Raw genomic sequence first — 57671 nt, 5'->3', positions numbered from 1 at the left:
TCCAGCGTGGCCCGTGCCATCGGGAGTGCCCTGGGCCTGCCCGTGCTCGATCTGGGCCGGCTCGTTGCTGACAAGCTGGGCACCCGCCCCGATCTGGCGCTCGTCGCGGTGCCGGAGACCGAGTACCGTCGCGTCGAGGCCGACACCGCTGCCAGGCTCCTAGAGCGCGCCGTGAGTGAGAGCGTCGTCGTCGCCCTGGGATCGGGCTGCCTGGAGGCCAGGGAAGTGCGTCAGGGCCTTGAGCGTGTCAGGCTCGTCAACCGCGGTACTCACCGTGTCGTGGCCCTGACCTGCGCCACCCGAGCCCTGGCCACCCGTAACGGTCTTGACGCGCCGCGGTCAGTGGCCCTGGGGACCATCCATCACCAGTTCGTCCAGATGCTCCACGCGCGTCAGGCCCAGTGCCGGGACCTGGCCGACATCATCATCGACACCACCACAACGACCCCCGACGAGGCTGGTCAGAAGGTGATGAACGCCGTCGCCGCCGAATTGTCCCGCCACTCGTGATCGGTGCGACACGCCCGTCACCGGGTGAGCGCGGTGCCTCGCGGTAGGATCAGCGCGTCCCAGATGCAATGCAACAGTGAGGAAACCCTCGTGGCCACGACGAACGACCTGAAGAACGGCATGGTGCTCAACCTCGAGGGCCAGCTGTGGCAGGTAGTGGAGTTCCAGCACGTCAAGCCCGGCAAGGGCCCCGCCTTCGTGCGCACCAAGATCAAGAACGTCCTGTCCGGCAAGACCGTTGACAAGACCTTCAACGCCGGCCTCAAGGTCGAGACCGCCACTGTCGACCGGCGCGACATGCAGTACCTCTACAAGGACGGCGACGACTACGTCTTCATGGACGTCAAGTCCTACGAGCAGACCTCCGTCCCCTCGGCCACCGTCGGCGACGCCGCCACCTTCATGCTGGAGAACCAGGAGGTCATCGTGGCCTTCCACGAGGACTCGGTCCTGTTCGTCGAGCTGCCGGCCTCCGTGGTCCTGACGATCTCTCACACCGAGCCGGGCCTCCAGGGCGACCGCTCCAGCGCCGGCACCAAGCCCGCCACGGTCGAGACCGGTGCTGAGATCCAGGTCCCCCTGTTCCTCAACACCGGTGACAAGGTCAAGGTGGACACTCGCTCCGGCTCCTACATCTCCCGCGTCAACGACTGATGACCGAGCATCCCGAGGAGGGCTTGACCCACTCGAGCCCCGCGTCGCGCCACCCGGTCACCGCCCGCACCAAGGCGCGCCGGCGTGCCATCGAGATCCTCTTCGAGGCCGATCAGCGCGGGATGCTGAGTGCTGAGGACACTGAGGAGCTGCGCTCCTTCGCGCAGCTGCGCGCCGTCAGCTCGGCCAACCACACCGAGGCCCCTGCCTACACGCGGGAGATCCTCAACGGCGTGTGCGACCACCTGGGCGACGTCGATGAGACGATCCAGACCTACGCCCAGGGATGGACCCTGGGGCGCATGCCGGCTGTCGACCGTGCCATTGCGCGAGTTGCCACCTGGGAGATCGTCTACAACGACGAGGTGGATGCGCCAGTCGCCGTGGATGAGGCCATGACGCTGAGCCGGATGCTGTCCACTGACGAGTCCCCCAGGTACCTCGGAGGACTTCTGGGGCGTATCGGGGACCTCGCGGACACGTTGCGCTGAGGCATGGGGCGAGAGGGGCTCACGGCATGGGGAGGATTCCCTATGCCGTGAACTGCGCCCGTCCGGCACCAGTGGCCTAGGCTGAGGCCGCCCCCTCTGCCGATGTTGGAGTACCCCGTGAGTCAGCTACCTCCCCAGGATCCCAACGACTACCCCTACATCAAGGGCACCGGCGCACCGCTGGACGGGGCAAGCGGCGTCGACAACCCTGTAGCCGTACTGGCCGGCCCCCACGGGGCCGTCTACCCCTGGGCGGGATCGGGAATGGCCTACCCCGCCGGGCCCTATCCTCTCGGAGGCTTCCCGCCGTCTTCAGCAGCGCCCGGAGGTTATCCGTGGAACGGACCCATGCCTGTTTCTTACGGCCCCTACCCCCCGATGGGACTGACCCCGGTTCTCGGATTCGCCTGGAACGACCCGGTCCTCACATGCGAGCGCAAGCGCTCCGCGACTCGCACGGTCTCGCTCTCAAGCAGCATCATCGGGGTCATTACCATGATGATTCAGATGATCATCATCGTCACCATATTCCTCGCCATCGGGTACGTGGGGCAGCAGAGCGCGTTCTTGCTGTTCGTGTCCTTGCTCATCGTGGTGTTCGCCCCGATGGCCGTCGGCCTTGGATGGGTCACCACCTTTATCCTGGCTCTCGTCGCCTGTGTTCAGGCCCGTTCCCGCATGCCTCAGGTTCAGCCTGATGGATGGGCCCAGGCCAAGACGCCAACGCTGGCTCTGCTGGTCACGAGCATCGTGGCAGGACTACCCACCCTCATCATGTACGTGATATTCAACGAGGGGTTCTCACGTGGCAGCACTGCTGAGTTCATTGATAGCTTCCTGGAGCCACTGCTCATGTTCTTCGGCGTGACTCAGTTCCTGATTGCGGTGGGGTTCGTCTTTCTGCTCCGTATGAGTAAGGCGCTGGACCCGGCGGTCAGAGCGTCTCAGGCCCCGGGAATGCAGTCCGCATGAACTGTTCCTGGCGCCGATGAGAACTCGGGCGCCGGCGAGCCACTGAGATGCTCGTCGACGCCGCTCAGTGCGGGATGCTGAGCACTGAGCCATGGGGCGAGGGGCTCACGGTGTGGGGCGGGCTCCCTATGCCGTGAGCTGCGCCCATCCGACTCCGGTCGCCTAGGCTGAGGCCATCCCCTTTGTCGATGCTGGAGTACCCCGTGAGTCACCTACCTCCCCAGAATCCCAACAACGACCCCCGTATCAAGGACGCCGGCTACGTGCGGAACACTCCCATGCCTGTTCCTTACGGCCGCTACGACCCCCCGGTGGGACCGGCTCCTGCTCCTGGCCTCGGCTGGAATGACCCGGTCCTGACGACGGTTCAGCGCAAGCGCTTCGCGACCCGCAAGGTCTCGGTCGCCAGCGGCATCATCGGGCTCATCACCATGATCATCCAGGTGATTATCACTACCTCACTATTCGTCGCTAACAACTTGCCGTCCCTGGGATTCGCGTTCCTTGCTCTTCTCATGATGATCGCCGGCCCGTTCGTCGTCGGCCTCGGGTGGATCACTACGTTCATCCGTGCTCTCATCGCTTGTATTCGGGCGCATTCCCGCACGCCTCAGGTCCAGCCTGACGGATGGGTCGAGGCCAAGATGCCAACGTCGGCTCTGCTGGCCGCGAGTATCGTGGCGGGACTTCCTACCCTCGTCATTTATGCCACCTTGTTCTGGCAGATCTACCACGGCACCGATGATGGGTACACCCACACCTACACCTACGTCTTCAATTCAATGCTTGTCGCCTGCGACCTGGTGGAGGCTCTGATCGCGGTGGGGTTCGTCTTTCTGCTCCGTATGAGCAAGGCGCTGGACCCGGCGGTCAGAGCGTCTCAGGCCCCGGGAACGCAGCCCGCATGAGTTGTTTCTGGCGTCGATGAGAACTCGGGCGCCCGCGCAATCCCCTCAGCCCGCGCCAACGTGTCCTGGCGAAGGGGCCGGAGCGCAGGCTGAGGGGCGCCGCATCAGCTAGTCATCCATGGCCCGTACGACGATGTAGTCAATATCCACCTGGGCCTGCATGAAGCCCTCGTGCTTGAGCCGCCCCCGGTGGATGCTACCGCTGTGCGTGGTCAGGCAGATGTGGTAAGCGGCGTCGTCACCGAAGCACTCATCGAACTCCTTCTGCGATGCCGAACGTGAGACCTCGTGGTAGGGCTGACCGTCGAAGAGGAAGAGAATGCTCTCGGGGGTCTTCTCCATCCCGTAGGTGTGCCACTGGGTGAGATCGGGCCGCGGCGAGACCCCCAGGTTGCTTCCTTTGCCCCCCGCCTGGCCGTAGTGCACAGTCGACTCGGCGATGCCGGTGGCACTACCTCCGCCGTAGGTCTCCACGACATCGATCTCGCCGCCGTTGTCATTGTCGTCAGCCCGCAACCAGATGCCGGCGAAGAGACCCTCAGCCGACTGGGGGAAACGAGCCCTGGTCTCCAAGGAGCCATAGACGAAGGAGAACAGCCCCTGCGTGGTGACAAAGGCTTGGTTGACGTAGCGCAGGGTCGGCTCCTTGTCGAAGCGGTTCTGGAAGCCCTTAAGGGGAGTGGCGCGCTTGCGCCACAGGACGTGCCCGACACCGTTGCTGACGCTGTGGGTGTCATGCGTGAACACCCCCCAGTCGTAGCTGGCGCAGGACTCGGGCTCCGAGCGGTTGTCCCGCCACCGTGACGGGGAGAAATCCGTCCCGTCAGAGAACTGCTCATTGAAGATGACGCTGCTGAAGTCGTAGGAGGACTCCGCTGCCGCTGCCGGCGAGGGGGAGGCGAGACTGGCGGCGGCTAGTCCTGCCCCGGCACTGAGGCCGGTGATGATCAAACGTCGAGTAGGGAGTGTCATGAGGGCATTCCTTGCTTGAGAAGAAGTCGCTGACGCAGCAGCAACACCGGATCTTGCCTGCTCTGCGACATCGTTCAGCTCTCAATCGGGCTCAGATGGATCCGGCACTCACTTCTCAAGCTCTCGACATGTTGTGACGATCTCGCAGTCAGCGTCTGACGACGCCTGAGCATTGGGCTAAGACTAAACATTGTTACGGACGATTTGTAGGCGCGAAACACGTCCTGCTGCGACTGTCATCAGGTGCTGAGCCGTTTAGCAGCCGTCGGCGTGACCTTCGTCTCCGAAGGTCGTGCTGTGTGGGCGAGCACAACCCGCCGGAGGTGACGTACACTCGATGCCGACCAACATCCTTTAAGTCCGTCCAGAGAGGCGGGGAAGGAGGCCTGAAATGGCCGAAAGTTTGTCAGGCGCCTTGAGCGCACCGATCCAGGGCAAGGAGATCCTCGGACCTCCCGATATAGCCCGCTCCCTGTTCCGTATCGCGCACGAGATCCTGGAGCGCAACCACGGGACTCAGGACATCGTCGTCCTCGGGATCCCCAGCGGGGGAGCACCACTCGCGCACAGACTCGTCGACGCACTCGCCGTCGCCTCGGGCGAAGGCACGCAGTGGTCCGAGCAGGCGGGGCAGGCGCAGGCCGCCGCCAAGGTCCCGGTCGGCACCTTGGACATCACCATGTACCGCGATGACCTGGGACGCCACCCCATCCGAGTTCCCCGTCCCACTGAGATCCCCCAGGGCGGCATTGACGGCAAGGTCGTCATCCTCGTCGACGACGTCCTCTACTCAGGGCGCACCATCCGAGCCGCCCTCGACGCCCTGGGCGCCATCGGCCGCCCCCGGGCCGTGCAGCTGGCCACGCTCGTGGACCGCGGCCACCGGGAGCTACCCATCCGAGCCGACTACGTGGGTAAGAACCTGCCGACCTCCCGCACCGAGAAGGTCGTGGTCTCCCTGACCGAGCTCGGCGCCTCCACCGACGCCGTCACTATCGTCCCCGCAGACGTCCCCACTGAGCGTTCGAGCGAGCGCAGCAACCAGGAGGCCACCCGATGAAGCACCTGCTCTCCGCCAAGGACCTGACCCACGACGAGGCGGTCATGGTCCTGGACACCGCCGAGGCGATGGCCGCCACCCAGCGTCATGCGGTCAAGAAGCTCCCGACGCTGCGCGGCAAGACCGTGGTGAACCTCTTCTTCGAGGACTCCACCCGTACCAGGCTCTCCTTCGAGGCCGCCGCCAAGCGCCTGAGCGCCGACGTCATCAACTTCTCGGCCAAGGGCTCCTCACTGTCCAAGGGCGAGTCCCTCAAGGACACCGCCCAGACGATCATGGCCATGGGGGCGGACGCCGTCGTCGTGCGCCACTCCGCCTGCGGCGCCGCGCACCTGCTGGCCCACGCCGGCTGGATCAACGTGCCGGTCCTCAACGCGGGGGACGGCACCCATCAGCACCCCACCCAGGCCCTCCTGGACGCCATGACGCTGCGGCGCTGGTACGTCCCCGGAGCGCCCGCCACAGCGGACGGCAGCCCCTGCCCGCAGGGGCGCGACCTGGAGGGCGCCCGCCTCATCATCGTCGGTGACGTCCTGCACTCCCGGGTGGCCCGTTCCAACGTGGACCTCATGACGGCGCTCGGTGCGAAGGTCACGCTCGTCGCACCTCCCACGCTGCTGCCGGTGGGTATGGACGACTGGCCCTGCGAGGTCTCCTACAACCTCGATGAGGCGATCGAGGAGATTCAGCCCGACGCCGTCATGATGCTGCGCATCCAGCGCGAGCGCATGAGTGCCGCCGGAGGGGGCTTCTTCCCGAGTCCTGCTGAGTACTCCAGCGTCTACGGCCTCACCTCCGCCCGTCGCCGGGCCATGCCGGAGCACGCGATCGTCATGCACCCCGGCCCCATGAACCGCGGCCTCGAGATCACCGCCGAGGCCGCCGACGACCCCCGCTCGCGCATCATCGAGCAGGTCGGCAACGGAGTCTCCGTTCGTATGGCCGCTCTCTACCTCCTCCTCGCTGACGAAGGGAACCAGCTGTGACCTCCCACCTCCTGACCGGTGTCCGCCCCTACGGCGAGGACCCCACTGACATTCTCATCACCGACGGCACCATCACCGCCATCGGTCCTGACGCGGCGGCGAAGGCCCCGGCCGATGTCAAGCGCCATGACCTGGACGGGCTCGTCGCCCTGCCCGGGCTCGTCGATATCCACACTCATCTGCGCGAACCCGGCGGAGAGTCCGCCGAGACCATCTACTCCGGCACCCGTGCCGCAGCCGTCGGCGGCTACACCGCCGTCTTCGCGATGGCCAACACCACGCCCGTCCAGGACAACGCCGGTGTCGTGGAGCAGGTGCTGCGCCTGGGCCGTGAGGCCGGCTGGGTGGATGTCCAGCCGGTGGGCGCGGTCTCAGCGGGACTGGCCGGCGAGCACCTGTCCGACATGGGCGCCATGGCGACCTCCGCCGCCCGAGTGCGCGTCTTCTCCGACGACGGCAAGTGCGTCTCCGACCCCGTCCTCATGCGCCGGGCCCTGGAGTACGTCAAGTCCTTCGACGGCGTCATCGCCCAGCACGCTCAGGACCCCCGCCTCACCGAGGGGTCCCAGATGCATGAGGGCGTCGTCTCCGCCGAGCTGGGCCTGCGCGGCTGGCCGGCGGTGGCCGAGGAGTCGATCATTGCCCGCGACGTCCTGCTGGCCGAGCACGTGGGCTCGCGCCTGCACGTGTGTCACCTGTCCACTGCGGGCAGCGTCGGCATCATCCGCTGGGCCAAGTCCCGCGGCATCAATGTCACCGCCGAGGTCACACCGCACCACCTCCTGCTGACCGACGAGATGGCCCGCACCTACTCCCCGCTGTACAAGGTCAACCCCCCGCTGCGCACTGCCGAGGACGTCGAGGCGGTTCGCGAGGCCCTGGCCGATGGCACCATCGACGTCGTCGGTACGGACCACGCCCCGCACCCACTGGAGGACAAGGACTGCGAGTGGCAGGCCGGTGCCTTCGGCATGACAGGCCTGGAGACGGCTCTGAGCGTCCTGATCGAGACGATGGTCAGCACCGGTCGCATGACCTGGCGCGACATCGCCCGGGTCATGTCCTCGACCCCAGCCCGCATCGGCCGCCTGAGCGACCAGGGTTGCGAGCTCGAGGTCGGGGCCCCAGCCAACATCACGGTGGTGGACCCCGAGGTGCGCCGCACTGTCGACGCCTCCGCCCAGTGGACCAGCTCCACCAACACCCCCTACGCGGGCATGGAGCTCCCGGGACAGGTCATGGCCACCTTCCTCCACGGCCGCCCCACCGTCCTGGACGGGGCTCCCGTTGAGGCTCCAGTCGGTTCAGCTCATGTCTGAGTCGGGTCACCGCCCAGCCGCCCTCCTCGTGCTGGAGGACGGCTGGGCCCTGCGGGGCCGCAGCTACGGGGCTCAAGGGCGCACCATCGGAGAGATCGTCTTCTCCACCGGAATGACGGGGTACCAGGAAACACTCACCGACCCCTCCTACCACCGCCAGATTGTGGTGCAGACCGCGCCACACATCGGTAACACCGGGGTTAACGACGAGGATGCCGAGTCGGACCGTATCTGGGTGGCCGGCTACGTCGTACGCGAACCTGCTCGACGAGCTTCCAGCTGGCGCTCCCGCCGCGAGCTGGAGGACGACCTGCGTGACGCCGGCATTGTCGGCCTCTGCGAGGTCGACACCCGGGCCCTGACCCGGCATCTGCGTGAGGCAGGCGCCATGCGCGGCGGCATCTTTTCCGGTCAGGCCCTGCCGTCCGGCGCTACCGACCCCGGTGGCCCCAGTCAGGCCTGCATCGACATCTGCCTGGAGGCCGTGCGCAGTGAGCCGCCCATGAGCGGCCGTGCCCTGGCCGCCGAGGTGACCACTCCCTCCGGCTACGTCGTTGAGCCCACCGGACCGGCCGAGGGGCACAAGCCGGTCGCGGTGCTGGCCGCCATCGACCTGGGCATCAAGTCCCGCACCCCGTGGCAGTTCGCTGAGCGCGGCGTACGTGTCCACGTTCTGCCTCAGTCCACGACTCTCTCCGAGCTCCTTGCCCTCAGGCCTGATGGTGTCCTGTTCTCCAACGGCCCCGGTGATCCGGGAAGTGCCGACGCCGAGATCAGTCTCCTGCGCGGCGTACTCGACGCGCGCATCCCCTTCTTCGGCATCTGCCTGGGTAACCAGCTCCTGGGACGTGCCCTGGGCTACGGCACCTACAAGCTCGCCTACGGGCACCGTGGTGTCAACCAACCCGTTGTGGACCGCGCCACCGGCAAGGTGGAGATCACGGCCCACAACCATGGCTTCGCTGTCGACGCACCCGTCGACGAGCCCTCCATAGCTCCCTTCGACAACGGCCGCTACGGTCGGGTGGAGGTCTCCCACCTGGGACTCAACGACGGCGTCGTCGAGGGGCTACGGGCGCTGGACCTGCCGGCCTTCTCCGTCCAGTACCACCCCGAGGCCGCTGCCGGCCCCCACGACGCCGAGCACCTCTTCGACCAATTCATCCGCCTCATGCGGGAGCACCGCCGGGGCCAGGACCGCGAGGACAAGAACTGACATGCCTGCTCGTCCTGATATCACCTCCGTCCTGGTCATCGGATCGGGACCCATCGTCATCGGGCAGGCCTGCGAGTTCGATTACTCCGGCACCCAGGCCTGCCGCGTCCTGCGCGCCGAGGGAATCCGCGTCATCCTGGTCAACTCCAACCCGGCCACGATCATGACCGACCCCGACGTCGCCGACGCCACCTACATCGAGCCGATCACCCCCGAGGTGCTGACCACCATCATCGCCAAGGAACGGCCCGACGCCCTCCTGCCCACCCTGGGCGGGCAGACCGCCCTCAACGCCGCCATGAGCCTGGTCGAGCGCGGCGTGCTCGATGAGTACGACGTCGAGCTCATCGGCGCCTCCGCCGCGGCCATCAACGCCGGGGAGGACCGTGACGAGTTCAAGGACGTCGTCGAGCGCTGCGGCGCCGAGGTCGCCCGCAGCGTCATCGCCCACACCATGGATGAGTGCCGCGCGGGGGTCGATGCCCTGGGCGGCTACCCGGTCGTCGTACGCCCCTCCTTCACAATGGGCGGCCTGGGCAGCGGCGTCGCCTTCAATGACGCGGACCTGCATCGCATCGCCGGGGCAGGTCTGGCGGCCTCCCGCACCACCGAGGTCCTCCTGGAGGAGTCGATCATCGGCTGGAAGGAGTACGAGCTCGAGCTCATGCGCGACACCGCCGACAACGTGGTGGTCGTGTGCTCCATCGAGAACGTTGACCCCGTGGGAGTGCACACCGGCGACTCCATCACCGTGGCCCCCGCCCTGACCCTCACCGACCGCGAGCTCCAGCGGCTGCGGGACATCGGCATCGCCGTCATCCGGGAGGTCGGGGTCGATACCGGCGGCTGCAACATCCAGTTCGCCGTCGACCCGGCCACCGGCAGGATCATCGTCATCGAGATGAACCCGCGCGTCTCGAGGTCTTCAGCCCTGGCATCCAAGGCCACCGGATTCCCGATCGCCAAGATCGCCGCACGCCTGGCCGTGGGGTACACGCTCGACGAGATCCCCAACGACATCACCGGCTCCACCCCGGCCTCCTTCGAGCCGACTCTGGACTACGTAGTCGTCAAGGTCCCGCGCTTCGCCTTTGAGAAGTTCCGGGGCGCTGACCCCAGGCTCACCACCACCATGAAGTCGGTGGGCGAGGCCATGGCGATCGGCCGCTCCTACACCGAGGCCCTCCAGAAGGCCTTGCGCTCCCTGGACAAGAAGGGATCCGTCTTCCACTGGGACGGACCGGCCCCCAACCAGCAGCAGACCGCCGAGCTGCTGGAGTCCATCGCCGTGCCCACCGAGCACCGGCTGGTTGACCTCCAGCAGGCCGTACGCGGCGGAGCCACGATTGCTCAGCTTCACGAGGCCACCCGCATCGACCCCTGGTTCCTGGACCAGATGCTGCTTCTTGAGGAGGTGGCCCAGGAGGTCAAGGACGCATCGGCGCTCACTCCGGACGTCCTGGCCCGGGCCAAGCGTCACGGCTTCTCCGACGTCCAGGTCGCAGCCCTGCGCGGCATCAGCGAGGACACGGTACGAGAGGTCCGCCATGCCTTCGGCCTGCGGCCCGTCTACAAGACCGTGGACACCTGCGCCGCCGAGTTCGCCTCACGCACCCCCTACCTCTACTCCAGCTATGACCTGGAGACCGAGGTGGCATCCCGCGAGCGTGAGGCCGTCATCATCCTGGGCTCGGGACCCAACCGGATCGGCCAGGGCATCGAGTTCGACTACTCCTGTGTTCACGCCGCGATGGCGCTGTCCGATCGCTACGAGACCGTCATGGTCAACTGCAACCCCGAGACCGTCTCCACCGACTACGACATCTCCGACCGGCTCTACTTCGAGCCCCTGACCTTCGAGGACGTCATCGAGATCTACGAGGCTGAGCTGGCGGCCGGACCCGTGGCCGGTGTCATTGTCCAGCTCGGTGGCCAGACACCGCTGTCTCTGGCGGCCAGGCTGGCCGAGGCCGGGGTGCCGATCCTGGGGACAAGCCCCGAGGCGATCGACGCCGCCGAGGACCGCGAGGCCTTCGGCGTCGTTCTGCAGCGCGCCGACCTGCCCGCACCGGCGCACGGCACCGCTCTGAGCGACGAGCAGGCGCGCTCGGTCGCCCAGGGCATTGGCTATCCGGTCCTGGTGCGCCCCAGCTACGTACTCGGCGGCCGCGGTATGGAGATCGTCTACGACGCCCAGGGACTCGACGACTATCTCCAGCGCGCCGGTCTTGAGCCCGGAGGCGTCTACGGGACCGGGCCGCTGCTCATCGACCGTTTTCTCGACGACGCCATCGAGATCGATGTCGACGCCCTGTACGACGGCAGCGAGCTGTTCCTCGGCGGGGTCATGGAGCACATCGAGGAGGCCGGTATCCACTCCGGTGACTCCGCCTGCGTCATGCCGCCCATGACCCTGTCCGACACGGAGATCGCTCGCATCCGACGCTCCACTGAGGCGATCGCCAGAGGGGTGGGCGTGCGAGGGCTGCTCAACATCCAGTTCGCCCTGGTCTCCGATGTTCTCTACGTCATCGAGGCCAACCCCAGGGCATCGCGCACAGTCCCCTTCGTCTCAAAGGCATCCGGCGTGCAGCTCGCCAAAGCGGCGGCCCTCATCATGACAGGGGAGACGATCGCCTCGCTCAGGCGCTCCGGCCACCTGCCCGAGGCCGACGCCGCCGTCACCGATCCCGATGACCCGATCGCCGTCAAGGAGGCGGTCCTACCCTTCAAACGATTCCGCACCACCGAGGGACGCGTGGTCGACACGATCCTGGGACCGGAGATGCGTTCCACCGGAGAGGTCATGGGCTACGACGTCGACTTCCCCCGAGCCTTCGCCAAGTCCCAGGCCGGTGCCTACGGTGGCCTACCAGGAGAGGGCACGCTGTTCGTCTCGGTAGCCGACAGGGACAAGCGAGCCATCATCCTGCCGGTGGCCCGGCTCGCAGAGCTGGGCTTCACGGTCCTGGCCACCACCGGGACCGCACAGGTACTGCGCCGCAACGGGATTGACGCCATGGCGGTACGCAAGATCAGTCAGGGGGTTGGCGCCCACGGCGAGCAGACGATCGCCGGACTCATCGAGTCCGGAGCCATCGACATGGTTGTCAACACTCCCAAGGGCCAGGGAGCCCGTGCCGACGGGTACTCCATCCGCGCGGCCACCACCGGCGCCGACCGTCCCATCATCACCACCGTCCAACAGCTCCAGGCGGCGGTCCAGGCCCTCGAGGCCCAGCTGCGCGGTCCCTTCCAGGTTCGCAGCCTCCAGGAGCACATCGCCGCCCGCCGATCCCGGCGAGGCTCGGCTCCCGAGCCCCACCCCGTCGCCCCTGTTGAAGACAAGGAGACTCGATGAGTCCCGCAGCCTCTTACCAGCCCAGTCGTACCAGACGCCCCTTCGGCTCCCGTCTGGCTGACGCCATGGATGACCACGGCCCCCTGTGCGTCGGCATCGACCCTCACCCGAACCTGCTCGAGGCCTGGGGGCTGGCCGACTCGGCCGCGGGGCTGCGGGACTTCGCCCTGCGCACCATTGACGCGGTCGGAGGACACGTGGCCGCCGTCAAGCCGCAGTCCGCCTTCTTCGAGCGTCACGGCAGCGCCGGCATCGCGGTCCTTGAGGAGACCCTGGCGGCCCTACGCGACGTCGGCACCCTGTCCGTTCTCGACGTCAAGCGCGGGGACATCGGTTCCACCATGGTCGGCTACGCCCAGGCCTACCTGTCCGACGGCGCTCCTCTGGCCGCAGACTCCATCACCGTCTCGCCCTACCTGGGCTACGGGTCCCTCACTCCTGCGCTCAACCTCGCCGAGGCCAGCGGCCGGGGCGTCTTCGTCCTGGCCCTGACCTCCAATCCGGAAGGAGCCGGGGTCCAGCACGCCGTCAACGGCGACCAGGCCGTGGCCGCCGGCATCGTGGAGGGCGTGACCGCGTCCAACGCACAGGCCAGTGGTGAGGGCCGGCTCGGCTGCATCGGGCTGGTCATCGGAGCCACCATCGGCGGGGCCGTCTCTGACCTGGGAATCGACCTGCAGCGCGCCAACGGTCCGTTGCTGGCGCCCGGGGTCGGTGCCCAGGGAGCAGGGCCCGCCGAGCTGGAAGCCGTTTTCGGGGCGGCGCGCCGTCAGGTCCTGGCCTCCACCTCACGCGGGGTTCTCAAAGCGGGCCCCTCCATTGAGGCACTGCGAAAAGCCGCGTCGGCGTCTTCCTACGAGGCTGCAACAGCCCTTCGCTGAGCCTCACGGTGCTGTAGCCCGTCTCGAGTTCGGGGTGTGTGTGGAAGCACGAAGTAGGTTGTGGAATATGGGCTCCTGCGAATGCGAGTGCACGTGACCCGACTTATGCTCGTGGTGCGGGTCACTGGTATACGACCGGGAGGAGACACACCATGACGCTTCCAACGCTGACACCCGAGCAAAGGGCTCAGGCACTGGAGAAGGCGGCTGCTGCGCGATCGCAGCGTGCCCGTATCAAGTCCGAGCTCAAGAACGGGGAGCTCAAGCTCTCCGAGTTCTTCACCGCCTCAGAGACAGATGATGTCCTGGGCAAGATGAAGGTCAGGGCACTGCTCGTCTCACTGCCACGTGTGGGGACCACAACAGCTGACGCCATCCTTGCCGATGTGCATATCGCCGAGTCCCGGCGGGTGCGCGGACTGGGGGCGAATCAGAGGGCAGCGCTGGTGGAGCGCTTCGGTTAGGCCATCCACTCGGACGCAGGGTCGTGCCGGCAGGTCCCGATGGACCATGATGTGGCCATGACCGACGTTGCTGCCACAGACCCCTCCGTTCCTGCTCTCGCCCGCCTCACCGTTCTGGCCGGTCCCACCGCGGTGGGCAAGGGCACTGTTGTCGCGGAGCTGCGCAGACGCCATCCCAACCTGTTCGTCTCGATCTCGGCCACCACCCGTCAACCTCGTCCCGGTGAGGTCGACGGCGTGCACTACCACTTCGTCAGCGACGAGGACTTCGACTCGCTCGTCGCCAGCGGCCAGATGCTGGAGTGGGCCCTGGTCCACGGCGTGCATCGCTACGGCACTCCCCGCGGCCCGGTTCAGGATCGGCTCAATGCCGGATGCCCTGCACTGTTGGAGATCGACCTGGCCGGCGCCCGACAGGTGCGCCGGGCGATGCCTGAGGCCCGCCTCGTCTTCCTCGCGCCACCGAGCTGGGACGAGCTCGTCCGCAGGCTCATCGGACGCGGTACCGAAGATGCCCAAGAGCGGGAACGGCGCCTGACCACGGCACGCACCGAGCTGGACGCGGCCGGCGAATTCGACCACGTTGTCATCAATGACACCGTGGCGAGCGCCACCGCGGAACTGGAGAGACTCATGGGATTGAGCAGTTAGAATAACGTGGCTCTGAACTATCGAGATTGAACCGGAGGCATGCACATGCTCGGAACCTCTCCCCAGCCCGAGGGCATCACCAACCCGCCGATCGACGACCTTCTGGAGAAGGTCGACTCCAAGTACGGGCTCGTGGTGGAGGCCGCCAAGCGCGCCCGCCAGATCAACACCTACACCCAGCAGCTCGAGGACAACCAGTTCGAGTTCTTCGGTCCGTTGGTCGACTCCGAGGTCGGTGAGAAGTCTTTGGGCATCGCTCTGCGTGAGATCGCCGAGGACAAGCTCGAGGTCATTCCCGGGGACGTGGCCCGCGCCCGCCGCGCCGAGGCCGAGGAGGCTCGTCGGGCCGCCGAGGCCGACATGTTCAGCGATATCTCGCTGGATTCTCCGGTCTCCCTTGAGGATGGCGAGACTCCCACCAGCCTCGACGACATCCAGTTCTGAGCCGGGCTCGCCATGGACGAGCCGTACACCGCTGTGTGTCAACGCGCCGTGACCGCCCTCGAGCGGCCACGGCGCGTCGTTGTCGGCGTGGCCGGGTCGATCGCCGCCTACAAGGCCCCCTTTGTCGTTCGACTGCTGCGTCAGGCCGGGCACGAGGTCAAGGTGGTGGCCACCGAGTCGGCGCTGAGGTTCATCGGTGCTCCGGCGCTTGCGGCGGTCAGCGGCCGGACGGTATCCACCGGGGTCTTCGACGACCCGGCTGCGGTCGAGCACGTGGCCGTGGCCGAGTGGGCCGAGCTCGTCGTGGTCGCTCCGGCCTCGGCGGACCTGCTGGCGCGGGTGCGGGCAGGACGGGCCGACGACATGCTCACCGCGACGATACTGACCTGCCAGGCCCCCATCGTCCTGGCGCCGGCGATGCACACCCAGATGTGGGTCAACCCCGCCACCCGGGAGAACGTGGCCGTGCTGCGCGAGCGCGGTCTGACGGTTATCGAACCGGACAGTGGGCGCCTGACCGGCAAGGACTCCGGTGTGGGACGGATGCCCGATCCCGAGTTGATCGTGTCGCAGGCCCTGGCTGCCGTGACACAGCCCGCCGCCGGGGGCGCGGCAGCGCAGGACGCCTCGGGGAAGGGCGACAAGCGGCTGGAAGGGCGGCACCTCGTCATCTCGGCCGGCGGGACACGCGAACCCATCGATCCGGTGAGGTATCTCGGAAATCGCTCCTCAGGGCGCCAGGGCTGCGCACTGGCGGCGGCGGCCGTCGAGCAGGGAGCCCGCGTCACGCTGGTGCAGGCGCACGTGGCCTGCGACCTGCTCAACGCCCTGCCTGCGCAAGTGACCGTTGTTGCTGCCGGTACCGCCTCGGACATGCTCCGAGCCGTGCGCGAGAGCGCCCGCAACGCCGACGCCGTCATCATGGCAGCAGCTGTCGCCGACTACCGGCCCGTCACCGTGGCCGCCAGCAAGCTCAAGAAGCAGATGCCCGCCGGATCGGATCACCTCAGCGAACCGGTCATGTCCATTGAGCTCACCACCAACCCGGACATCCTGGCCGGGCTGGTGAGCGACCCGCCTCGGCCCGGCCAGATCGTCGTCGGATTCGCCGCCGAGACCGGGGACGAGAACGGTGACGTGCTCTTCCACGGCAGGGCCAAGGCCCGCCGCAAAGGGGCTCACCTTCTGGCGGTCAACGCGGTGGGGGAGGAGCTCGGCTTCGGAGACGTTCCCAATGCCGTCGTCGTTTTGGATGCCCACGGCACGGAAGTGGCACGGGGACAGGGCAGCAAGATGGAGGTCGCCCGTCTTCTCATCTCCCTGACCGCTGACCTGGTAGACGCGGCCTGACGCCCGCTTTGCGCATTTTCGTGGGTAACGCCACGACGGATCAGTTCTTGCGGTGACTACGATGGGCAGGTGAGTTCCTCCTTGCGTCTGTTCACGTCCGAGTCGGTCACCGAAGGACACCCGGACAAGATCTGCGACCGTGTCTCAGATGCGATTCTCGACGCCATCCTCGAGCAGGACCCCACCGCACGCGTCGCGGTTGAGACGATGGTGACGACCGGCCTGGTGCACGTGGCCGGCGAAGTCACCACGGAGAGGGCCTACGTCGAGATCCCCGAGATCGTTCGCCAGGAGATCTCCGCCATCGGCTACACCTCCTCAGACGTCTGCTTCGACGCCCGTTCCTGCGGTGTGTCGGTGTCGATCGGGCAGCAGTCCGCGGATATCGCGGCCGGAGTCGACAAGTCGCTTGAGGCCCGCCGGGATGACGCGGATATCGATCCTCTCGACCTGCAGGGCGCAGGCGACCAGGGGCTTATGTTCGGCTACGCCTGTGACGACACCGCGGCCCTCATGCCGCTGCCCATCCATCTGGCGCATCGTCTGGCGGAGCGTCTGGCCGTCGTGCGCAAGCAGGGCATCGTCCCGGGACTGCGCCCCGATGGCAAGACGCAGGTGACGATCGGCTATGACGGCCAGCGCCCGGTGAGTTTGGACAACCTGGTCATCTCCACCCAGCACGATGCGGACCGCACTCGTACCTGGCTCACCGACGCTCTGCGCACGGAGGTCATCGAGCCGGTGCTGGCCGCCGAGGCCGAGGCCGGCACCGATCTCGACACCGCCGACACCGAGGTCCTCATCAATCCTTCGGGACAGTTCATCATCGGCGGTCCGGCAGGTGACGCGGGGCTGACGGGACGCAAGATCATCGTCGACACCTACGGCGGAATGGCCCGTCACGGCGGGGGCGCCTTCTCCGGCAAGGATCCCTCGAAGGTGGACCGTTCCGCCAGCTACGCCATGCGCTGGGTCGCCAAGAACGTCGTCGCAGCGGGACTGGCCAGACGGTGTGAGATTCAGGTGGCCTACGCCATTGGCTCCGCCCACCCCGTGGGCGTCTATGTGGAGACATTCGGGACGGCAACGGTTTCTGAGGAGCGCATCATGAAGGCTGTCAACGAGGTCTTCGACCTCCGTCCGGCCGCGATCGTGCGCGACCTCGATCTGCTGCGTCCCATCTACCGTGCCACCAGCTCCTACGGCCACTTCGGGCGCCCCGGCTTCAGCTGGGAGGCCACCGACCGCGTCGAGGCGCTGCGCCAGGCTGTCTGAGTCCCCTGTACTCAGGTCGGGAGACTTCCGAGGGCTTGTATGGCAATCGACTACGACGACGCTGCTTCTGCCTCCGGGCAGTCCGAGGGGCCCGGGCGTGGTCATGGGGTGAGCGGGCAGGGCGAGCTGCTGGAGCTGCCGGAGCCCGGTCAGCGCACGGTGACCGTGGCCGGAGTCCATGACCCCGTGGCCAGGGTTCTCCTGGACTTCCCAGTGCCGCACCTCGACCGCACCTTCGACTACCTGGTGCCCGCGGCGCTGGCGCAGCAGGCCCTTCCCGGCACCCGGGTCATGGTTCGATTCGGCGAGCAGGAGATGCGCGGATGGATCTGGGAGCGGGGGGCCACGACAACCCATATCGGCCGGCTGACTGCTCTGCGCCGAGTGGTCTCCGACCTCCCGGTCCTTCCGGAGGGCTCACGCCGTCTCATTGAGGCTGTCGCCTCCCGCTGCTGCGGGACACGCTCCGACGTCATCCGTCTTGCGGTTCCGGCCAGGCACGCCACGACTGAGAAGGTCGAGAGGGACAAGGCTCCCCTCGACCTTCCCACCTGGGAGCCGCCGTCCTCGAGCGAGCCCAGCTGGCGCCCTTACGACGGCGGTGAGGAGTACCTGAACCGGTTGGCCCACGGTGAGGCTCCACGCGCGGTCTGGTCCGCACTGCCGGCGCAGTTGCGGCCGCCCGAAGCACGTTCGTCGTGCGACGACGGTCGGTCCGCCCCGGTAGTTGAGCCGTGGCAGGTGTGCCTGGCCCGGGCCGTCCAGGCTACTTTGGCGAGCTCTCGCAGCGCCGTCATCGTGGTGGCGACAACTCATCAGGCTGAGACCCTCGCTGCCCGGCTCAGGCGCGACCTGGAGGGGGAACCGGTGGTGGTGCTCTCGGCCGAGCATGGGCCCTCACGCCGTTATCGGGCGTTTATGGCTCTGCTGCTGGGGCGAGCCCGGGTGGTTGTTGGCACCAGGTCGGCGGCCTTCGCCCCGGTGCACCGGCTCGGTCTAGCAGCCGTCTGGGACGACGGGGACAACCGGCTGGAGGAGCCTCACGCCCCCTACAGCCATACGCGCACGGTCCTCGCCCTGCGCTCGACGTTGGAGAGAGCCGGCCTGCTCATCGGAGGATTCACTCGCTCCGTGGAAGCGCAATCGCTCGTCGAACAGGGATGGTGTCAGAGCCTGGCAGCTTCCCGACACGTTGTGCGCGCCGTGGTGCCTCGCGTAGCGGCTCCTGGCCCGGCTGAGCTGGACCGGGAGGGCGCTTCCGGAGCGGCCCGCATCCCGTCACTCGCCCATCGAGCACTGCGGCGCGCCCTGCAGGACGGACCAGTGCTCGTTCAGGTGCCGCGCGCCGGGTACGCACCGTTGGTGGCCTGTGCCCAGTGTCGCTCTGCTGCTCACTGTTCCGTCTGCGGAGGCCCGTTGGCGATGGACCATCGAGGTCGCACCTCCTGCCGCTGGTGTGCTCGTACGGTGGGGCAGTGGGACTGCCCCGAGTGCGGCGGCCATGGACTGAGGATGGCGACGGTCGGTTCCACGCGCACGGGGGAGGAGCTGGGGCGGGCCTTTCCCGGTGTCCCCGTAGTGGTCTCAGGAGCGAGGGAGGCCCACGGCGTCGTGGACCAGGTCGACAACACGCCACGCCTCGTCGTGGCCACACCCGGAGCAGAGCCGGTGGCCGAGGGCGGATACCGGGCCGTCCTGCTGCTCGACGGCGGCGCACTGTCCTCACGCCCCGACCTGGGGGCAGGAGGTGAAGCACTGCGCCAGTGGTCGAATGCAGTGGCGCTGGCGGCGCCGTCGGCCCGCGTCATTCTCCTGGGCGGCCCGGATCCGGTCGCGGCGCAGGCCCTCGTGAGATGGGACCAGGCGGGCTTCGCGCGCAGAGACCTACTGGAGCGAGCTGACCTGCACCTTCCACCCGCATGGCGAGTGGCACGCCTGGACGGCCCGGTAGGCGGTGTGGAGACCCTCCTGGCGCAGGCCGAAGCCGATGGTTTTGAGGTACTGGGTCCGGTGGCCCCACCACCCGTTCGCGGTCAGGTGCCCTCCGGCATGGCCAGAGCCCTGGTGCGCGCTCCGCTGTCACGCGGCAAGGCACTTGCCACCATGCTCGGGGTGAGGCTGCATGACCGCTCTGCCCGGCGCGAGGAGCTGGTGCGTGTTGAGCTCGATCCCACCCGTTTGTGGTGAGAAGGCTTGGAAGAACTGACGAGGAGTGAGACCAGCCGGCAGGGCCCTAGCCTGCGGAGCTACTCGACGTGACCGTGGCGGGCCGGGTCGTATGAGCGGTAGGGGTCGAAGTGGAGCGCGCCGTGGCACCTGGCGCCTGGAAGGGCGGCATGCCGCGGGCCAGGGAGATGAGATCCGTCAGTAGTCCTGCTGCGGTCGACTTGACGTTCCACCCCTCGCTGAGGGCGGTGACGGCCGCACCGTCAACGATGGCGATGACCATCTCCGGCTCGAGCGGGCTGTCGAGCTGGCGCAGCACACGACGCAGGGCGGCATTGAGACGTTGCCGTCCCTGGCGGTAGGCGTGTTTGACCGGTGACGCCTGGCTGGCTGAGATGAGCTGAAGATAGTGCCCGAAGTAGGCGCCATGGGCGGGAAGGGTCGCCTGTAGGATGAACCGCACCCGCTGGGAGAGGTCTGGAACACCTTTGAAGGCCTCCACCCGGTCGGCGACATCCTCCGCGCGGGAGGCCCACAGTCCAATATTGACCAGCCCCGCTTGATGGAGGAGATCCTCCAAGCCGTCGAAGTAATAGGTTGTCGCGGACAAGGAGCACCCGGCTCGCTTGGCGACACTGCGATGGCTGACTGCGGAAGGGCCGGACTCACGGATGATGGCGGCCGCGGCTTCGATGATGGCCTGACGCCGGCCCTCACCGCGCGGTGTCACTCGCGATTCTGCTCGAGAGCCTGCGGGTACAGAGGCGTCACTACTTGCCGCCTCTCCAGCAGCATCTGCGTCGGTACTAGCCATGCTCATCATCTTACGATGATAACGCGTTGATGTCCGTAACAAGACGGTGATAATGGCCTCGTAAAGAAGCGGCCTATATTCGACCTGTCACCACATGCTCTCAGTGAGCCACTCGAGCTCAGGACTGAGCCTGATCCTCAGTCAGCTCCGACCCATGAATCATACGAGAACGGAGGATTGCCACCATGGCGATCATCGCGATCACCGTGAGATAGACCGCCGGCGCCAGGGAAGAGCCGGTGACCTTGATGAGCCAGGTGACAATGAACGGTGTCGTCCCACCAAGAAGCGCGTTGGCCCCGTTGAAGGACAGGGCGAAACCCGAGTAGCGCACGTTGGTCGGAAAGGACTCCGCCAGGAAGGTGGCCAGTGTTCCATCATTAGCAGTCAGAGCTATAGCGAAGACAATCTCGCACAGGATCACCACTGCAAGCATGCCCGCGGCCTTCATCATGACTACGAACAACGGGATGGTGAGAACGATGAATGCGACGCAAGCGGCGATGAGCATCCGTCGGCGTCCGAAGGAGTCCGACAGGTGCCCCATGAGGAAGATCGCCGCAATGTACACGACCAGCATCACAGAGGTCGCCAAGGTGGAGGTGTCCTGAGAGAACCCGAGCTCTTCATGGACATATGTCGGCATATACGTGAGAAGCATATAGAACGCAACTGCATTGAGGCAGGAGACTCCGAAGGTGATGAGTGTCTCACGCAGGTGGTCGTGCAGCAGCAGGCGCAGCGGCTCGGACCAGCTGGCGGTCTTCTGCTCCTGCGGCATCTCTGCCCGCATCTCCTGATATGCGGGGGAGTCCTCCAGATGCACCCGGATGTAGCGGCCGATGAGTCCCAATGGCCCTGCCAGGAGGAAGGGGACTCGCCACCCCCAGGTGTTGATTGCGTTGTCACTCAGGACTGTGAACATCCCCGTGACTGTGAGAGAGCCGGCAAGTAGACCACAAGCGGTGGAGGCGGGAACCAGAGACGTGTATATCCCGCGGCGCGACGGAGGGGCATACTCTGCCAGGAAGGTTCCAGCGCCTGCATACTCGCCTGAGGCGGAGAACCCCTGAATCATTCGCAGGACAAGCAGGCCAATGGCACTTGCCATTCCGATAACCGAGTATGTAGGAAGAAGTCCGATGAAGAATGTCGACCCGGACATGATGAGAATCGACCAGGACAGTGCCCAGCGGCGTCCCCAACGGTCACCCCAGGCCCCCCATACAACAGCTCCGATAGGGCGCAAAATGAATGACATCGCGAATACTGCATATGTCGAGAGAAGCTGCACCGATTTGTCCGCCTCTGGGAAGAAGGCGTGACCAATGACGGTGACCAGGTATCCGTACGAGGCATAGTCGAACCACTCAATGAAGTTGCCAATGAAGCTCGCTTTTGCTGCGCGCCTCAATGCGAGACTTCGTTCTGAATTCGGGCGATGGCCGTTCGTGCTTCCTGAGTGGACGGTATTCATAACCTATGGCTCCGGCTCGGTGGATGTCGACGATGACGTGATAATGCTCCTGAAGAGACGTTGATGATTATACATGTGGTCCTGTCCGCCTGCAGGAAGTTGACTCAGGCAGACAGGATCACATGATCATCAGGCCATGGAGGGGCGTGACTTTCGAGAAACGGCATCCACGACGATCGGGGCGAGGCCCCCGCCAACAATGAGCAGTCCTCCGATGATTCCCATAGGACTGAGTTGCTCTTTCCAGATGAGAAGACTGCACACAATGACGACTGCACACTCCCAGTAAGAGATCGTCGAGTACTCCACTGCAGGCAGGTTGCGCCCTGCAACAACCAAGAATCCCAGTGCGAAGAGGCCGCAGACGAGGAAGAGGACCACTGCCCACATCCAGTTGCCGGCCGTGAAGGAGGCGACCCCATGCCAAGGACGCAAGACAATGGACATCGCCAGCGTCGCGCAGGAGGCCCAGAAGAAGTTCCAGACACCGCGGACAACTGAATCGACATCCTTGCGGTACCCATAGAAGAACAGGGCCAGGCCATAGAAGACACCTGACAAGAGTCCTAAAAGGTCTCCCAGGCTCTTCTGTGGAAACTTAGGATTCCCGGTTGACAGATCCAGTCCGAAAGTCAGGCTCCCGTTCTTGATGTCGATGATGCCAATGGTCGGCAGCATGCCTAAGAACACAAGGGACAGGAAGACTCCAGAGAGCACACTGATCTTCTCTTTTCGGAAGATACGTGCGAGCAACGCACAGAACAGGGGTCCAGTGTAGATGAGGAAGACGGCATTGGTCATGGTCGTCATCAATGTCGAGGAGATGTAGCAGCCCAGGGACAGGCCGATGCTCACTCCTCCCAGGATCACGGTGGTACTCAAACGGGTGCGGCGGAACAGGCCAACCTTCCGGGCGAAGACGAGGATGAGGATGAATCCGAGCAGTCCGACGCTCATGCGCCCAAAGGCCAGGAACGATCCGATGACGGACTTGTCGGCATGAGCGAGGCCGGCGGTCGCGCCGCGACTGATGGTGCCGACGAGCCCCATCCCGGTGGCGGAGAGAAGCATGGCAATGGCGCCAAGCTTCTTGTTCATCACGTACTCTGTGACAGAGGATTCAGCGGACGAAGTCTGTGACATGGCAGTTGAGTCTCCTGAGTTCTCCCCCCGGCGTGCGCGACGGATCGGCATCCTTGCCGAGTCTTACGCGGTCAGGTGGACCTTCCCAGTCCTATGGAGTGTCCACTGACCGCGCTACGAAGAGCAGAGCCGGGAACAGTGCGGGGCGGTAGCCCGGTCCATGAGCTACCGCCCCGCACCCCTGAGATCAGACCAGAGTCGGGTCAGCGACCTGGTTGGGGAAGTAGTCCTCGCAGCCCCCCTCGCGGTAGACGTCCGCCGTTGCGCAGTGGAGACCACCGCCGAAGGCGTAGGCGTCACGGAAGGGAACCGGGATGACGTTCATACCCAGCTTGTCCATCTGCTCCATCTGGTGGACCTCGCTGGCCTCGACGCACACGGTCTTGTGGTCGATGACGAGGCAGTTCATGGACAGCCAGACGGAGGAGTAGCACAGCGGCGGCGGAACCTCGTGGGCCGGGGGAGCCGCGTCAACGATCTGCCAGTCATTGGCCTCGAAGATCTTGCGCTGCTCCTCGGGCAGGCGGCGGTGCGGGTTGTTGATGATGAGCCCGGGCCGCAGCGGCACGAAGGTAGCGTCGATGTGAATCGGGTAGGGGTCGCCGGGGAAGTTCACCGCGTGCACCCGCAGGTCCGGGTAGTAGCGCTTGAACCACTCCATCGCCTTGCGGTTGGTGGTCAGACCGTGCTGGATGAACAAGTCCTTACCCACACGCATGACGTCGGCGGCGTCCCACATCGGCTCGACCTCGGTGGTCACGAAGTCCTTGGCGGCGGTGCGCTCGAGACGCTCCTCCAGGGAAATCCGCTCGTCGTAGTAGTTATGCTTGTAGGACTTGTCCGTCAGCCGAGGGCGGGGGGCCTGGGTCCACTTGAACTCCGGGTCCTCCTCGAAGTACTGGTTCATGAGGGGCCAGTAGGCGAGGTACTCGAAGTAGCGGCAGCGGAACGAGTTGGCCGATGCCATGATCTCGTCACCGATCGTCAGCAGGATGTCGCGCGGGGGCATCTGGGTGAAGCCCGACTCTGTGCGGAAGTCAGGCGTCTGGATAGCCTGGTTCCACTGCAGCGGCGTGGGGCGGTCTACCTTGACGCCCAGACCCTCGAGGATCTTGACGTAGTTGTCGAGCTGCTCGTTGGCGGCCTCGACGGTGGCGGTGGGACGAGGGCCCCACATGCCGCGCATCTCGGAGTCGATCGGCACCTTCTCGGAGGTGGCGGGTTCCTCGGGAGGAATAACCGAGAAGTCGGCACGGCCGACGATGACGTGCTTGAGCGGATCGAAGTCGTTCCAAGAGTTGACGATCTTCGTCATGAGTAAGTCACTCCTTTGTGCTCGATGTGTGGTGCGTGAATGAAGACAGGTCATGTGTCTATGGTTCAACGCTATCATTCTACTCTGAAGGAACCGAGAAAGCGGCCGTAGGAGTATCTGAATATAAGAATGATTGCTGAACCGCGGCACGGTCATTACTGGTTGACGGCGTTCACCACCTCCTCGAAAGACCGATGCCGTTGTGCCGGTCAGGCCCTGCGAATGCGAGTGTCGAGCTGCTCGGGAATCGGGGGATGGATATCGTCGGGTCCTCCATAGTTACCTCCGGGAGTCACGATAGTTCCTGCCTGACCCTCAATGATGGCGACAGCGTCCTCAAGACGTCCGATTGCCGCCATGTCGCCAGTCAGCTCAACAAATCGGCACACCGCCTCAACCTTTGGCCCCATGGACCCGCTGGGAAGTCCCATGGAACGCAGCTCTGCCGGCGTGGCCCGCGGAACCTGTTTCTGGTTCTCGGTTCCGAAGTCCTTAAACACTCCATCAACGTCCGTGAGGATGAGAAGTGCATCGGCCTCGAGCGCCTCAGCCAAGACGGAGGCGGTGAGGTCCTTGTCGATAACGGCCTCAATGCCCTTGAGCTTCCCTTCCTCGCTGCGGACGACGGGAACACCGCCACCGCCGGAGCAGACGACGATCGCGCCGGCGTCCAGCAGCGAGCGCACCAGGCGGGTCTCAATGACGCGCTGCGGCATGGGGGAGCCGACGACACGGCGGTAGTGCTCGCCGTCGGGCTTGACCACCCAGCCCCGCTCCTCAGCCAGCTTCTCGGCCTCCTCCTTGGTGTACACCTCACCGACGAACTTGGTGGGGTTGGAGAAGGCGGGGTCGCCGGCCATCACCAGGGTCTGGTTGACCATGGCGGCCACGTGACGCCCCGGCAGGGCGTTCTGCATGGCCTGCAGCAGCCAGTAGCCGATCATGCCCTGGGTCTGGGCGCCGAGGGTGTCGAAGGGGTAGGGCTCGGAGAGGCGCTCGTCATTGGCGGACTGCAGGGCCAGGACACCCACCTGGGGGCCGTTTCCGTGAGTCAGGACCAGCTCGTGCTTCTCCGCCAGCTTGGCCAGCTCGTGGGCCGCGATCTCGACATTACGGATCTGGGTGCTGGCGTCAGGCTTCTCCCCCCGACGCAGCAGGGCATTTCCTCCGAGTGCGACAACGATTCTCACGATTCAGTCCCACTCTCCGAGGGTCGCGACCATGACGGCCTTGATGGTGTGCATACGGTTCTCGGCCTGGTCGAAGGCGACGTTGCGCTCGGTCTCGAAAACGTCGTCGGTCACCTCCAGGCCGTCCATGCCGGTCTTGGCGAAGATGTCCTCACCCACCGTGGTGTTGCGGTCGTGGAAGGCAGGCAGGCAGTGGAGGAACTTCACGTCCGGGTTGCCGGTGGCCTCCACCAGCTTGGCGTTGACCTGGTAGGGCGTGAGCAGGGCGATGCGCTGGTCCCAGACCTCCTTGGGCTCCCCCATCGAGACCCACACGTCGGTGTAGAGGAAGTCGACGCCCTTGACACCCTCGGCGGTGTCGTCGGTGATGAGGATGCGGGCGCCGCTCTTCTGGGCCAGCTTCTCGGCCTGAGCGACCACCTCGGCAGAGGTCTGCAGCTCCTTGGGAGCCACCATCCGCACGTCCATCCCCATGAGCGCCGCCGAGATGAGCAGCGAGTTGGCGACGTTGTTGCGGGCATCCCCGAGGTAGGCGAAAGAGATCTTCTCGATCGGCTTATCGGTGTGCTCCAGCATGGTCAGCTGGTCAGCGAGCATCTGGGTGGGGTGCCACTCGTCAGTCAGTCCGTTCCACACCGGCACGCCCGAGAGCTCGGCCAGGGCCTCGACGTGCTCCTGCTTCTTGCCACGGAACTCGATGCCGTCGTAGAAGCGGCCCAGGACCCGGGCGGTGTCCGCCACGGACTCCTTGTGCCCTATCTGGGAGCCGGAGGGGTCGAGGTAGGTGACCTGTGCGCCCTGGTCGTAGGCAGCCACCTCGAAGGAGCAGCGGGTGCGCGTCGACGTCTTCTCGAAGATGAGGGCGATGTTCTTACCGGTCAGTCGCTTCACCTCGCGGCCGGCCTTCTTGTCCTCCTTGAGCTGGGCGGCCAGCTGAAGCAGGCTGTTCCACTCCTCGGCAGTGAAGTCGAGCTCTTTGAGGAAACTGCGGTTGTGCAGGGGGTGGGTCATGAGGATTCCTTCGTCCGGTATGTGGGTGTGCTAACAGTTCTTCTTAGGTGCCGACCAGGGCCGACTCAGGCAAGTGGGTCCCGCAGGGTTGGGCAGCTCATGCAGTGAGGACCGCCGCGACCGCGACCGACCTCCGAGCCGGGAATGGTCAGGACCTCGATGCCATGGGAGGTAAGGTAGTCGTTGGTGTTGACGTTACGTTCATAGGTGACGACGACACCGGGGGCGATGGCCAAGGAGTTGGAGCCGTCGTCCCACTGCTCACGGGCGGCGGCCATCGAGTCCTGGGGCGTGATGAGGACGTTGAGCTCGCCAACGCCCAGGGCCTGGGCGATGATACGGTACATGTCCTCGGGGGCGTTGCTCGTGACGCTGATCTGCTTGTCGCCGTCCGGGCGCAGCGTGAGCGTCGGCAGCTTCCCCAGCCCGCCGTAGATGGTGAACGTGCCAACATCGACCATGGTCATCACCGTGTCGAGGTGCATCTGGGCGCGCGTCCGATTCATCTCGACGGCGACGATCTGGTTCACCTTGCCTCCGGCGAAGAGCCGGCTGGCGAGCCTCTCGATGCCCTGCGAGGTGGTGCGCTCGGAGACTCCGACCAGAACGGCGCCGTTGCCGATGATCTGGACGTCTCCACCCTCGACGGTGGCGGGGCCGGCCTGCGTGCCCTCGGACCATACGGGGAACTCGGAGCCCGCGAATCGGGGGTGCCAGCGGTAGATCGCCTCGTAGTTGATGGTCTCGCGCTTGCGAGCCGGCATCATCATCGAGTTGATGGACACCCCGTTGTAGATCCAGCAGGACGTGTCGCGAGTGAAGAGGTGGTTGGGCAGAGGCGGCAGAAGCAGGTCGTCGTCGCCCATGGAGGCCAGCACGAGCGAGTCCGGGCAGGGGGCGCGCTCGAGCAGCTCGGCCTTCGTGATCCCGGCGATGAGCACCTCGGCCAGCTCAGCTCCGGACAGCCCGTCGGTCAGGGCGCGCAGCGGTTCGGTGGCGCTGGGGCCGTTGGTGTTCTCGTTGACGACCCGGTCCAGGACGTAGTCCCTGGCCTCGGGAATCTCCAGGGTCTGAGCCAGAAGGTCACTGAGGTAGAGCACCTCGACGTCGCGACCGGTCAGGACTTGCGCGAACTGGTCGTGCTCCTCCTGGGCCCGTTCAAGCCACAGGACGTCGTCGAACAGGAGGTGGTCCTTGTTCTGCGGAGTGAGCCGGAGCATCTCGTTACCAGGCCTGTGCAGGATGACCTGGCGAAGCTTCCCGATTTCGGAATCTACGGAGAATTCCATGATTCCCTCTCTGACACAGCACCGTGTCGTTGACCTGGATCATGACGCGCATCGTGCGCTCTGGCTAACGAAGTGGTACGACCGTACCGGATTGGTACGAGCGTACCAGAACCGTTGACGGCTGAAAACCCCCTGGTAGGAAGAAGCTCAGAGCACGTTGATCAAGCGGCCATCGTCGAGACGTGATGTTGCTCTCGCCAGGCACTTCGCCACTTTCGGAGCTGCTCTCGAACGCCTCTGGCCTTCGACCGAGGCAGCCCAGCGTCAGTAGAAGACTTACAAACGTCAGAGGAGTTCCGGCCCGGTCGGGGTCACCTGAGACCCCGACGGCGCAGGCATGGGACGATGCCGGATGTGAATGCGCTGATCCCGGCTCTCAGAACCGCCGCCTCCTCCGACTCCGTGAGCGCCGTCGTCCTCGACTACGGCAACGTCCTGTACGCCTGGGAGCCCATCGCGGCCGTCGCTGGATATGTCTCGGCCGACGCCTGGGAGGAGTTCGTGGTCGACGGCGGGTTCCTGTCCTGGAACGAGCGCCTGGACCGGGGGGAGCCCTTCGACCAGGTGCTCACCGACTACGCCCGAGCCCACCCCGACCGCCCTGACTGGGTGGAGATCCTCTCCTTGTACCGCGAGCGCTTCGCCGCCTCACTGACCGGCCCCGTTCCCGGGATGGAGGCCCTGCTCGACGAGCTCCTTGAGGAAGGCGTGGCGCTGTACGGGCTGACCAACTTCGACGCCGAGCCCTTCGAGGCGGCCAGGCTCCTGGTTCCCCAGCTCGAGCGCTTCGTCGGTGTCGTCGTCTCCGGACGCGAGCACCTGACCAAACCGGACCCCGCCGCCTTCGAGCTTTTGCTGAGCCGTTACCGCCTCCAGGCCCCCAGCACTCTGTTCATCGACGACTCGCCGGTCAACATCGAGGCGGCCGGCCGGCTGGGGCTTCGCACCCATCGCTTCACCGGCTCAGGACGGCTGCGCTCCGAGCTCATCGCCTTGGGGCTACTCCCCACGCCGGGCCGGCGCTGAACCCCGCACTGGGTGACTTCGAGCCTTAGACTCAGGCGCATGCGTGTGCTTTTCGCCGGAACCCCCGAGGCCGCCCTGCCCACCCTGGAGGCCCTCATCGCCAGCGAGCACGACGTCGTCGGGGTCCTGACCCGGGCGGACGCCCGAAAAGGACGCGGCCGGACGCTGCACCCCTCACCGGTGGCGGCCACGGCTCGCGGCGCGGGGCTCGACGTGCGCACCCCGGCCACCCTCAAGGGCGAGCAGGCCGGCGACGTGCGCGACTGGGTGCGCGCCCTGAGGGCCGACGTCGCCGTCGTGGTCGCCTACGGTCGCCTGGTCCCGGCCGATCTGCTGGACGTGCCTGAGCACGGCTGGTTGAACCTGCACTTCTCGCTGCTGCCCGCGTGGCGCGGAGCCGCGCCGGTCCAGCGGGCGGTCATCGCCGGTGAGGAGGTCACCGGGGCCTGCGTGTTCCGGCTCGAGGAGGGGCTCGACACCGGTCCCGTCTACGGCCGAGTCACCGAGGCCATCAGTGGTCGGGATACCAGCGGGGACCTGCTTGAGCGGCTGGCGCGCGCCGGAGCGCCCCTGGTCCTCGACGTGCTGCGCTCCGTTGAGGACGGCAGCGTGCGCCCCGAGCCGCAGGATGACGCGCTGGCCACACTGGCACCCACGCTCTCCTCCGCCGACGGCCAGATTCGCTGGGAGGATCCGGCACTGAGCATCGACCGCCGGATCCGGGGCGTCAGTCCGGCGCCAGGCGCCCACACCACATATCAGGGGGCACGGTTCCGCCTGGGGCCGGTCACCGCGGTCCCGGAGGTCACCGATCTCCTGCCCGGTCACCTGCGCGCCACCAAGCACGAGGTTCTCGTGGGAACCGGGGACTGCGCTGTCCGTCTGGGACAGGTCGCGCCCGCCGGGCGCAGGTGGATGCCCGCCGATGCCTGGGCCCGGGGATCGCGACCGGAGGCGGGGACCGTCCTGGGGGCCGCGTCTGCGATGAACGACGACGGTGAGGCAATGAGCTGATGGGGGAACGATCGGCACGCCGGGGCGCATCGGGCGGCCACAACGAGAACCGGCGAGGCACAGGCCGCGGACGGGGCGACGCGCCCGGCAGACGCCGGGAGCACCGCGGCAGGCGAAGTGAGCGCGGCGGTCCTCACCAGGGCCGGCGCGCCCAGGGCCGGCGCGCCTTCAAGCAGGACGGCCCGCAGACGGGTGCGTCGGCGCGGGGCCGATCAGACTCGGCGCGTCAGGTGGCTCTGGAGGTACTCACCCGTGTTCGCCGCGACGACGCTTTCGCCAATCTTCTCCTGCCCGAGCTGTTGGAGGCCGCCGACCTGGATCGGCGCGACGCCGGCTTCGCCACCGCTCTGACCTACGGGACCCTGCGGCTTCGGGGGCGCTACGACGCCATGATCGCTGCCTGTACGGACCGTCCCCTGGAGCGCATCGACGCGGCCGTGCTCGACGTCCTGCGCCTGGGGGCCCACCAGCTCATGGGGATGAGGGTTGCCCAGCACGCCGCCGTGAGCACCACCGTGGATTTGGCCACCGCCTCCTGCGGGCGCGGCGCAGCCACCTTCGTCAACGCGGTCATGCGTCGGCTCAGTGAGCGGGACCTGGACTCCTGGATGGCGGTGCTGCGCCGGGACGCACCCGATGAGACGGCCGCTCTGGCCCGCATTCAGTCGCACCCGGAGTGGATCGTCAAGGCGCTGCGTCAGGCCCTGGCCACTCACGGCCGCAGCGGCGATGAGCTCGAAGCGCTCCTGGCGGCGGACAACGTCGACCCCGAGGTGGTGCTGTGCGCCAGGCCCGGCCTCGTCGCCCCAGAAGCGCTGGCCAAGGTCGCTCGCAAGGCCGACCGGGCCCACGACGTCGAGCCGCGACCGGGCAGGATCAGTCCCCTCGCCGTCGTCATGGTCGGGGGAGACCCAGGCCGGATCGAGGCGATCCGCGACTCGCGGGCCGGGGTTGAGGACGAGGGCAGCCAGCTGGTGGCGCTCATGGCGGCGCATGCTCCCCTCGAGGGCCGCGACGAGCACTGGCTGGACCTGTGCGCCGGGCCCGGCGGCAAGGCCGCCCTGCTCGCGGCGAGGGCCGCGCAGACGGGCGCCCGTCTGCTGGCCAATGAGGTCAGCCCCCACCGGGCCGACCTGGTGCGCTCCGCTCTGCGCGCCATCGCGCCGGACGTGGCCAGGGTGCGATGCGGCGACGGACGCGACCTGGGCCGCGATGAGCCCGGCGCCTACGACCGGGTCCTGGTCGACGCCCCCTGCACGGGCCTCGGATCACTGCGTCGTCGCCCCGAGGCCCGTTGGCGCCGAGAGCCGGGGGACGTCACCGTCCTGGCCGAGCTTCAGCGCGAGCTGCTGGCCAGCGCGCTGCGCGCCGTGCGGCGAGGGGGAGTGGTGACCTACGTGACCTGCTCCCCGCACACCCTGGAGACGAGTCTCGTGGTGCGTGACGTGACGCGCCGTCTGGAGCGCGAGGGCCTGCGCACTGAGCCCCTGCACGCTGGGGACGTCGCCACCCGTCTGGCCCCGCAGCCACCGGCCGGAGCCGACCGGGAGACGCTTCAGCTCTGGCCCCACCTCGACGGTACCGACGCCATGTTCTGCGCCTTGCTGCGCCGCACCAGCTGACCGACCACCCGCACCAGCGCATCATGAGGAGCATCCCGATGACGGCCATCCACCCCTCGATCCTCAACTGCGACATCGCCCACCTGGCCGACGAGCTCGACCGGGTCACGGGAGACGACGGCGCCCGAGGCGCCGACGGGATCCATGTCGATGTCATGGACAACCACTTCGTACCCAACCTGTCCTGGGGGCTGCCGGTGGTCGAGGCGGTGCTCGCCCACTCCTCGCTGCCTGTGGACGCCCACCTCATGATCCGCGACGCCGACCGCTGGGCACCGGCCTACGCCGAGGCCGGTTGCCAGATCGTCACCCCCCATGCCGAGGCCACGACGGCGCCGGTGCGTCTGGCGCGCGAGCTCCACCGGCTCGGCGCCGGCGCGGGCATCGCCCTGAGACCCGCCACCCCCTTGGAGACCGTCGCCGATGTGCTGGGGGAGTTCGACCTCCTCCTGCTCATGACCGTGGAGCCGGGCTTCGGAGGCCAGTCCTTCATCGAGTCGATGCTGCCCAAGATCCGTCGGGCTCGCGAGCTGGTCGGCGCCAGAGGGCTCGACCTGCGCGTGCAGGTCGATGGCGGCATCACCATCCAGTCCATTGAGCGCGCGGCCGAGGCCGGGGCGGATGTCTTCGTCGCCGGCTCAGCGGTCTACCGGGCCGACGACGCCCTGGCCGCCATCTGCCAGCTGCGTGAGGTGGCCTCCTCGCACCGCCATGACACGTGCAGCGGCCGTTGACGGCGCCGAGGGGGCACTGACCGTGGCTGGAACTGACCGTGGCTGGAATCGACACCCCGCTAGAGGAGAGGCTCGTGATGCAGATGTGGCAGCCGGTACGTAGAGCCACGTCGTCTCACGAGGCTTGTGGGAAACCTCAAAGGTGCTCGAGGGACGAGGAGCGCCTTTGTGAGGCCCCCGTTATGCCGCCCTATCACTGGGGTCTCGACTGTTACACCAACGCAACTCTTGGTCTTTGTGAGGTTTCCACAAATGGAATGTGGTGCCCCGACCACGTAACGTCGGTGTCCAGTGGAGCTGCCCCTCGACGACTGCAGGGAAGGTGCGGATCCACCCCGCAGGCCCGAGGAGGGCCCGCCGCCAGCCCGGCACCGTCCAGGTAAGTCCAGGTAAGGAGACTCTTGGTGACCCTCTCCCGCATCCTCATCGCCAACCGTGGCGAGATCGCACTGCGTATCGTGCGAACCGCCCGCGATCTGGGGGCGACGTCGATCCTTCCGTACACGCCCGAGGACCTGATGAGCCCCGCGGCAGAACTTGCCGACGAGGCCTACGCGCTGCCTGAGGGATCGTCCTACACCGACGCGGCGGCGCTGCTCGAGATGGCTCATGCCACCGGCGCCGACGCCATCCACCCCGGTTACGGGTTCCTGTCCGAGGACGCTGACTTCGCCCGCTCCGTCATCAATGCCGGTATCACCTGGGTCGGTCCCTCGCCTGAGGCCATGGATGCCCTCGGGGACAAGATGAGCGCCCGGGCCACCGCCGAGCGGGCCCAGGTCGCCCCGGTGCCGGGCATCACCGACTCGGTCACCGACGCCGAGACCGTCATCGCCTTCGCCGCCGCCCACGGCTACCCGGTCGCCCTGAAGCGCACTGACGGCGGTGGCGGCCGCGGCATCACCGTCCTGCACAACGACGACGAGGTCAGGACCACCCCGGCCTTCGAGTCCGCGGCGCAGGGCGGCGGAACCCTCATCCTGGAGCGGTTCGTCACGGCCGCACGCCATATCGAGACTCAGTGCGCCCGCGACTGCCACGGCGGGTTCGCCGTGGTCTCCACCCGCGACTGCTCCCTGCAGCGACGCAACCAGAAGCTCCTCGAGGAGGCTCCTGCCCCCTTCCTGCCTGAGGGCGTTCACGACCGTCTCGTCGAGGCCTCCCATCGCCTCCTGGAGACGGTCGACTACGTCGGGGTGGCCACCTGCGAGTTCCTCCTGACCCCCGAGGGCGATGTCTGGTTCCTGGAGGTCAACCCCCGTCTTCAGGTGGAGCACTGCGTCACCGAAGAGGTCACCGGCACCGACCTGGTCGAGGTCCAGCTGCGCATCGCCGAGGGCGGTCACCTCGGGCAGGTCAACGAGCCCCGCGGTCACAGCCTCGAGTTGCGCATCACCTGTGAGGACCCCACGCGCGGTCTGGCCCCCTCCACCGGCGCCATCACCCGCCTGCGCTGGCCGGCCGGCCCTGGGATCCGCATCGAGTCCGGAGTCACCGAAGGCGACGTCGTCACCCCCTTGTTCGACCCGATGCTCGCCAAGATCATCGTCACCGGCGCCAGCCGGGAGCAGGCCATCGCCCGAGCCCGGCGTGCCCTGCGGGAGACGGTGGTCGAAGGCGTCACCGTCTGCACCGCCCTGCACGCCGAGGTCCTCACCCGCCCCGACTTCACCGCACCCGACAGCGCCGGGCGGCTGGCCGTGACCACGCGGTGGATCGAGAAGGAGGTGCTGCCCGATCTCGACGACGCCGCGGCGACGTCGCAGGCCGACGGCTCCCCGGAGACGGCCACCAACCCGCGCACCCGCTCCAGCTACATCATCGAGCTCAACGGCCGCCGCATGCAGCTGACCCTGCCCGACGGGATCCTCGCCCCCTCCGTCCCGGCGCGAGGCTTCAGCTCCCGCAGCAACCGGGCCCAGCCGCTGCGCGGCCGTTCGGGCGGGACCCGCTCACCTCGAGGCGCAGCTCCCGGTGATACCGGGACCGCCGGCGGTGAGCCCGGCGTCATCGCTGCCCCTATGCAGGCCATCGTCACCCGTATCTGTGTGGAGCCGGGCCAGCAGGTCTGTCAGGGCGACCTGCTCGTGGTCCTGGAGTCCATGAAGATGGAGAACTACGTCCACGCACCCAGCGACGGCACCATCTCGGAGATCCCCGTCAGCGCCGGACGCACCGTCTCTGCCGGCGACGTCCTGGTGCGCATGCACACCCCCGAGAACGGCTCCGAGGAGGCCTGAACCGTGACCACCGATCCCCTCTCCGGCCCCGGAGCGCCTGCCGAGACACCGGCCCCGGGAAGCACCATGGCCGACTCGGTCGCCACCACCGCCTTCCGCCAGCGCATCGCCCGCGTCGACCGGGAGGCGGAGGAGCGCGCCGCCGCCCGTCAGCACGCCAAGGGCAAGCGCACCGCCCGCGAGCGCATCAACGACCTGCTCGACGACTCCACCTTCCTGGAGATCGGCCGCTACACCGGTTCGGGCGCCGGCGACAAGGCCCGACCCTCAGGCGTCGTCACCGGCTTCGGTCAGATTGACGGCCGGCAGGTGGCGGTCTACTCCCAGGACTTCTCCGTCTCTGGCGGCGCCCTGGGCACCATCGAGGGGGACAAGATCGTCCGCCTCCTGGACGACGCCCTGCGCCTGCGCATCCCCGTCATCGGGCTCATTGACTCCGGTGGCGCCAAGATCCAGGAGGGCGTGGGCGCTCTGCGCCAGTACGGACGCATCTTCAACCGCACCTGCGCCGCCTCCGGGCTGGTCCCGCAGATCAGCGTCATCCTGGGACCCTGCGCCGGTGGCGCCGTCTACAGCCCGGCCCTGACCGACTTCGTCATCGCCACCCGCCAGGCCTCCCACATGTTCGTCACCGGCCCCGACGTCGTACGCGCCGTGACCGGTGAGCAGATCAGCGCCGAGGACCTCGGCGGTGCGAAGATCCACGGCTCGGTCTCCGGCGTCGTCCACTACGTGGCCGACGATGAGGAGGACGCGCTGGGGCAGGTCCGCACCTTCCTGGCCTACCTGCCCTCCTCGGCCGAGGTCAGTGCCCCCCTGTACGCCTACGACGACGCCGACGCCCAGGCCGACGCTGAGGCTGCCCGCAGCGTCGGCGAGATCGTGCCTGCCTCCACCCGGCAGGCCTATGACGTCGTCGAGGTGGTGTCAGCCGTCGTCGACCATGGTGAGCTCGTCCAGGTCCAGGAGGAGTTCGCCCCCAACGTCGTGGTCGGCTTCGCCTGCTTCGAGGGCCGCCCGGTGGGGATCGTCGCCAACCAGCCGCTGGTGGACGCCGGCACCCTGGACGTCGACGCCTCCGAGAAGCTCGCCCGCTTCGTGCGCTTCTGCGACGCCTTCGGACTGCCGGTGGTCACCTTCGTCGACGTCCCCGGCTACCGTCCCGGAGCCGAGCAGGAGCACGCCGGCATCATCCGCCGTGGCGCCAAGGTCATTAACGCCTACGCCACCGCCACCGTGCCACTGGTGACGATCGTCCTGCGCAAGGCCTACGGCGGCGCCTACATCGTCATGGGCTCCAAGGCCATCGGCGCCGACCTCAACTTCTGCTGGCCGGGGGCTGAGATTGCCGTCCTGGGCGCTACCGGTGCCGTGGGCATCATCCACCGCCGCGACCTGGCCAAGGTCCGTGACGAGCAGGGGGAGGAGGCCGCCGCCGCCGAGCACGAGCGGCTCGTGGCCGAGTACACCGATGCCGTCATCAACCCCGACAAGGCCGTGGCCATCGGAGAGATCGACGCCGTCATCGCCCCTGAGGACACCCGCAACGTCATCGTCGACTCACTGGCCGCGCTGCGCGCCAAGAACGACGCCCGTCCCGAGTCGCCCAAGAAGCATGACAACATCCCCCTCTGACCCCGGCTCCGAGTCCCACTCGCCGCCGCTTTCACCGCTTTCACCACGTCCCCCGTCACCTGACCTCAGTTCTGGTAACCGTTCCGAGACCACCGACCACGCCGTCGCAACACCGAAGGACACCACTACCGTGCACACGAACTCGCAAGCCCCCAGCCCCGCGACCACCATCGCTGAGCGCCTGAGCGGAGGCGAGCCCTACATCATCACCTTCGGAGGACAGGCCACCCCCTGGCGCCAGACGCTGGCCGACCTGGTCTCCCTGGACCGCGCCCTGGCCGATGACGTCGTGGCGGTCGACCGGGCCGTGGCCGAGCGCCTGGCCCCCGTGGCCACCGACCTGCTCACCGTGACCCCGCGCGGCTCGCGGCTCCTGGACGACGAGGCCGCTCCGGTCACCCCCCAGCACCGCACCACCGCCGACGGCGCAGACGTCTCCGTGCCAGGCATCCTCATGGCCCAGCACGCGGCCCTGGCCTCCCTACCCGGCGCCGGTATCGACCCGGCCGCCCACGCCCCGGTGAGCGCCATCGGCCACTCCCAGGGCGTCCTGGGCGTCAGCCTCCTCCAGGCCGTGCAGGCTGGTGAGCGCGAGAGCGTCATTGAGGTTCACGCCATCGCCCGCCTCATCGGTGCGGCGGCCACCCGCACCACCCGTCGCCTCGACCTGGGCACCGTGGGGGAGTCCACCCCGATGCTCTCGGTCCGCGGTGTCACTCGCAGCGTGCTCGACGCGGTCCTGGCCCGGGTCCCCGGCTCCGAGCGGATCTCCGTGGGCGTGACCAACGGCCGTCAGGCGCACATCCTCTCGGGGCGCCCAGCCGACCTCGAGAGCGTTGTCACCGCGCTGGAGGCGGCCGCCGCCCGCAGCGCCAAGGCCCGCAAGGATCGCCGTCGCGGTGGCGCCGTGCTGGCCCCGGTCACCGAGTTCCTCACCACCTCGGTTCCCTTCCACACCCCGCTGCTCGCCGGTGCTGTCGACGACGTCGCCGCCTGGGCGGCCACCTGCGGCCTGAACGAGAAGCTCGCCCGCGAGCTGGCCACTGCCGTGCTCATTGACCCGGTCGACTGGCCCGGCCTGGTCACCGGGGCCCTCGCAGCCGGATCGGACGCCCCGGTGCGCACCGTCCTGGACCTGGGACCGGGCAATGTCCTGGTTCGTCTCACCGAGGGCGTCGTGGCCGGTACGGGAACCACCGTCGTGCCCGCGGGGACCGCCAAGGCCATTGACGACCTCGACCGCGCCGGCGCGGCCCCCCGCCCCGGCGTCGACCGCTCCCGCTTCGCCCCGCGCATCACCCGCCTGCCCGACGGCCGTCTCACCCTCGACACCGCCTTCACCCGCCTGACCGGGCGCAGCGCGGTGCTCCTGGCGGGAATGACCCCCACCACCGTGGATCCGGCCATCGTTGCGGCCGCCGCCAACGCAGGCTACTGGGCTGAGCTCGCCGGCGGGGGCCAGACCACCCCCGCCGTCCTGACCGAGAACCTTCAGGGCCTGGAGAAGGCGCTCGAGCCGGGGCGCACCGCGGCCTTCAACGCCATGTTCATGGACCGCTACCTGTGGAACCTGCACCTGGGGACCCAGCGGCTGCTGTCCAAGGCCCGCGCCGGGGGCGCCCCCATCGACGGCATCACCATCTCCGCCGGTATCCCCGAGCTCGAGGAGGCCACCGCCCTGCTCGAGCGCCTGCACGCCGAGGGCTTCCCCTACATCGCCTTCAAGCCCGGCACCGTGGACCAGATCCGTCAGGTCCTGGCCATCGCCCGCGCCGTGCCCGACAGCCCCGTCATCATCCAGATCGAGGACGGACACGCCGGTGGCCACCACTCGTGGGAGGACCTGGACACCATGCTCCTGGCCACCTACGACGCCATCCGCGCCGTGACCAACGTGGTGCTCGTCGTCGGCGGCGGCATCGGTACGCCCACCCGCGCCGCCGACTACCTCACCGGCCGCTGGGCCGAGGCCTACGGTACGGCCGCCGCCCCCGTCGACGGCGTCATGATCGGAACCGCCGCCATGACCTGCCTGGAGGCCAAGACCAACGACGACGTCAAGCAGCTCCTCGTCGACACCCCCGGGATCCCCGAGGACTCCGGGGTCGAGGGCGGCTGGGTCGCCTCCGGGGAGTCCATCGGTGGCATGACCTCCGGTTTGTCCCACCTGCGTGCCGACCTCTACGAGATCGACAACTCCTCGGCCCGGGCCTCCCGCCTCATCCAGGAGCTCGCCGGTGACGAGGCCGCCATGGCCGCACGCCGCCAGGAGATGATCGACGCCCTGGCCAAGACCGCCAAGCCCTACTTCGGCGACGTCGAGGAGATGACCTACCTTCAGTGGGCCACCCGCTACGCCGAGCTGTGCGTCGCCCCCCACGAGGGGCGCTGCGCCACCCGCGCCGACTGGGCCGACGAGGGCTGGTACGACCGCTTCATCGACCTGCTGCACCGCATCGAGGCCCGCCTGAGCCCGGCCGACCACGGCGAGATCCCCACGCTCTTCGCCGACTACGACGCCGTCATCGACTCCGACGCCGCCCTGGCCTCCCTGGCCGAGCACTACCCGTCGGCCGCCTCCACCCTCGTGGAGCCCGTCGACGCCGCCTGGTTCGTCGACCTGTGCCGCAAGCACCCCAAGCCCGTGCCCTTCGTGCCCGTGGTCGACGCCGACATCCTGCGCTGGTGGGGCACCGACTCCCTGTGGCAGTCCCAGGACCCGCGCTACACCGCTGACCAGGTGCGCATCATCCCCGGTCCCGTCGCCGTGGCCGGCATCACCACCATCAACGAGCCGGTCGGCGAGCTGTTGGGCCGCTTCGAGACCGCCGCTGTCGAGGCCCTCCAGGACGCCGGCACCGGCGAGCAGGAGGCCGCCGGCCGTCTGGGCGCCGCCCCCGCCGTGGCCGACGGCGTCCTGGCGTCCCCCGTGGCCGACGCCAAGGAGCTCGTCCAGGTGGCCCCCCACGTCCTGTGGAACGGCCACCTGACGGTCAACCCGGCCACCGTCCTGGACGACGACGCCTACAACGTCGTTGCCCGCCCGGACGTGGCCGAGGACGCCTACGACCTCGACATCCGCCTCGACACCCACTGGGACGGCACTCCCGGCGGAGACAAGATCCACGCCGTGCGCCGCCTCGTGGTGCCGCTGCGCCTGGCCCGCGCCTGGGACGGCGCCGCCCCACTGGTCGACCCCGAGCGCATCAGCGAGACGATGAACGACCTGCTGCGGGCCACCGCAGGTGTGGGGGCTGTGTCCATCACGGGCGACAACGTCGACCACCTGCCCGAGGTCCGCCCCGCGCAGGACGGAGCCACGGACGCCCTGGGGCGTCCCGCCACCCAGCCCTTCGGCACCATCCACGGCTCCTTCACGCTGGCCAGCAACCTGGGCCACGACCACGCCTCGGTAACTGCCGACGCCTTGCCCGTGGACCTGTCCGCCGCGCCCTTCGTGCCCGACGCCCTGCTCGGCCCCTGCTGGCCGGTGGTCTACGCCGCCCTGGGCAGCGTCGTCGAGGACGGCATGCCGCTCATCGAGGGCCTGCTCGGCGCCGTCCACCTGGACCACACCATCGACCTGCACCTCACCCTCCACCAGCTCCAGGAGGCCGCGGCCACGACCAGCCCCACGATCGACGTCACCGGCTGGGTCGCCGCGCTGGAGGAGTCCAGTGCCGGCCGTGTCGTCGACGTGCGCCTGGAGCTGACCGACGCCTGCGACGGCACCGTGGTGGCACTCATGCGCGAGCGCTTCGCCATCCGCGGCCGTGCCTCCGGCAACGCCGTGCCCAGCGCCCCCGAGCTCGCCGGCGGCACCGGGCGCAAGACGGCCCCGGCCGCGCGCCGCATCCTGCGCCGCACCACCGTCACCGCGCCCGCGGACATGACGGCCTTCGCTCGGGTCACCGGTGACTTCAACCCGATCCACACCTCCTACAACGCCGCCCGTGTGGCAGGCATGGAGGCCCCGCTCGTTCACGGCATGTGGCTGTCGGCCACCGCCCAGCAGGTGGCGGCCTCCACCGCGGCCGACGGCTCGCGCCACGTCCTGGCCGGCTGGACCTACGTCATGACCGGTCCGGTGGAGCTGAACGACGACGTCGAGATCACCGTGGAGCGCACCGGCCTGGTGGTCGGCGGCGGCTACGTCCTGGAAGTCGTCTGCCGCATCAACGGCGAGGTCGTCTCCCGCGGCACCGCCGTGACGACGCCCGAGCCCACCGCCTACGTCTACCCCGGTCAGGGCATCCAGGCCCCCGGCATGGGCCTGGACGAGATGAACTCCTCCAAGGCCGCCCGGGAGATCTGGGAGCGGGCCGACGCCCACACCCGCGCCGAGCTGGGCTTCTCCGTCATCAACCTGGTGCGCGACAACCCCACCGAGATGACCGCCCGCGGCGTCACCTACCGCCACCCCGAGGGGCTGCTCAACCTCACCCAGTTCACCCAGGTAGCCCTGGCCACCGTCGCCATGGCGACCACTGCGCGCCTGGCCGAGGCCGGCGCCCTCGTGGACAACGCCGCCTTCGCCGGCCACTCCCTGGGCGAGTACACAGCACTGAGCGCCTACGGGCACGTCATGCCCGTGGAGACGACCATCTCGATCGTCTTCCAGCGCGGCTCCACCATGCACTCGCTGGTGCCGCGCGACGCCGACGGCGCCTCGAACTACCGCATGGGGGCCCTGCGCCCCAACCAGGCGGGTATCAAGGCCGACGAGGTCGAGGCCTACGTGCGCTCGATCTCCCAGGCCACCGGAGAGTTCCTCCAGATCGTCAACCACAACCTGGCCGGCGTTCAGTACGCCGTGGCAGGCACGATCAAGGGCCTGGACGCCCTGGCCGCCGACGCCCGCGCCAAGGCCAAGGCCCGCGGAGGCAAGAACCCCTTCATGTTCGTCCCCGGCATCGACGTGCCCTTCCACTCCGAGGTGCTGCGCCCCGGCGTGCCGGAGTTCCGCACTCGCCTGCTCGAGCTCGTCCCCGAGAACCTGGACGTCGAGCGGCTGGTGGGCCACTACGTGCCCAACCTTGTGGCCCGACCCTTCGCCCTGACCCAGGACTTCGCCCGTTCGATCCTTCAGGTCGTTCCCTCCGAGCCCGTTGAGGAGATCCTGGCCAACTGGGACTCCTGGGTGAAGCGCCCCACGGAGCTGGCCCGCGTCCTGCTGGTCGAGCTCCTGGCCTGGCAGTTCGCCTCCCCAGTGCGCTGGATCGAGACCCAGGAGGTCCTGCTGTCCTCCCCGAGCGAGGGAGGCCTGGGGATCGAGCACATCGTCGAGGTGGGCCTGGCGGGTTCCCCCACCCTGGCGAACCTGGCCACCAACACCCTGCGTCTGCCCCAGCACGCCGGACGCCACGTCACCGTGCACAACGCTCGCCGCGACGAGGCCCGGGTGCTGGCCACCGACACCGACCCGGCCGTCGAGCTCACCGAGCCGGACTTCGACGTTCCGGCCGCGCAGGAGCCGGCTGCTGAGGCCGAGGCTCCCGCGCAGAGCGCCGCGGTCGAGGCCGCACCTGCTCCCACGGCCGAGGCCGCCCCCGCTGCGGCGGCTCCGGCCGCAGCCGGACCGGTGGACGACCTGCCCTTCGGTGCGACCGACGCCCTGACGGTGCTGCTGGCCCACGCCTCGCGCATCCGCCCCGAGCAGATCGGCGCCACGGACACCACCGAGACACTCACCAACGGAGTCTCCTCGCGCCGTAACCAGCTCCTCATGGACCTGGGCACCGAGCTCGAGCTCGCCTCCATCGACGGCGCCGCTGACGCCGACATGACGGCCCTGGCTGCCACGGTCGCCAAGGGTGCCCCCGGCTACAAGGCCTTCGGTCCCGTTCTCACCGAGGCCATCCGCGTGGGACTGGGCCGCCTTCTGGGCCCCTCCGGCGTGCGCGCCTCTCGTATCGCTGACCGCGTTACCGGCACCTGGGGTCTGGGGCAGGGATGGGTCTCCCACGTGACCGCCGCACTGTTCCTGGGCACCCGGGAGGGCTCCTCGATGCGCGGCGAGGACCTGGCCTCCCTGGGCTCCTCGGCCCCGTTGACCAGTGCAAGCGCCGTGGACGCCCTCATCGACTCCGCCGTCCAGGCCGTCGCCGCCGACCACGGTGTGGCCGTCTCCAAGCCGAGTGCCGGCGGCGCCGGAGGCGCAGTGGTCGACTCCGCGGCCCTGGACGCCTTCGCCCAGAGCGTCACCGGCTCCGAGGGCGTCCTGGCCACCACGGCCCACACCCTCCTGGACGCCCTGGGCCTGGCCGAGAAGGCCACTGTCCCGGCTGACGCCGACGACGAGGCCTCCCGCACCCGGGCCGCCATGGCCGCCCTGGACGCCGAGCTGGGCGCCGGATGGGTCAAGTCCGTCACACCGGCCTTCGCCCCTGAGCGCGCCGTCCTCATCGACGACCGCTGGGCCACGGCCCGTGAGGACGTCGCCCGACTCGGCTCCGGCGAGACCGACCTGGATGCCTTCCGCCGGCTCCTGGCCCCCGAGCGCTTCGTGGGCCTGGGGCAGGCGGTGGCCGACCACGCCACCTGGTGGGCCAAGCAGGTCAAGGCCTCCGACTTGGCCGACGGCGCCGAGCGCGCCGCCGTCCTGACCGCGATCGCCCAGGCCGCGCCGAAGGCTCCCCAGGCCGACGATCCCACGGTGCGCTGGTCCGAGGACGTCGCCGTCGTCACCGGTGTGGCCCCCGGCTCCATCGCCGCGGCCGTCGTCGGAGAGCTGCTGGCCGGTGGCGCCACCGTGGTGGCCACCAGCTCGCGCCTGACCCACGAGCGCCTCGAGTTCGCCACCACCCTGTACCGCGAGCACGCCGCTGCCGGCGCCAAGCTGTGGATGGTTCCCGCGAACCTGTCCTCCTACCGGGACGTCGACGCCCTGGCCGAGTGGATCGGCAACGACCAGGTGGTCACCTCCGGCGGCTCCACCAAGGTGGTCAAGGAGGCCCTGGTTCCCACCCTCCTGTTCCCCTTCGCCGCGCCGCGCGTCTCGGGCACGCTGGCCGACGCCGGCCCCGCGGCCGAGTCCCAGACCCGCCTGCTGCTGTGGTCGGTGGAGCGCACCATTGCGGCTCTGAGCGCCATCGGCACCGACACCCACGTCGACCACCGTCTGCACGTGGTCCTGCCCGGCTCCCCGAACCGGGGCACCTTCGGCGGTGACGGCGCCTACGGTGAGGTCAAGTCCGCTCTGGACGCGATCGTCAACCGCTGGTCGTCGGAGCGGGTCTGGGCCCAGCGCGTCACTCTGGCCCACCCCCGTATCGGCTGGGTCAAGGGCACCGGCCTCATGGGCGGTAACGACCCGCTTGTCGCCGCCGTCGAGGCTGCCGGGGTGCGCACCTGGACCACGGAGGAGATCGCCTCCGAGCTCACCGACCTGTGCACCACCGAGGTGCGTACTCGGGCGGCCCAGGCCCCGGTGAACGCTGACCTCACGGGGGGACTGGGTGACGACATCGACCTGGTGGCCCTGCGTGAGAACGCCGCTGCTCAGGGCGCCGAGCCCACCGAGGAGACAGAGGCCCCGGCCGTCATCAAGGCCCTGCCCACCCCGGTGGTCCCGACTCAGCCCACCGCCCCCCAGTGGGGCGAGGTGAGCGCCGACCTCGACGACCTGGTCGTCATCATCTCCACCGGAGAGGTTTCCACCTGGGGATCGGGTCGTACGCGCCGCGAGGCCGAGCTGGGTATGAGCAGCGGGGAGGACGTTGACCTGACCGCCGCCGGGGTCCTCGAGCTCGCCTGGGGCATGGGGCTGCTCACCTGGCAGGACAGCCCCAAGGCTGGCTGGTACGACGCCGACGGGGAGATGGTCGAGGAGTCCGACATCCTGGAGCGCTACCGCGACGAGGTCGTGGCCCGCTGCGGTATCCGCCAGTTCGTCGACGACGGCGTCATCGCGCCGATCGCCGATGAGGAGGTCATCGTCTACCTCGACCGCGACATCACCCTGTCGGTTCCCGACGAGGCCACGGCCCGCACCATTGAGGCCTCCGACCCCGAGCACACGCTCGTGGTCCCCGACGCCGAGACCGGCGAGTGGACCGTCACCCGCCTGGCCGGCTCACTGGCCCGGGTGCCGCGCCGCGCCGCGCTGTCGCGCACGGTTGGCGGCCAGTTCCCGCGCGACTTCGACCCGGAGCGCTGGGGCATCCCCGCCTCGATGACCCAGGGAATGGACCCGATCGCCTCCTGGAACCTGGTCACCACCGTTGACGCCTTCCTGTCGGCCGGTTTCACCCCGGCCGAGCTCCTCAAGGCCGTCCACCCCTCCGACGTGGCCTCCACGCAGGGCACCGGGTTCGGCGGCATGGAGTCGATGCGCAAGATGTTCGTCGGCCGGTTCCTGGGGGAGGAGCGTCCCAGTGACATCCTCCAGGAGGCCCTGCCCAATGTCGTGGCCGCCCACGTCATGCAGTCCTACATCGGCGGCTACGGCGCCATGGTCCAGCCGGTGAGCGCCTGCGCCACCGCGGCCGTCTCCATCGAGGAGGGCTGGGACAAGATCGCCCTGGGCAAGGCCGACGTCGTCGTGGCCGGCGCCATCGACGACATCTCGATCGAGTCGGTCGTCGGCTTCGGCAACATGAACGCCACCGCGGAGGCCGCGGCCATGCGTGCCAAGGGCATCTCCGACCGCCACTTCTCGCGCGCCAACGACCGCCGCCGCGGCGGATTCGTGGAGGCCGAGGGCGGCGGCACGGTGATCCTGGCCCGTGGCTCGGTGGCGGCCCGGATGGGGCTGCCGGTGGCCGGCGTGGTTGGATTCGTCTCCTCCTACGCCGACGGCGCCCACACCTCGATCCCGGCCCCCGGCCTGGGCGCCCTGGGCGCCGGCCGCGGCGGGCGCAGCTCGCGCCTGGCCAAGGCCCTGGCGGCCCTGGGTGTGGAGGCTGACGACATCGCGCTGGTCTCCAAGCACGACACCTCGACCGGTGCCAACGACCCCAACGAGTCCGAGCTGCACACGCGTCTGGCGCGCGCACTGGGACGCTCCGAGGGCAACTCGCTGGTGGCGGTCTCGCAGAAGACCATCACCGGTCACGCCAAGGGCGGTGCCGCGGTCTTCCAGGTCGCGGGCCTGACCGAGATTCTTGCCTCCGGTGTGGCTCCCGGTAACGCCTCCCTGGACGTCGTCGACGCCCCCCTGGCTAAGGACGTCTTCTGGGTGTGGCCGCGCAGGCCCATCCGTCTGGCCGGCCGCGGCGGTCAGGACGGGCGGGTCCCCGGTGCCGGCCCAGTGCGAGCCGGCCTGCTGACCTCGCTGGGCTTCGGACACGTCTCCGGTCTCATCGCGATCGTCCACCCCGGCGCCTTCGAGGCCGCCCTGCGTCAGGCCGAGGGCCAGGAGGCGGTTGACGCCTGGCTGGCCTCCGCCAACGCCCGCCTGGCCGCCGGGACCAGGCGCCGCCGCGCAGGCATGATCGGCCGGGCCCCGCTGTTCGAGCAGGTCCAGGGCCGGCGCCTGGGGGAGGAGTCCAAGCAGCGCGACCCGCATGAGGTCGAGGCCGCCATGCTGCTCGACCCCGACGCCCGTCTGGGCTCCGACGGCGTCTACCACACCGGCGAGTAAGCTCATCACGATAGCGGACAGGGCCGGTTCTACAGACGATGGATACCGTCTGTAGAACCGGCCTTGTTTGGTCCATATGGAATTGTCAAAGGAATTGCGTCAATGATTCGTAAGTTTTACTTCATGAGTACTCCGTCATGACTGAGCCGCAGCTTCCGGACACGCCGCAGCCTTCCCCCGGTTCCACCGTTCTGGCAGTAGGCACGGACCTGGTGCACATTCCGGGTTTCTCCGCCCAGCTCGAGCAGCCCGGCACCGTCTTCGCACAACGAGCCTTCACTGCGCGCGAGCTCAGAGACGCCCACAACCGCTCGCAGGACAGGGGGACGAGCCCGGCCCAGCACCTGGCCGCACGCTGGGCGGCCAAGGAGTCCTTCATCAAGGCCTGGAGCCAGGCACACGTTCTGTGCGCAAAAAGTCGCGGAACGAGTAGTTCTCCAGTTATCCTGGCCGAGGACGTCGACTGGCGTGAGATCGAGGTGGTCACCGATCGGTGGGGCCGCCCTTCCTTACGCCTGAGCGGCACCGTTGCCCGTGCTGTTGAACGCAGCCTCGGAGAGGAGGTATCAACCCCAGGGTGTTGGCAAGTTTCCATGAGCCATGACGGTGATTATGCCGCGGCCATCGTCCTTCACGTGCGTTGAGTCGTGCCCGCACAGAAGGAACAATGAAGAAACCTCGACCATGATCAAGTGAGCGGTCACTGCTGCCCGTCATGTCACGTGCGGATTTCCACATCATCTGCGGTGATTGTCTGCCACTCATGGTCGCGCCATCAGGAACATCAACGACGAGCCGCGACAAACCGCGCACGCCGATCCGGATCCCTTGAGAGGCTCCACGAGCCCTTTCTCCAACGGCGGCAGCGGTGTGTCTCCCCTCTGACTGACGTGAGGACATATTGATGACTGCCACTACCTACCAAGCCATCGCGATGATCGTCTATTTCGTGGCCATGCTCGCCATCGGGGGCTGGGCCTATCTGCGAACGGACAACTTCGACGACTACATGCTCGCCGACCGCGACCTCAATCCCTGGGTGGCGGCACTGTCTGCGGGAGCCTCGGACATGTCGGGGTGGCTGCTGATGGGACTGCCGGGGGCCCTGTATGTCAGCGGCCTGGTCGAGGGGTGGATCGCTGTCGGACTGACGGCCGGGGCTCTGGCGAACTGGCTGCTGGTGGCTCCTCGCCTGCGCGCTTACACCGAGGTCGCCAACAACTCCATCACGGTCCCCAGCTTCCTGGACAACCGGCTCCACGACACGCACCGGCTGTTGCGGTGGTCCAGCGGCCTCATCATTCTGGTCTACTTCACCTTCTACGTCTCCTCCGGCATGGTCGCCGGCGGCCGTTTCTTCGAGTCCTCCTTCGGCATGGACTACCACCTCGGCATGGTCATCGTCGCCGCCATCACCGTGGTCTACACGCTGATCGGCGGCTTCCTGGCCGTGTCCTACACCGACTTCGTCCAGGGAGTCATGATGGTGGCCGCCCTGGTCATGGTGCCCGTCGCAGGGGTCATTCGACTCGGGGGAGTGTCCAACCTGATGAAGGCCGTCTCCGAGGTTGACGCCCACTACTGGGTCATCTGGGGGCCGACGACGACGCTGCTCGGCGTCATCTCGGCACTGGCCTGGGGCCTGGGCTACTTCGGACAGCCGCACATCATCGTCCGGTTCATGGCCATCCGCAGCCCCAGGGAGGCCGTGGCTGGCGGCACCATCGGAATCGGCTGGATGCTCTTCGCGGTGCTCGGTGCTGCCGGCACCGCCGTCGTGGGCGTAGCCACCTACCACCACGACAAGAAGCAGCTGGCCGACCCGGAGACCGTCTTCATCACCCTGGGCAAGCTGCTCTTCCACCCGTTGGTCGCAGGATTCATGCTGGCAGCCATTCTTGCCGCCATCATGTCGACGATCTCCTCCCAGCTGCTCGTCACCTCCTCGGCGCTCATTGAGGACCTGTACGGCTCCTTCGCCCGAACCCGAGAGGACAAGATCAGCGGCAACCGCATGGTGCTCTACTCGCGCATGGCGGTATTCGCCATCGCCTTGGTCGCCGCGATCATGGCCTGGAATGACAGTAAAACGATCCTCGCGCTCGTGGCCTTCGCCTGGGCCGGCTTCGGCGCCTCCTTCGGCCCCACCATTCTGCTGTCGCTGTACTGGAAGCGCTTGAGCGTCATGGGTGCCTTCGCGGGAATGATCACCGGGGCCGTCGTCGTCATGATCTGGGGGAACGTCTCCGGCGGTCCGGGCGGCATCTTCGACCTCTACGAGATCGTGCCCGGATTCCTGAGCAACCTGGCCGTGGCCTGGGCCGTGTCCCGCACGAGTCAGCCCTCGAAGGAGATCTCCGAGGAGTTCGACGCCGCTGTCACCGCCTCGCGGGCGTAGCCGGCCTGGGTAGTCGGACAGTACCGCAACCATGAGGATCGTCATCGCACCCGACTCCTTCAAGGAGTCCATGACCGCCGTGCAGGCCGCTCGGGCCATGGCGGTTGGGGTGCGCGACGCCCTGCCCACCACATGCGTGGTTGATCAGGTCCCCGTCTCCGACGGTGGAGAGGGTTTCGCCGAGGCCGTCACGGCCGCCTGGAGCGCCTCGTGGCAGGAGGTGACCACGGTTGACGCCCTGGGCCGGCCCCGGATGGCGGGCTTCGGACTCGACGGCGATCGGGCCGTTGTCGACCTGGCCTCCAGCGTGGGACTGGAGCACATCGCGCCGGGAGAGCGGGACGTCATGCGCTCCTCGACCGCAGGGCTCGGCCATGTCATCACTGCCGCGGTCGACGCCGGCGCCCGCTCACTGCTCATCGGTCTGGGTGGGTCGGCCTCCAACGACCTGGGCCTGGGGATGCTCGTGGCGCTGGGCGCCCGCTGCCTGGACGAGCGGGGAGGTGAGGTGGAACCGGTACCCGCCGAGTTCTCCCGCATCCGGCGGATCGAGGTCGGGCCGGCTCGCCGTCGCCTCGAGGGCGTGAGCATCACGGTGGCCGGTGACGTGACGAATCCACTCACGGGTCCCCACGGCGCGGCAGCCGTCTTCGGACCGCAGAAGGGACTGTTCGGGCCTGCGATCACGTGGGTTGATGGCGAGGTGACGCGCCTGGCCGCAGTCCTCGGCCTGAGCCACTGGGCCTGCCGCCCGGGCACCGGGGCGGCAGGCGGCACCGCCTTTGCCCTGGCAGCTGTTCTCGGGGCGGAGCTTGCCACCGGCATTGATCACCTGGCTCGCGTCGTCGGACTGCGTGAGCGGCTGGAAGAGGCCGACCTGCTGCTGACAGGGGAGGGGACCGTTGATGGGCAGTCCTTGAATGGCAAGGCGGTCAGCGGAGTGCTCCGCCTGGCCTGTGAGTACGGGGTGCCCTCCATCGTCTTCGCCGGACGGGTCAGGATCGATGCCGCGGCACAACAGCGTCTGAGTGATCTGGGAGCCCAGCGCATCATCCAGATCTCCGATCCTTCCGAGGCACTGGAGACGTCTCTTAGACGGGGCCCGGAACATCTGCGCCGGGCGGTTGCGGACGCTGTGGGTCACTGTTCCGCTGATGGTGGCCAGCTCGAGCCGCGCTCTGAATGACATCCCGTGAGCACGCTCAGCCATGAAGAGGTCCCGGGTACCGTCGTGGGACGGTTGCGTTGTATCCTTACCGCCAGCAACGTGCTCCGGGGTCGGTGAAAGTCCGAACCGGCGGTCACAGTCCGCGACCCGCTCGCACCACACCCGCCTGAAGCGGCTATGGGTGCGACGGCTGAGCCGGTGGAACTCCGGCACCGACGGTGAAAGTCCGGAGGGGAGGATGCGCGTGGCGCTCGGCGGGGAGACCCGCAGCTCGAGACAACGTCCCGAGCTCACGGACAGCCGTGAGCTCGCCGGGTGGTGAACCGAGCGGGCGCCCAGCACGTGTGTGCGCCGACCGACGGTGCACAGGCGGACCCCGGTGCAGCCGGGAGCGCCCGTTCCCGGAACGTCCCGGGAAGGACACCACCGTGTACAGCCCCAGCCCCATCGGCAAGGCCGCACGCCCCCACGCTTCCCCCGCCGAGCCGCCCAGTGACGTTCCTGAGCCGTCGACATCCTCGGCCTCGTCGATGACCTCCCTGTCAGAGTCGTTCTCAGAGTCGCCGTCCAGGCCTTCGGCTCGTCGCCGACGTCGCATCCGCGCTGCTGAGCGGAGCGGGCCGTTTCCCGCCGTCGTCCTGGGAGCGGCACTGCTCATCATCTGGCAGCTCGTCGCCGGCTCGGGGGCCGTCCCCGAGATCTTCCTGCCCAGTCCCTGGGCGGTCGTCACCCGCCTGTGGCTGAACCTCACTCAGGCCGGGCTGGGATGGAGAGCCTGGATCACGCTGCGTGAGGCCCTCCTCGGCTGTCTCCTGGCCGCCGTGTTCGCTCTGCCCCTGGCCTGGGCCCTGTACTGCTGGCGGCTGTTCTCCCGAACTGTCCTGCCCTATGTCGCTGCAAGTCAGGCGGTTCCCGGCATCGCCGTCGCGCCCCTCATGGTGCTGTGGATCGGTTACGGAACTCTTCCCATCGTGGTCCTGTGCGCCTTCATGGTCTTCTTCCCCATCACCATCACGGTGCTCCTGGGGCTGCGCGGCCTGGACGCCGACGTCATGGACGCCGCCCGGCTCGACGGCGCTCATGGCCTGAGCATGCTCATCCACATGGAGCTTCCGATGGCTTTGCCGGCGATCTACACCGGGTTGCGCACCGGTTTCACCCTGTCAGTCACCGGTGCGGTCGTCGGCGAGCTCATCATGGGCGGCGAGGGCCTGGGGACAGTGCTCTCCACGCAGCAGAGCCGGGGCGACACGACCGGCGTGTTCGCCACGATCACGCTCCTGTGCGTGCTGGCCACATCCATCCACTGGGTGCTCCATGAGCTCGAGCGACGCAGTCGCACCGTGGACGCCCTACGAGGCCGACGCGCCACCTGAGCCCTGCGCGGCCTCCGCTTCTCACCCCTCCGACACAAGGAAACTCCTCATCATGGCTGTCTCTCACCTCGTCGTCTCCCAGTCATTCCTCTCGCGCCGCCGGCTGCTGGCAGGAGGCCTGGCGCTCACCGGCGCCGGAGCACTTGCCGCCTGCTCCTCGGGGACCGCCAGCCGCGCGGCGTCGGCCTCGGCGGCCGGAGGCGCACTGACAATCGGCCTGACCTACACGCCGAACATCCAGTTCGCCCCCTTCTACATGGCTAAGAATGACGGGACATACGCCACGAACGTGACGCTGCACCACCACGGGGCGCAGGACGGTCTCTTCGACGCCCTCCAGAGCGGCCATGAGCAGCTCGTCGTCGCTGGCGCCGACGAGGCGGTGGTGGCCACCTCCAACGGCTCCGACCTCGTCGTCGTGGGCGGCTACTACCAGTCCTACCCGGCCTGCCTCATCGTCCCGGAGAGCTCGCCGATCAAGGCTCCCGCGGACCTCAAGGGCAAGACCGTCGGCACTCCAGGCCGCAAGGGTGAGACCTGGTACGCCCTCCAGCTGGCCATGTCCACGGCCTCCCTGACCGAGTCCGACCTGACGATCCAGGACATCGGCTACACCCAGCAGGCTGCGCTCGTCGGCGGCAAGGTCGACGCCGTCGTCGGCTTCTCCAACAACGACGCGATCCAGATCCGCCAGGCCGGCACCCCCGTGCGTACCATCCAGGTCGCCGACCGAATCCCCCTCGTGGGCGTCTCGCTGGTGACGACCCGATCCCTGCTGGACTCCCGTCGCCAGGACCTCGAGACCGTCGTCAAGGCCTCGATCAAAGGCATGACCGCCTTCGTCAAGGACCCCGACGCGGCGGTCGAGGCCACCAAGGAACACATGGACGACCTCAAGGTGGATCAGACGCAGGCGAAGCGCGCCCGCGAGGTCGCCGTGGCCACCGGCAAGCTGGTCAGCGGCGACGGCAGCCACCCCATTGGTTCGGTGCGGGTAGACGACGTCGCCGCCATGATTGAGTTCCTCACCTCCCACAAGCTCCTGGGCGACAAGAAGACGCCCAAGGCCGCCGAGGTGTGCGTTCCCCTAGGGCAGTAAGTACACGGGTGTCAGGGGCGCGCCGGTCGCGTCGTCATTCCTCCGGCGGGGAGTCCGGTGTCGGATCCTGCTCGCCGTCGTGGTGCTCGTAGTGAGCCATGCCCAGCTCGCGGTGCGCGATGCGCCGTAGCGCAAGGAGTACCGGCTCGTAGACCACGGTCCCCAGGACCGCCTGCCTCACCGAGTCCTCGCGCGACTGCCAAGGGACACGCTCGATATCGGCGCGCGCAGTCCGCCGCGCGGCCTCGACGTAAACGGCCAGCTGCTCCGAGCTCATGGCCATACCGATCTCCTCAGCGAAAGCCAGGGCCACGTCGAGGTGCCTGACCGCAGGATGCTCGGGGGAGCAGGGCAGGCCGAACTGCTCCAGTACCACACGCGCCTTGCCCGTCCTCGACTCCTCGTGCTGGTGAGGGGCTGGGATCGCCTCGGTCGCGAACTTCATCGCCTCCCACGGCTCCTGATCCGGTTGATTGATCACGTCGATGACATCACGCACCTGCTCAATGGATGCGCCTAGGACGTGCATGAGTCCCCGAATGAGGCGCAACCTCTCCAGGTGCTGAGTCCCGTAGTCAGACTGCCGCGCGTTAACGGGCGTACCGGCGGGTAGGAGGCCTTCGCGGATGTAGTACTTGATCGTCGCCACCGGGGTCCCGGACTCCTTGGCGAGCTCCGAGATACGCATGGTCCTCCTTCTTCAGCGGCGTCGCCGGGCCGTCGTGCAATGTCGCCCTGGTCCGAGCATACGAGCGCACACGGCCCCCGAGGCTCACGCGCGCCGATACCAAGGTTCAAAGGGAAACAGCTCAACCCCCTGAGACGGCAGAACGGCGGCAATGTCTCGCGTGACCTAGTTGGCAGAGAGCGTTGGGTTGACATATGGATAGCAGCGATATCTACTTAGATCGATACTTTCACTATCCAGTTAGGAGTCGTCTTGTCCACCCAGACCACACATCGTTCGCTCGGCGAGCCTTCCCCCACCTCGCCAACCACCGGAACCGGGGACCATCATCGAATCCCTCCTGCGTGGGTCATGCTTGCAATCGCCCTTCCCACCCTGATGACGTCACTGGACTCACTGGTGGTCACGATCGCGCTTCCGCAGATTCACCGGGACCTGGGGGCCTCGGTCACCGAGCTGCAATGGTTCGTCAATGCCTACACGCTCACTTATGCCACCTTGATCCTGCCAACCGCAGCACTGGGGGACCGGATCGGGCGCCGCAAGCTCTTCCTGTGGGCGGTGTTCCTGTTCACCTCAGCCTCAGCTCTGGCAGCACTGGCCTCCACACCCTTGGCACTCATCGGCGCCCGGGTGGCCCAAGGTGCCAGCGGGGCGGCCATCGGCTCACTGTCCCTGGCGCTCCTGGCCGACGCCGTACCCCCACATCTGCGAGAACTCGCCATCGGTGTGTGGGGCAGCGTCAATGGCCTGGGTGTTGCCGCCGGCCCCATCGTCGGAGGCGCCGTCGTTGAGGATCTGCACTGGAGCTTCATCTTCTGGATCAATCTCCCAGTGGGCGCCCTGTCCCTGTCACTGGGATGGTGGAGTCTTCGCAACGTCGTCACCGTAGGCAGGTCTGGGGCTCGGTCAACCGACCTCGTGGGACTGGCGATGGCGGCGACCTTCGTCTTCCCGTTGACCTGGGCACTGGTGGAGGGCAGCAGCCGCGGCTGGACCAGCCCCCTGGTTCTTGGATGCTTGGCTCTGGCACTGGCCTCATTGGCCGGCTTCATCTGGCGGGAGCGCACCGCTCGTAGTGCTTTTGTGCCAGCGCGCCTGTTCCGCGACCGGAGCTTCGACCTAGTCAACACCGTAGCGATGCTCTTCTCCGCAGGGATCTTCGGATCAGTGTTCCTCGTCAGTCAGTATCTTCAGATCGGGATGGGCTTTGGCCCACTGGAGTCGGGACTGCGCGCAGCACCATGGACCATGGTTCCCATGGTGGTGGCCCCGGTGGCGGGAGTGCTCGTCAAGCGCTACGGGCCACGGGCGGTGCTACTGATCGGTATGGTGCTGCAGACGGCGGCAGTAGGGTGCTTCGTGCTCCTGGCGCACACGAGCAGCGGTTACGGCCCCTACGTCCTGCCCATGCTCATCGCAGGTACTGGCATGGGGCTGACCTTCTCCCCGTTGGCAACCGCAGTCCTAGAGGGGATCGCGTCTCAGGACCGTGCCATCGTCTCGGGGGTCAATCAAACGGCTCGTCAGCTGGGGACGGCCACAGGCATCGCGCTGTGCACTGCCCTTTTCACCACCTTCGGCGCTTACGCCCCTGGTGAGAGATTCACCGCCGGACTCGTCCCAGCGCTGGGCGCCTGCACGGTTTTGCTGGTAGCGGCCACAGCACTTGTCATTGCCATGCCTCGCGGCCGGTTACAGCCGGCAGGCCAGCAGTGAGGAGACGAGGATGGCGCGCGCCCCGACCTCGTAGAGTTCGTCCATGACCCGGTTCATGTCCGCTCGCGGGACCATGGCGCGCACCGCCACCCAGTCGGGGTTCTGCAGCGGGGAGACGGTGGGGGACTCGATGCCCGGGGTAAGGGCCGTCGCCAGGTGCAGCTTGTTTATGGGGATGTCGTAGTCGACGAGCACGTAGGCGCGGGCGCGCAGCACTCCCTCCAGCCGCCGCACGAGCGTGGCCAGTCCGGGCTCTGCGCGGAACTGCTCGGTGGTGATGAGCACGGCCTCGCTGACGAGGATCGCATCCCCGAAGGTCTCCAGGCCGGCCGCCCGCAACGTCGTACCGGTCTCGACAACGTCGGCGATGAGGTCGGCCACACCCAGCTGGACGGAGGACTCCACGGCGCCGTCGAGGTGAACGGTCTGGGCCTCCACGCCCCGGGAGGCCAGGTAGCTGCGCACCAGGACGTCGTAGGAGGTGGCCACGCGGCGCCCGGCGACGTCGGCCAGGGAGCTCATCGTGCCCTTGGGGGCGGCGAAGCGGAAGGTGGAGCGGGCAAACCCCAGGGGCAGGTGCTCGACGGCGTCGACCCCGGAGTCCAGCAGCAGGTCCCGGCCGGTGATGCCGGCGTGCACGGTGCCCTGGCCGACGTAGACGGCGATGTCGCGCGGACGTAGGAAGAACAGCTCGACGTCGTTGGCCTCATCGACGAGCACGAGCTCACGGCCCGCACGGCGGGTGCGGTAGCCCGCCTCGGAGAGCATGGTGATGGCGGGATCGGACAGGGAGCCCTTGTTCGGGACGGCGATACGCAGCACGGCGGTTCCTGATCTGTGGTGGGGGAGTCGAACGAGGAGGCCTGAGAGGCCTGGGGACCTACAGGAAGCGGTAGACGTCCTGGAGGCTGTAGCCCTTGGCAACCATCATGACCTGGGCGTGGTAGAGCAGCTGGCTGATCTCCTCACAGGCGGCCTCATCGGACTCGTGCTCGCAGGCCATCCAGGCCTCGGCGGCCTCCTCCACGAGCTTCTTGCCGATGAAGTGGATCCCGCGGTCCAACTCCTCCACCGTCCCGGAGCCCTCAGGGCGGGTGGCTGCCTTGTGCTGCAGCTCGTCGAAAAGGTCTTCAAAGGTCTTCATGGGCCTAGGTTATCGGAAAGCCGGTAGTCCGATGACCGACTCCGTGCCATCTCGTGACGTCTGAGGCTCCAGTAGGGGCGGGCCACCTGGACATGTGATGGCTTGTTACCCATTGTGCTGCGGGAAGGCGGCTGGACGCCCTCAGTCGTTCTGATGCGTTCGGGATGTACTGCACGAGAGTCAAGAACCTACAGGGCAAGGTTCAGGGGTACCTCCAAGAGAGTCGGGGCGCGTGCAGTGCGCGCGCTCTGGCCATACATCTACATCCCCACCTTCGTGGAGTAGACCGATCCAAGGGGACCGGCTCGGGGGAGCGTTGGACCGGACCGCAGGGAGCCTGTACAGAAGCTCGTAGGGAACGGACAAGGGCAGCTGAAGCGAAGGTGCCCGGATCCACCATAAGTACTACTCCAGCGTCGATCACGCCAGCGGCTCGGGGCTGGCACGACAAGCGCTGGCTCCTTCGCCGTATGCGCACCTGGCGTTCATCGTCAGAACTCTGCGGTTCAGGTGCGCCTCCCTGGCACGTGGTGAGGGAAGCAGCGTTCGGCAGGCTACGGGGATTCTGCCGGTTCGTGAGGAGCGTGGGGGAGTCCTGTGTCAGAGGTTTTCCACAGGGTGTCTTGAGGGTCTGGTGTGGGGGCGTTGGGGCAGGTAGTGTCAATACACCGCTTGGACGGGCAATGTCGCCCGGCCGGGCGGGGTAAGGAGTTGTTTCGGCGGCGAGGAGGCTTCCGTGATGAGTGCGTCCCTACGATCCCCCAAGCCTGCGGGTGCCCGGGAGCCGGTATCCGGCTCTGGCAAGGTCGCCGCGTCGGAGCAGCGCCCCGTGAAGCAGGGCCACCACTCCCGCCTGGACCTCGACGGCCCCGGCGAGCACATGGAGCGAGCAGCTCCGACTGGAGGGGCGGAGCCGCCAAGTGGTCGATCATCCGTGTCGGAGCTGGGTCTTACCTCACGTGAACGCCACGCCCGCCTGGACCTCGGCGAGCACGCGGGGCGGGTGTCTCCGCCTGGAGGGGTGGAGCGGCCGAGCAGACGGCCAGCCACTTTGGGGCGGCGTCCCACCGCACACGACCGTCAGACCGGCCTGAACCTCGATGGCGTCGACGGGCACGCGGAGCAAGAGGCCCTGACCGTCAGTCCGGGACGGCCGCGTGGGGTGGTGCTGTCGTCGCGCAGGACTCGGCCCGGTTCTCGGCCCGGGGCTCGTTTCGGGCGCTGGCGGGGTGTGGCTGGCCTGGTGGTGTGTGTGCTGGCGCTGGGGGTGGCGGCCTGCTCGGTGAAGGACGCCAAGGCTGAGGCCAGCGTGAGCGCCAGCGCCAGCGCGTCGGCGGCTATCGCCCGGGCTGAGAAGGGCATTGCGGATGCCAACGCCTCTGCGACCGCCTCCCGGGAAGCGGCCCTGACCCCTGAGCTGCGCGCCAAGCGCGATGCCGCCCTGGCCGAACCCGCACCAGCCAAGCCCGAGCAGATGAATGACCAGACACGTGAGGGGGCAGCCATGACGGCCTGGTACTTCCTCGAGCTCTACCGCTACGCCTACATGACCGGCAACACCGCCGAACTCGCCGCCATGAGCGACGACCGCTGCCAGTTCTGCAAATCCGTGATAGACCGGGCCACCAAACTCCACCAGAACGGCGGCTGGGCGGACAAGTGGGACCAAGAAATCACGAACTACACATACTACGAGAAAATCGAAGGATACGACTACAACGAACTAGACGTGACTATTAATCATGATAAAATGATCTCCCATCCTGGAGGCGATAAAGCACCAGTAACTTCAGACCGCAAAGACAACGAAGTCCTGGACTTCGCAATCCGACACAACGGAACTCGCTGGATGATCGGAGAAGTTGAGGTGATAAACTCATGAAGTTCGATAGGGACGTGTTGTCTGTTATAGCTATCTTCTGTATTACAGTAGCCCCAAACACCATGGGAGACCCGAATTCAAACAGCCCAGAAGGTTCCATAGAATACGGAGCCACCAATGGTTCTCATTCCACTTCGGCACACGGAGTGCACCAAGAGAGGGTAGAAATACCTTCACCCTCCACGCCCTCCCAGGACGCCCCTCCCACCCCTCCTGGAACGACGGTGCAGTACTCTGATGATCAAACGAAGGCGGCGATACCTCACGGCAGTTGCAAATCTTACCAAGATGAGCACAAGAAAATGCGGGCTGCATGCAATTGGGATCCAGAGCCTGAACCCTCCGAGCCCGCCGGCGATGATGGGCCCCGCACGATCACGATCACCACTCGTCAGGCTGCGACGCTGATTGCTCAGGGCTCAGG

At 67.6% G+C, this 57671-nt stretch carries 42 protein-coding genes, 1 pseudogene and 1 riboswitch (1 of these 44 running past the window's edge); of the genes and pseudogenes, 32 read left to right on the top strand and 11 right to left on the bottom strand.

Annotated elements, in window-relative coordinates:
• The 5 genes from RIV14_RS02490 to RIV14_RS02470 all read left to right on the top strand — a co-directional run.
• Positions 1 to 510: the 3' portion of a shikimate kinase gene (locus RIV14_RS02490; RefSeq protein WP_075372318.1), read on the top strand. The gene continues 57 nt to the left of window position 1, outside the view; only the last 510 of its 567 coding nucleotides appear in the window; its start codon lies beyond the left edge, outside the window; its stop codon occupies positions 508 to 510.
• 90 nt (positions 511 to 600) lie between these two features.
• Complete coding sequence (gene efp / locus RIV14_RS02485) at positions 601 to 1164, top strand: elongation factor P (RefSeq protein ID WP_075372319.1); 564 nt, start codon at positions 601 to 603, stop codon at positions 1162 to 1164.
• Positions 1164 to 1655 (top strand): transcription antitermination factor NusB, encoded by a 492-nt coding sequence (gene nusB, locus RIV14_RS02480; protein ID WP_075372320.1) that lies wholly within the window; start codon positions 1164 to 1166, stop codon positions 1653 to 1655. The genes efp and nusB overlap by 1 nt, the downstream gene beginning before the upstream one ends.
• Positions 1656 to 1772: 117 nt before the next feature.
• Positions 1773 to 2627, top strand: a complete 855-nt coding sequence (locus RIV14_RS02475) for a hypothetical protein (RefSeq protein WP_256699258.1) — start codon at positions 1773 to 1775, stop codon at positions 2625 to 2627.
• Between the two features lie 278 nt (positions 2628 to 2905).
• The gene (locus tag RIV14_RS02470) at positions 2906 to 3535 is read left to right on the top strand and encodes a hypothetical protein (protein WP_075372322.1); all 630 of its coding nucleotides are present in this window, start codon (positions 2906 to 2908) and stop codon (positions 3533 to 3535) included.
• A gap of 108 nt (positions 3536 to 3643) precedes the next feature.
• Here the strand turns inward: RIV14_RS02470 and RIV14_RS02465 are convergent, their stop codons facing one another.
• Positions 3644 to 4507, bottom strand: coding sequence for a glycoside hydrolase family 16 protein (locus RIV14_RS02465; RefSeq protein WP_075372323.1), 864 nt, complete (start codon positions 4505 to 4507; stop codon positions 3644 to 3646).
• 391 nt (positions 4508 to 4898) lie between these two features.
• Here RIV14_RS02465 and pyrR point away from each other — a divergent pair, with 391 nt between their 5' ends.
• The 12 genes from pyrR (at position 4899) to RIV14_RS02405 (ending at position 19701) form a co-directional block, all read left to right on the top strand.
• Positions 4899 to 5567 (top strand): bifunctional pyr operon transcriptional regulator/uracil phosphoribosyltransferase PyrR, encoded by a 669-nt coding sequence (gene pyrR / locus RIV14_RS02460; RefSeq protein WP_075372324.1) that lies wholly within the window; start codon positions 4899 to 4901, stop codon positions 5565 to 5567.
• On the top strand, positions 5564 to 6553 hold the full coding sequence (locus tag RIV14_RS02455) for an aspartate carbamoyltransferase catalytic subunit (protein ID WP_070663012.1): 990 nt from the start codon (positions 5564 to 5566) through the stop codon (positions 6551 to 6553). The genes pyrR and RIV14_RS02455 overlap by 4 nt, the downstream gene beginning before the upstream one ends.
• A complete protein-coding gene (locus RIV14_RS02450) occupies positions 6550 to 7872 on the top strand; it encodes a dihydroorotase (RefSeq protein WP_075372325.1) in 1323 nt (440 codons plus the stop codon). Before RIV14_RS02455 ends, RIV14_RS02450 begins: the two co-directional genes overlap by 4 nt.
• Complete coding sequence (gene carA / locus RIV14_RS02445; protein ID WP_075372326.1) at positions 7865 to 9088, top strand: glutamine-hydrolyzing carbamoyl-phosphate synthase small subunit; 1224 nt, start codon at positions 7865 to 7867, stop codon at positions 9086 to 9088. The genes RIV14_RS02450 and carA overlap by 8 nt, the downstream gene beginning before the upstream one ends.
• A 1-nt stretch (position 9089) precedes the next feature.
• The gene (carB, locus tag RIV14_RS02440) at positions 9090 to 12449 is read left to right on the top strand and encodes a carbamoyl-phosphate synthase large subunit (protein WP_075372327.1); all 3360 of its coding nucleotides are present in this window, start codon (positions 9090 to 9092) and stop codon (positions 12447 to 12449) included.
• Positions 12446 to 13330: an orotidine-5'-phosphate decarboxylase gene (pyrF, locus tag RIV14_RS02435; protein WP_075372328.1), complete on the top strand. Its 885-nt coding sequence runs from the start codon at positions 12446 to 12448 to the stop codon at positions 13328 to 13330. Before carB ends, pyrF begins: the two co-directional genes overlap by 4 nt.
• A 152-nt stretch (positions 13331 to 13482) precedes the next feature.
• Entirely contained in the window at positions 13483 to 13794 is a 312-nt protein-coding gene (mihF, locus tag RIV14_RS02430) for an integration host factor, actinobacterial type (RefSeq protein WP_075372329.1), read from the top strand.
• A gap of 57 nt (positions 13795 to 13851) precedes the next feature.
• Positions 13852 to 14445 carry a guanylate kinase gene (gene gmk / locus RIV14_RS02425; protein ID WP_075372330.1) on the top strand — a complete coding sequence of 198 codons (594 nt, stop codon included), beginning with the start codon at positions 13852 to 13854 and terminating at the stop codon, positions 14443 to 14445.
• Positions 14446 to 14490: 45 nt separating this feature from the next.
• The gene (gene rpoZ / locus RIV14_RS02420) at positions 14491 to 14889 is read left to right on the top strand and encodes a DNA-directed RNA polymerase subunit omega (RefSeq protein ID WP_075372359.1); all 399 of its coding nucleotides are present in this window, start codon (positions 14491 to 14493) and stop codon (positions 14887 to 14889) included.
• A 12-nt stretch (positions 14890 to 14901) separates the two neighbouring features.
• Positions 14902 to 16239 carry a bifunctional phosphopantothenoylcysteine decarboxylase/phosphopantothenate--cysteine ligase CoaBC gene (coaBC, locus tag RIV14_RS02415; protein ID WP_075372331.1) on the top strand — a complete coding sequence of 446 codons (1338 nt, stop codon included), beginning with the start codon at positions 14902 to 14904 and terminating at the stop codon, positions 16237 to 16239.
• Positions 16240 to 16308: 69 nt separating this feature from the next.
• Complete coding sequence (metK, locus tag RIV14_RS02410; RefSeq protein ID WP_075372332.1) at positions 16309 to 17514, top strand: methionine adenosyltransferase; 1206 nt, start codon at positions 16309 to 16311, stop codon at positions 17512 to 17514.
• Positions 17515 to 17553: 39 nt separating this feature from the next.
• Positions 17554 to 19701 (top strand): primosomal protein N' family DNA-binding protein, encoded by a 2148-nt coding sequence (locus RIV14_RS02405; RefSeq protein WP_081381827.1) that lies wholly within the window; start codon positions 17554 to 17556, stop codon positions 19699 to 19701.
• 46 nt (positions 19702 to 19747) lie between these two features.
• Here the strand turns inward: RIV14_RS02405 and RIV14_RS02400 are convergent, their stop codons facing one another.
• The 7 genes from RIV14_RS02400 to RIV14_RS02370 form a co-directional block, all read right to left on the bottom strand.
• The gene (locus RIV14_RS02400; RefSeq protein ID WP_256699264.1) at positions 19748 to 20494 is read right to left on the bottom strand and encodes a TetR/AcrR family transcriptional regulator; all 747 of its coding nucleotides are present in this window, start codon (positions 20492 to 20494) and stop codon (positions 19748 to 19750) included.
• Between the two features lie 118 nt (positions 20495 to 20612).
• Positions 20613 to 21971, bottom strand: coding sequence for an MFS transporter (locus RIV14_RS02395; protein WP_075372334.1), 1359 nt, complete (start codon positions 21969 to 21971; stop codon positions 20613 to 20615).
• A 129-nt stretch (positions 21972 to 22100) separates the two neighbouring features.
• On the bottom strand, positions 22101 to 23114 hold the full coding sequence (locus tag RIV14_RS02390) for a DMT family transporter (RefSeq protein ID WP_075372335.1): 1014 nt from the start codon (positions 23112 to 23114) through the stop codon (positions 22101 to 22103).
• A gap of 187 nt (positions 23115 to 23301) precedes the next feature.
• Positions 23302 to 24429 (bottom strand): serine/threonine protein kinase, encoded by a 1128-nt coding sequence (locus RIV14_RS02385; RefSeq protein WP_075372336.1) that lies wholly within the window; start codon positions 24427 to 24429, stop codon positions 23302 to 23304.
• 209 nt (positions 24430 to 24638) lie between these two features.
• Positions 24639 to 25619 carry a carbamate kinase gene (gene arcC, locus RIV14_RS02380; protein ID WP_075372337.1) on the bottom strand — a complete coding sequence of 327 codons (981 nt, stop codon included), beginning with the start codon at positions 25617 to 25619 and terminating at the stop codon, positions 24639 to 24641.
• Between the two features lie 3 nt (positions 25620 to 25622).
• Positions 25623 to 26630, bottom strand: a complete 1008-nt coding sequence (argF, locus tag RIV14_RS02375; protein ID WP_075372338.1) for an ornithine carbamoyltransferase — start codon at positions 26628 to 26630, stop codon at positions 25623 to 25625.
• A 65-nt stretch (positions 26631 to 26695) separates the two neighbouring features.
• Entirely contained in the window at positions 26696 to 27919 is a 1224-nt protein-coding gene (locus RIV14_RS02370) for an arginine deiminase (RefSeq protein WP_075372339.1), read from the bottom strand.
• Between the two features lie 345 nt (positions 27920 to 28264).
• On the opposite strand from RIV14_RS02370, the gene RIV14_RS02365 reads away from it, so the two are divergent.
• The 12 genes from RIV14_RS02365 (at position 28265) to RIV14_RS02310 (ending at position 51814) form a co-directional block, all read left to right on the top strand.
• Positions 28265 to 28945: an HAD family hydrolase gene (locus RIV14_RS02365; protein WP_075372340.1), complete on the top strand. Its 681-nt coding sequence runs from the start codon at positions 28265 to 28267 to the stop codon at positions 28943 to 28945.
• A 39-nt stretch (positions 28946 to 28984) separates the two neighbouring features.
• On the top strand, positions 28985 to 29959 hold the full coding sequence (gene fmt, locus RIV14_RS02360) for a methionyl-tRNA formyltransferase (RefSeq protein ID WP_075372341.1): 975 nt from the start codon (positions 28985 to 28987) through the stop codon (positions 29957 to 29959).
• Positions 29960 to 30189: 230 nt separating this feature from the next.
• Positions 30190 to 31581, top strand: a complete 1392-nt coding sequence (locus RIV14_RS02355; RefSeq protein ID WP_081381828.1) for an RsmB/NOP family class I SAM-dependent RNA methyltransferase — start codon at positions 30190 to 30192, stop codon at positions 31579 to 31581.
• 38 nt (positions 31582 to 31619) lie between these two features.
• Positions 31620 to 32315, top strand: a complete 696-nt coding sequence (gene rpe / locus RIV14_RS02350) for a ribulose-phosphate 3-epimerase (protein WP_075372343.1) — start codon at positions 31620 to 31622, stop codon at positions 32313 to 32315.
• Between the two features lie 404 nt (positions 32316 to 32719).
• Positions 32720 to 34555: an ATP-binding protein gene (locus tag RIV14_RS02345; RefSeq protein ID WP_075372344.1), complete on the top strand. Its 1836-nt coding sequence runs from the start codon at positions 32720 to 32722 to the stop codon at positions 34553 to 34555.
• Between the two features lie 66 nt (positions 34556 to 34621).
• Positions 34622 to 36190 (top strand): acyl-CoA carboxylase subunit beta, encoded by a 1569-nt coding sequence (locus tag RIV14_RS02340; RefSeq protein ID WP_428978858.1) that lies wholly within the window; start codon positions 34622 to 34624, stop codon positions 36188 to 36190.
• A 130-nt stretch (positions 36191 to 36320) separates the two neighbouring features.
• Complete coding sequence (locus tag RIV14_RS02335; RefSeq protein ID WP_081381829.1) at positions 36321 to 45773, top strand: type I polyketide synthase; 9453 nt, start codon at positions 36321 to 36323, stop codon at positions 45771 to 45773.
• A gap of 137 nt (positions 45774 to 45910) precedes the next feature.
• Positions 45911 to 46417 carry a holo-ACP synthase AcpS gene (gene acpS / locus RIV14_RS02330; RefSeq protein ID WP_075372346.1) on the top strand — a complete coding sequence of 169 codons (507 nt, stop codon included), beginning with the start codon at positions 45911 to 45913 and terminating at the stop codon, positions 46415 to 46417.
• Positions 46418 to 46677: 260 nt separating this feature from the next.
• Entirely contained in the window at positions 46678 to 48171 is a 1494-nt protein-coding gene (gene putP, locus RIV14_RS02325; protein ID WP_075372347.1) for a sodium/proline symporter PutP, read from the top strand.
• Between the two features lie 31 nt (positions 48172 to 48202).
• The gene (locus RIV14_RS02320) at positions 48203 to 49357 is read left to right on the top strand and encodes a glycerate kinase (RefSeq protein WP_075372348.1); all 1155 of its coding nucleotides are present in this window, start codon (positions 48203 to 48205) and stop codon (positions 49355 to 49357) included.
• A gap of 77 nt (positions 49358 to 49434) precedes the next feature.
• A riboswitch (FMN riboswitch) is annotated at positions 49435 to 49585 on the top strand.
• A 182-nt stretch (positions 49586 to 49767) separates the two neighbouring features.
• Entirely contained in the window at positions 49768 to 50715 is a 948-nt protein-coding gene (locus RIV14_RS02315; protein WP_075372349.1) for an ABC transporter permease, read from the top strand.
• Positions 50716 to 50767: 52 nt separating this feature from the next.
• On the top strand, positions 50768 to 51814 hold the full coding sequence (locus tag RIV14_RS02310) for an ABC transporter substrate-binding protein (RefSeq protein WP_075372350.1): 1047 nt from the start codon (positions 50768 to 50770) through the stop codon (positions 51812 to 51814).
• Positions 51815 to 51848: 34 nt separating this feature from the next.
• On the opposite strand, the gene RIV14_RS02305 is transcribed toward RIV14_RS02310, so the two are convergent.
• Positions 51849 to 52502, bottom strand: a complete 654-nt coding sequence (locus tag RIV14_RS02305; RefSeq protein WP_075372351.1) for a MerR family transcriptional regulator — start codon at positions 52500 to 52502, stop codon at positions 51849 to 51851.
• Between the two features lie 351 nt (positions 52503 to 52853).
• Here RIV14_RS02305 and RIV14_RS02300 point away from each other — a divergent pair, with 351 nt between their 5' ends.
• Positions 52854 to 54221 carry an MFS transporter gene (locus RIV14_RS02300; RefSeq protein WP_075372352.1) on the top strand — a complete coding sequence of 456 codons (1368 nt, stop codon included), beginning with the start codon at positions 52854 to 52856 and terminating at the stop codon, positions 54219 to 54221.
• On the opposite strand, the gene hisG is transcribed toward RIV14_RS02300, so the two are convergent.
• Both hisG and RIV14_RS02290 read right to left on the bottom strand, forming a co-directional pair.
• Positions 54198 to 55043 carry an ATP phosphoribosyltransferase gene (gene hisG, locus RIV14_RS02295; RefSeq protein WP_075372353.1) on the bottom strand — a complete coding sequence of 282 codons (846 nt, stop codon included), beginning with the start codon at positions 55041 to 55043 and terminating at the stop codon, positions 54198 to 54200. The genes RIV14_RS02300 and hisG overlap by 24 nt on opposite strands.
• Before the next feature lie 58 nt (positions 55044 to 55101).
• Entirely contained in the window at positions 55102 to 55365 is a 264-nt protein-coding gene (locus tag RIV14_RS02290) for a phosphoribosyl-ATP diphosphatase (protein WP_075372354.1), read from the bottom strand.
• Positions 55366 to 56605: 1240 nt separating this feature from the next.
• Here RIV14_RS02290 and RIV14_RS02285 point away from each other — a divergent pair.
• Both RIV14_RS02285 and RIV14_RS02280 read left to right on the top strand, forming a co-directional pair.
• Positions 56606 to 57247: a DUF6318 family protein gene (locus tag RIV14_RS02285; RefSeq protein ID WP_075403385.1), complete on the top strand. Its 642-nt coding sequence runs from the start codon at positions 56606 to 56608 to the stop codon at positions 57245 to 57247.
• Between the two features lie 224 nt (positions 57248 to 57471).
• A pseudogene (locus tag RIV14_RS02280) lies at positions 57472 to 57671 on the top strand (zinc transporter); the annotation flags it as partial.

It is taken from the genome of Actinomyces acetigenes, from assembly GCF_031296635.1.
GTDB classification, from domain to species: domain Bacteria; phylum Actinomycetota; class Actinomycetes; order Actinomycetales; family Actinomycetaceae; genus Actinomyces; species Actinomyces acetigenes.
This window is presented reverse-complemented; position numbering and strand designations above follow the sequence as displayed.

Coding starts and splice junctions, on each gene's coding strand:
- nusB (WP_075372320.1), top strand. CDS start 1,164: ATGACCGAGCATCCCGAGGAGGGCTTGACCCACTCGAGCCCCGCGTCG.
- RIV14_RS02470 (WP_075372322.1), top strand. CDS start 2,906: ATGCCTGTTCCTTACGGCCGCTACGACCCCCCGGTGGGACCGGCTCCT.
- RIV14_RS02465 (WP_075372323.1), bottom strand. CDS start 4,507: ATGACACTCCCTACTCGACGTTTGATCATCACCGGCCTCAGTGCCGGG.
- pyrR (WP_075372324.1), top strand. CDS start 4,899: ATGGCCGAAAGTTTGTCAGGCGCCTTGAGCGCACCGATCCAGGGCAAG.
- RIV14_RS02455 (WP_070663012.1), top strand. CDS start 5,564: ATGAAGCACCTGCTCTCCGCCAAGGACCTGACCCACGACGAGGCGGTC.
- carA (WP_075372326.1), top strand. CDS start 7,865: ATGTCTGAGTCGGGTCACCGCCCAGCCGCCCTCCTCGTGCTGGAGGAC.
- carB (WP_075372327.1), top strand. CDS start 9,090: ATGCCTGCTCGTCCTGATATCACCTCCGTCCTGGTCATCGGATCGGGA.
- pyrF (WP_075372328.1), top strand. CDS start 12,446: ATGAGTCCCGCAGCCTCTTACCAGCCCAGTCGTACCAGACGCCCCTTC.
- mihF (WP_075372329.1), top strand. CDS start 13,483: ATGACGCTTCCAACGCTGACACCCGAGCAAAGGGCTCAGGCACTGGAG.
- gmk (WP_075372330.1), top strand. CDS start 13,852: ATGACCGACGTTGCTGCCACAGACCCCTCCGTTCCTGCTCTCGCCCGC.
- rpoZ (WP_075372359.1), top strand. CDS start 14,491: ATGCTCGGAACCTCTCCCCAGCCCGAGGGCATCACCAACCCGCCGATC.
- coaBC (WP_075372331.1), top strand. CDS start 14,902: ATGGACGAGCCGTACACCGCTGTGTGTCAACGCGCCGTGACCGCCCTC.
- RIV14_RS02405 (WP_081381827.1), top strand. CDS start 17,554: ATGGCAATCGACTACGACGACGCTGCTTCTGCCTCCGGGCAGTCCGAG.
- RIV14_RS02400 (WP_256699264.1), bottom strand. CDS start 20,494: ATGGCTAGTACCGACGCAGATGCTGCTGGAGAGGCGGCAAGTAGTGAC.
- RIV14_RS02395 (WP_075372334.1), bottom strand. CDS start 21,971: ATGAATACCGTCCACTCAGGAAGCACGAACGGCCATCGCCCGAATTCA.
- RIV14_RS02390 (WP_075372335.1), bottom strand. CDS start 23,114: ATGTCACAGACTTCGTCCGCTGAATCCTCTGTCACAGAGTACGTGATG.
- RIV14_RS02385 (WP_075372336.1), bottom strand. CDS start 24,429: ATGACGAAGATCGTCAACTCTTGGAACGACTTCGATCCGCTCAAGCAC.
- argF (WP_075372338.1), bottom strand. CDS start 26,630: ATGACCCACCCCCTGCACAACCGCAGTTTCCTCAAAGAGCTCGACTTC.
- RIV14_RS02370 (WP_075372339.1), bottom strand. CDS start 27,919: ATGGAATTCTCCGTAGATTCCGAAATCGGGAAGCTTCGCCAGGTCATC.
- RIV14_RS02365 (WP_075372340.1), top strand. CDS start 28,265: ATGCCGGATGTGAATGCGCTGATCCCGGCTCTCAGAACCGCCGCCTCC.
- fmt (WP_075372341.1), top strand. CDS start 28,985: ATGCGTGTGCTTTTCGCCGGAACCCCCGAGGCCGCCCTGCCCACCCTG.
- rpe (WP_075372343.1), top strand. CDS start 31,620: ATGACGGCCATCCACCCCTCGATCCTCAACTGCGACATCGCCCACCTG.
- RIV14_RS02340 (WP_428978858.1), top strand. CDS start 34,622: ATGGCCGACTCGGTCGCCACCACCGCCTTCCGCCAGCGCATCGCCCGC.
- acpS (WP_075372346.1), top strand. CDS start 45,911: ATGACTGAGCCGCAGCTTCCGGACACGCCGCAGCCTTCCCCCGGTTCC.
- putP (WP_075372347.1), top strand. CDS start 46,678: ATGACTGCCACTACCTACCAAGCCATCGCGATGATCGTCTATTTCGTG.
- RIV14_RS02320 (WP_075372348.1), top strand. CDS start 48,203: ATGAGGATCGTCATCGCACCCGACTCCTTCAAGGAGTCCATGACCGCC.
- RIV14_RS02310 (WP_075372350.1), top strand. CDS start 50,768: ATGGCTGTCTCTCACCTCGTCGTCTCCCAGTCATTCCTCTCGCGCCGC.
- RIV14_RS02305 (WP_075372351.1), bottom strand. CDS start 52,502: ATGCGTATCTCGGAGCTCGCCAAGGAGTCCGGGACCCCGGTGGCGACG.
- RIV14_RS02300 (WP_075372352.1), top strand. CDS start 52,854: ATGCTTGCAATCGCCCTTCCCACCCTGATGACGTCACTGGACTCACTG.
- RIV14_RS02290 (WP_075372354.1), bottom strand. CDS start 55,365: ATGAAGACCTTTGAAGACCTTTTCGACGAGCTGCAGCACAAGGCAGCC.